The organism is Corynebacterium guaraldiae (assembly GCF_053480195.1).
Genome location: NZ_JBRBAU010000004.1, coordinates 1 through 57159, shown reverse-complemented (window position 1 = coordinate 57159; position 57159 = coordinate 1). Strand labels below are relative to the sequence as shown.

Here is a 57159-nt window from a genome sequence, read left to right as displayed (position 1 = left end):
GCGCATCCACTTAGCTCACCGCTTCTACAACGAGGCGGTCAGCGATACCCGCGCGCTGCGCCTGCGCCCGGCCGTAAAGCTGCTGCGCTTGGGAGGCACGGCGAAGCTGCCGGAGTATTTCGAGCTGAGTCAAATTGAGGTGTGATCCACCTGGGACTGTTGAGCCCGCGCCACGCGGGACTCGAGGGAGTACCAGTACAGAGCAAAAGCGGTCATCGCCAAGATAAGGAGGTTGCGCAACACGAGTGCGTACACCGGGTTGAGGTTTTCGCCCACAAAGAACCAGATGTAGTCATAGCCATAGGGATAGATGACGGTTCCCAGGGCAGCTGTTCCCACGGCGAGTACCGCCATGATGGCGCGCACCCCAGCGATATTAGCGGCCTTGTGCCGCTGAGCAGCAGACTCCACGGGGACGGGGGAGCGGAGAGCCACCGCCAGAATCGGCCCAAGCCACACGATATATTGCGGAGAAAAGACCTTATTCGTCGCCATGAGCAGCAGGATTGCCGCGATGAAGAAAACAAGTGTGGAGCGTGAGCTCCAGCCGCCGCGCAGAAAGCGAACGAGCGCTACTGCAATGATCCAGAGGAGTGCGGCGCCCATCGCGATGGTGCTCACAGTAATCGCCGTATCGACACCAGGCCCGGAGATCTCAAAGCTTTTCGACGCCGCGTATTCCATCCTCCACACTCCAGGCTGGTGATGGGCTTGGTAGACGAACCAGGTGGCGGCCAGAGATTCAATCTGGAGGCCGCGCTGACCTTGATACGTCAGAGGAGAGAGCAACCTATCCACACCGGCTATCGCAGCTACGCCGAGGCAGAGGGCGGCGAGGCTTCCGAAAAAAGCGGCCAGCCGCTGCCAAGTACCACGAGAGGTTGCGCGTCCGACGAGCCCGGCAGCGAGGACCCCGGGCCACAGCTTGGCTGCGGTGGCCCAGGCCAACAAAGCCGAGGCAAGACGCGGGCGGGTGGCCAGAAGTGCGCCCGCACCGGCGACGAGCAAGGCGGGATAGAGGTCTAGCCGCCACGTGAAAACGTGGCCTGCCGCGGTGCCGAAAAACACCCAAAACCATCCGGCGCTATACGCTGCGGGGTTGTCGCGGTGATGGCGCAGGAGGAGGGTGAGGAAGGTGGCGTCGGCAAGCAACACCATGGCCGTAAAGCCGATAGCATAGCGTTCAAAGTCGTAGCCAGTAAGCCACGCGAGCAGGACGCTGGGCCAGGTTCCGACCTGCGGATACTCCGTCATGTCTTGAGGATTATCGCCAAAGACGCCCTCGAGGTAATACCGAACGTCTCCGAGCGGGTCCGTGTCGTTGACGAGCATGTAAACGAGGAGAAGGCGCGCCAGGACCCAGCCTGCCCAAATGCTTGGAGTTTTAGCGATTATTTTCAATGGCGGACTCTACGTCAACGGGTGGTCCCAACATGAGCAGGATACTAAACACTACGGCGACGACGAGTAGCGCGATGAGCGCGCTGCGCACCGGGTGGCGGATGGCCTGTGCCAAAACCGAATCGAAGAAGCCGTGTGGCTGTGCGTCGTCGGCAAAGCGCCACGGCCCATCAACGAGTCCGCGCCGAGATACCCAGACCGCAAAGGGCAGCGCCGCGAAGGGGATGACGGTCACTACCAGGCCCAGGATTCCAACCCCCACAGGCCAGCGGTTGTTGATCCACACCAGGGCCGTCATGAGCAGGAAGCAGAGGAAGCCGAAGCCGTGGATGCCACCTGCAATCGGTGTGAGCGCCTCGGTGGTGCCGGAGTATTTGAGGATCATGGAGAGGATCAGCAGACCCCACGTGATCATTTCTAGGTAGGCGGCCACGCGGTGCACGCTGTGCGGGGTGGTTGAAGTCATGCGGAACATAGTACGCAACTCCCAGGAGCAGATCAGCTCGTGAGTAGGATGGTCGGAGTGAGTGTGGCGGGCGCCATAACGGCGATGGAATTGGAGTAAAGATGGCATCGGTGGCTCAGGCAGTCGATATCGAGAGGATAGGCGAGGACGAATTTCGCGCACCCGCGGTTCCCTCGCTCATCGCTCGCACCTTTGGGGGACAAACCATGGCGCAAGCGCTTCGGGCGGCGCAGCTCACCGTCGACGATAAGTTGGCGCATTCTATGCATTGCTACTTCGTGGGGCCTGGTGACTCCAGTGTGCCCACAACCATCCGCGTGGAGCGGATACGGGATGGCCGCTCTTTTGCACATCGCCACGTGCGCGTCTACCAAAGGGACCGCATGATTTTCATGCTCAGCGCCGGTTTCCACGCGTCAGGCGATGTTGGCCCGGAGCATCAGGCAGACATGCCGCAGGTGCCGCCGCCGGAGAGCATTACAGAATCCCCGTACTCCACCCGGATCATCTTGAAGGAGTGGGAAGACTGGGACGTGAGGCTGGTCCCCGACGCATCCCGCGATGCCGTCGCCGCGGAAACCACGGGCGCTGGGTTTCGAAATATCTGGTTCCGTAATACGGGTGCCCTGCTTGCCGACGCCTCCGATCCGTCCCTCCATCAAGCGGCGCTGCTCTACATGTCCGACATGACGTTGATTCGCTCAGCGCTGCTCCCGCACCAAGGGGAGAGGATCCAACTAGCCAGCTTGGATCATTCATTGTGGTTCTTGCGTCCGGCCCGGGTCGATGAATGGATGTTGTACTCGCAGTCGAGTCCCTCAGCGCAGACCGGGACTGGTCTTGCACAGGGCAAGATCTTCAACCAACGCGGGGAGCTACTCGCGGTGGCCATGCAGGAGGGGCTGACACGGACCATGCATCCTGAAAGTGAAGGCACCAGCGCCAACGGCAATTGGCAAAATGTGTGATGCTACAGCGAACCGACAGTTAGGAATGAGGCTTCCACGCGTACCCCTGTGCGGAGGTACGTGGCGTGAGGCCGTATAATTGCACCAGTTTCTAGCAATTTATTGCACAGCCATATCGAAAGGGATGACATGTCAGGCCACTCCAAATGGGCAACGACTAAGCACAAGAAGGCTGCCAACGATGCCAAGCGCGGCAAGGAATTTGCCAAGCTGATTAAGAATATCGAGGTAGCGGCCCGCACCGGCGGCGGCGACCCGGCGGCGAATCCCACCCTCGATGACATGATTAAGAAGGCCAAGAAGGCCTCCGTTCCGAACGACAACATTGAGCGTGCCCGCAAGCGCGGCTCCGGCGAAGAGGCCGGCGGCGCAGATTGGGAGACCATCATGTACGAGGGCTACGGCCCCAACGGCGTGGCCATGCTCATCGAGTGCCTGACGGATAACCGCAACCGCGCAGCCACCGACGTTCGTACTGCGATGTCCAAGAACGGCGGCAACCTCGGCGAGTCCGGTTCCGTTGCGTACATGTTCTCCCGCACCGGCTTGGTCATGGTGGAGAAGGGTGAGCTTAGCGAAGATGACATCCTGCTCGCTGTGCTGGAAGCTGGTGCCGACGAAGTCAACGACAACGGCGAGAAGTTCGAGATCACCTGTGCACCGGGTGATGTTCCGGCCGTGCGCGAGGCCCTTGTTGCTGCTGACATCGAAGTTGATGACACCGACACCGATTTCCGCGCGTCCGTTGAGGTTCCGCTGCAGGCAAATGATGCCCGCAAGATCTTCCGCCTCATCGATGCGCTTGAGGATTCGGACGATGTCCAGAACGTCTACACCAACATGGACCTCAGCGATGAGGTCCTCGCTGAGCTCGACGAGGACTAAAGGCTTCTAGCTGAGCTTAAGGCCTTCCAGGCCATGTACCGTCACCGTCTCTGATAACGGCGCGCGCCCAGGGGCAGTCTTGAACACAGGGCTGGATTCATCGGCCACGCCGAAGGTGAGGGCGGTGACGAGCTTGTACTCCTCGTCCACCCCGAGGAATTCACGGACCGTGGGCGCGAGGAGTGAAATCATGCCCTGTGGAACACCGTGGTAGCCGTGTGCCTGCAGCGAGAGCAAAAAGTTCTCAGCATAGGTGCCTTGATCGAAGGCAGCGCGAATGCGATCACCCAGCGGTGGAATGAAAAGCAGCGCCGCGTGCGGGGCGCCGAAGAAGCGAAGGTTTTCGCGGATAAACTCCGTGCGCGCCTCTTTATCCTCGCGCGCAATGCCGAGCAGCCCGTACATCTTGGCGGCGAGCTGCTGCGAGGGCTGCGGGTGGACTCCCTGACCATAGTCAATAGTGAAGTCTGGATTAATTCCGTTCCTATCGAACTCCGCGATCAGCGCGGCGCTTAATTCTTTCAAAGCAGCGCCGCCCACGAGGTGTACGTTCCACGGTTGAGTGTTGGAATTGGAAGGTGCGGATTGGGCGTCGATAAGCACCTGCTTGATGACCTCAGTGGGGATGGGATCCGGCAGGAACGCCCGCGGGGAATGACGGGATCGGATAAAGCCTGAATAGTCATTTGGTTGTTGAGACATGCGCGCCACTCTACCCGCGGTGATGAAGAGGAAGCAGATGGGATGGGCCTGACTGATTTGGCAGGCATCGTTCGCAGGGCGCTGATTGCGCTAGAACACATGTGTGTACACTATGCCCCAGGCAAGTGAGTTCATCAGTAGGGCGAGGAGGCGGCCGTGAATTTGGAAGGGCTGCGCGTCATGGGGATTGATCCTGGATTGACGCGCTGCGGCCTGTCCGTTGTCCAAGCAGGACGTGGGCGCGCGGTTATTCCCATCGCAGTAGGTGTCGTGCGCACCCCCAGTGACAAAGAGTTGGGGGAACGCCTGAAGCGGCTATCTGTGGCGGTGAGGGAATGGATGGATGACTACCAGCCGCATGTCGTGGCGCTCGAGCGCGTATTCGAACGCGGCCAAGTGTCAACCGTCATGCAGACCGCTCATGCCGTCGGAGTCTTGGTGCTCGCGGCAGCAGAGCGCGATATTCCTGTGCACATGTACACGCCCTCCGAGGTCAAGAAGGCGATTTCAGGAAATGGGCGCGCTGACAAGAAACAGATGACGGCCATGATTACCCGTATCTTGGGGCTGAGTGAGGCCCCCAAGCCGGCTGATGCGGCGGATGCTTTGGCCCTTGCGGTCTGTCACTGCTGGCGTGCTCCAGCGCTGGCATGGATGAGCGGCGGTGACACGAGCGCCGGCATAGGGGCGGGCGCACGAACAAGCGGGGTACGGGGTTCTTCACCGCGTACCGCGTCTGTCTCTCGCGCGGCAAAGTCAACCTCTTAAGCTAACTGGCATAACCCTTCGAACCAAGGAATTTTTATTTAATGATTGCATCTCTGCGCGGAACAGTACTCGACATCCAGCTTGATCACGCCGTGCTCGAATGTGCCGGCGTGGGCTATAAGGTCCTTGCCACCCCGGCCACGTTGGGGACGCTCCAGCGCGGTGAAGAGGCCAGGGTTATGACTACGCTCGTGGTGAAGGAAGACTCGATGACGCTGTACGGCTTCACGAGCCACGATGACCGCGACATGTTCCACGTGCTCCAGACCGTTTCTGGGTTGGGGCCAAAACTGGCCCTGGCCGCCCTGTCGGTGATGAGCGCCGGCGATTTAGCTCAGGCGATTGCGGGGGAGGAGACAGCACGCCTGCAAAAGATTCCGGGTGTGGGCAAACGAGTTGCACAACGATTGATTCTTGAGCTCAAGGACAAGGTTCAAGCTTTTGCTTCTGTGGATGGCGGAGATTCTTCGGTTGCTGCGCAGACCGCGTCCGGACCGGTTGTTGAGGATGTTGTTGAGGCGCTCGTCGGGTTGGGCTTTACGGACAAGATGGCTCGCCCGGTGGTGGAATCAGTTGTGGCTGAAAAACCTGAGGCGGCGACACCAGTGGTGCTGCGCGCAGCACTCAGCAAGCTGGGGTCCAAAAAATAGGGGAGAGTGGGTGACATGTCAGACGTAGAACGCACAGAATTCTCACTGCCGGACGGGGTGGAGCTTAACTCTCCACTCCAGCGCAACCAGGATATGGATGCCACCGAGCAACAGGGCGAGCACGATATTGAGCGCTCGTTGCGTCCGAAGTCGCTCGGCGAGTTCATTGGCCAGCCTAAGGTGCGCGAGCAGCTATCCCTTGTGCTTAATGGAGCGAAAAATCGCGGCGTAACGCCAGATCACGTGTTGCTATCCGGCCCTCCCGGACTGGGCAAGACGACGATGGCGATGATCATCGCCCAAGAGCTGGGAAGCTCGCTTCGTATGACCTCGGGGCCTGCTCTGGAGCGAGCAGGTGACCTAGCAGCCATGTTGTCGAATTTGATGGAGGGCGATGTGCTCTTCATCGACGAGATTCACCGCATCGCCCGCCCGGCTGAGGAAATGCTCTACATGGCGATGGAGGATTTCCGCATTGATGTCATCGTGGGCAAGGGCCCGGGGGCTACCTCTATCCCGTTGGAAATTCCGCCTTTTACCCTGGTGGGGGCAACTACTCGCGCCGGAATGCTGACCGGGCCGTTGCGTGATCGCTTCGGGTTCACCGCGCAAATGGAGTACTACGATACCGAGGACCTCACCCAGGTCATCACCCGCGCAGCGCGAATCTTGGAGGTTGACATTGACCAAGATGCTGCGGTGGAGATTGGATCTCGGTCGCGCGGAACTCCGCGAATTGCCAACCGCCTCCTGCGCCGCGTCCGTGACTACGCCGAGGTCAATGGGGATGGTCACATCAATGTTGGCGCAGCACAAGCAGCGCTGCGGGTTTTTGATGTGGACGAACGTGGGCTGGACCGCCTTGACCGTGCGGTACTCGAGGCTCTCATTAAAGGGCACGGCGGTGGCCCCGTGGGTGTCAATACTCTGGCCATCGCGGTGGGCGAGGAGCCGTCGACAGTGGAGGAGGTGTGCGAGCCCTACCTCGTGCGCGCGGGGATGATCTCGCGAACGGGCAGAGGCCGTGTTGCGACTGCAGCGGCATGGCACCACCTAGGGCTTGAGGCGCCCGAGGGAACTGTGGGCGGGACGCTCTTCTAATTGGCCCGGAGACGGGGAGGTCTGGCACACTGACCACTTATGAACGGAACCCAGATTCTTCTACTCCTCGTACTCGCAATTCTCGTAATCTTGCCGAGCTTTATGTCAATGCGCGCGCAGCGCAAGCGCCAAGCGCAGATGCAAGAATTGCAGTCCTCCTTGAAGCCTGGCCAAGAGGTGATTACCGCCGGCGGCCTGCACGGCACCGTGGTGGAAGCCGGTAAGCAGCAGGTTGATTTGCGCGTTAAAGACGGCACCGTGATTACCTTCGACACGATGGCTATCGTGCGATCTGCTGAGCAGGCTGGCACGGTCAACGATGCGCCGGCTGAGGCGGAGGGCGACAACGACGAACGCTTCCCGAAGCTCTAATTCGAGTTGCGCTCGTCACACTGCGGGTGCCTCACCTTAAGCCTGTTAAGGAAAACCGCGGTCCATGACGTACCATGTTGGACTGTGCTTTAGTCATGGTGGCGTCATGGCGCTCAATCGCGTCGTGGAGATGGCTACCATGACCTATGATTTTTAGCCCTGTTCCACACAACACAGGAGAACTTTGTGTCCGCTTCGAAACGTGGTGGCGTTAGCAGCCGTCAACGGCAATGGCCTAAGCGCGCGATAGCGCTGTTTGCGCTCATTGTCATCGTGATTTACGCACTGATATTTCTGACCGGTGATAAGTCACCAACCCCAAAGCTCGGCATTGATCTGCAGGGTGGTACTCGCGTAACCCTGGTTCCGCAGGGTGAGGACCCAACCCAGGAGCAGCTGCAGCAGGCGCGCACCATCCTCGAGCAGCGTGTGAACGGCATGGGTGTTTCGGGCTCTGAGGTCGTCATCAGTGGATCCAGCTTGGTGATTACTGTTCCGGGCGAAGATGCGTCCCAGGCGCAGGCAGTGGGTCAAACCTCTCAGCTGCTGTTCCGCCCGGTGGGCGAGCAGCCCATGCCGGATATGGACAAGCTTGAGAAGTCCATGACTGATACGGCTAACCGCTGGGTCAAGTACGGAGTCGTGACGCCAGAGCAGGCCAATAAGGCGCTGGCCTCCATTCACGATGCGCTCAACCAGAACGCAGATGCAGCCGCCCAAGGCGGGGAGAAGAAGGACGAAAAGAAGACCCCGGCTCCTACTGTAAGTGAGAAGCCGCTTCCGGCCCCGGCGAACTCTCTCGAGGAATCTGAGCGCCGCGATAAGGTTACTGAGGTTCTGCTTAAGGACCGTCAGTCTGAGGATCCCACCCAACAAACGGCAGCACTGGGCTTGATGACGTGTGACGCGGAATCCGACCCATTGGCCGGAACCGATGACCCGGCAAAGCCGTTGGTGGCTTGCGATTACTCTAATCAGCAGCCCTACTTGCTCAAGCCAGCTCCGCTTCTGGACGGTATTGAGGATCCGAACGGAACCCGCCTGACTGGTAACGAGATTGATAGCAACGCTCCGATTCAGGGCGGCCTGAATTCCCAGACCGGCCAGATGGAGATCAGCTTCGCCTTCAAGACCGGCGATGGTCCCAATGGCTCGCAGACGTGGTCCACCTTGACCCAGGAGTACCTGCAAAAGCAGGTGGCCATCACCCTGGACTCCGGCGTGATTTCTGCTCCGGTAATCCAGGGCGCGACCCCGGTTGGTGCCGCTACCTCCATCACGGGTGATTTCTCTCAGGAGGAGGCACAGAACCTGGCAAATAACCTGCGTTATGGTGCACTGCCGCTGTCCTTTACCGGCTCCAATGGCGAGCCGGGCGGAACGGTGGAGACCGTGCCGCCGTCACTGGGCAAGGCCGCCCTTGAGGCAGCACTCATCGCCGGCATCGTCGGCCTGATTCTGGTTTCGCTGTACTCCATCTACTATTTCCGCGCTCTGTCTTCGGTGGCGCTGCTGGTTCTCGTCACCACCTGCGTCATGCTGTATGGTGCCCTGGTCCTGCTGGGTCGGTGGATCGGCTACTCGCTTGATCTTTCTGGCATGGCAGGCTTGATCATTGGTATTGGTGCCACGGCCGACTCCTTCGTTGTCTACTACGAACGTATGAAGGATGAGATCCTGGGCGGGCGCACATTCCGGTCTGCCACCCGCACGGGTTGGGAGCGCTCGCGGGCAACGATTGTCACGGGTAAGGCCGTGACGCTTATCGGCTCCGTCGTGGTGTACTTCCTCTCTATTGGCGCCGTCAAGGGCTTTGCCTTCACCATGGGCTTGACCACCATCTTCGACCTCATCGTTTCCTTCCTGATCATGGCGCCGCTGATGCAGCTCCTTGGCAGCCGCCCAGCTTTTGCCAAACCGTCGATGAACGGCCTCGGCGGCATCTACAACCTCGTGGAGGAGCGCCGCGAACGCGGCTTTTATGCCAAACCGGCCAAGAAACCCGTCGCTACTGCTACGGATGAGGAGAAGTAATCATGGCTGTCGAAAATACTAACCGCAAGATTTCCCGCTTTGACCGTCTTTACGTAGACGGCAGTGGATTTGACTTCGTTGGTCGGGCCAAGACCTGGTACACCATCGCCGGTGTGCTGCTCATCGCCTCCATCTTGGCTATTGCACTTCGTGGCTTCAATCTGTCACTGGACTTTGAGGGAGGCACGAAGCTCAACATGCCAGCTGGGGATCTGTCCACCGAACAGGTAGAGGAAACCTTTACAGAGGCCACCGGTGTTACCCCAGAGCTGGTGCAGATCGTGGGCGCGGGTTCCTCGGAGACGCTGGAAATCACGTCCGAGCGTCTGACCCAGGATGAGGTTAATCAGGCCCGCCAAGCCATCTTTGAGAAGTATCAGGTCAAGGATGACAACGGTAAGCCGAGCCCGGATGCGATCGGTTCTTCGACGGTGTCGGAATCGTGGGGCTCGTCGATTACCAAGCGCATGGTCATCGCGATGGCCGTATTCCTCGTCCTGGCCACCATTTACGTGGCGGTCCGCCTGCAGCGGGACATGGCCTTTGCGGCAATTCTTGCCCTCATTTTTGATGGTGTGTTCATTGCCGGAATCTATGCGCTCTTTGGCATCGAGGTGTCCCCGGCAGTCATCATTGGTCTGCTGACGGTGCTGACCTTCTCCCTCTACGACTCCGTCATTGTCTTTGACAAGGTGGACGAGAATACGACGGGATTGGAAGGCCAGCGCAAGAAGACTTATGGGGAGCTTACCAACTTGGCCATTAACCAAACGGTGATGCGTTCGATCTCCACGTCTATTATCTCAGCCCTGCCGATCATCGCTCTGTTCGTTGTCGCCGTATGGCTGATGGGTATCGGCACGCTGCGAGATCTTGCTCTTGTTCAGTTCATTGGCGTTATCGAGGGCGTATTCTCCTCAATTTTCCTCGCTACGACGCTTCTGGTGACTTTGTCGAACCAGCGAAAGAGCGTGAAGAAGCACAACGCCGTGGTTGCCGCCTACCGTGCGGAGGGCGCGCCTACGGAGGCAGGCGAAGGCGATGAGGAACCGAAGGCTACGCGCACCGTCGTTTCCCCATCCGCGGCTTCGCATTCTGAGCCTGAGCCACCTACTGGCGAGTCGGGTGGGGCGTCCTGGCGCCCCGGGCGTTAAGCCGTGCGTACATCTCCAGTCGCGGCACTGCTGGCCCTGGCCCTCACCGTGACAGCGTGCGGCTCTAATGAGGAGGGTGCGGGGGAGGACTCTTCGGCATCACGTTTCGCGGTGCTGAGCGATTCCCCCCTTGCTACTAGTAACGCAGCCTCCGCGTGGGGCGATGCCGTCGGGGCTGCCCAGCTAGCAAGCCGCGTCTATCCTGCGCTGTACGTACCGGGCCCAGCCGGGCAGATGGTGCCCAACTCAGATCTTGCTCACGCGGAGTATTTCGCTCCCGACGGCGATGAGACCGGGGCACACGTGGACTTCACGCTGACGGAGCAGGCTCGCTTCGCCGACGGCGAAGCAGTGACCTGTGATGATTACCTCTTGGCCTACACCGCTGGCCAGCTGAGTGAGACCTTTGGCTCCCACCTTCCGCTGATGGAAGAGGTCAGCGGAGTGGAATGCGCGCCTCACAGCAAGAAATTCACCGTGTGGTTTACGCCCGATACGGGGTCGCGGTGGCGCTACTTGTTTGGCCCCGGCACGGTTCTCCCAGCGCACGTGATGGCTAAGCGGGCGGGGATGAGCGTCGAAGAGCTTAACGCGGCGCTTCACGCTCAGGACATGGCAACCCTGCAACCAGTGGCGGAGGCTTGGCGCGATGGCTTTTCGACGGAACCGGGGCGTTTTGACCCGGACATGCAGGTTTCCTTCGGGCCATATCAGATTGACCGCGTCGAGGATGATGGCTCAATCGTTCTGACGGCGAATGACAACTACTACGGCGACAAGCCTGTCGTGCGTGAAGTAGTCATGTTGCCCAACAGCGCGGATGCGGCAGCGTTTGTAGCCTCAGACGAGCTTCGCGTTGCAGAGTCGCCCACGGCTTCACCCTCGTGGTTGGACCGCAATGCTGAGGGGAAGCCGGTGGACGTGAAATCCATACCGGGTGGCCTGACCGACACTCTGGTCTTCTCGGAGGCTGGGATTTTTGCTCAGCCGTGGGCACGCGCCGCCTTCGCCGCGTGCGTGGATACGCAGCGCTTGGCACAGGCCTCCTCGAAGGAATCAGGCGTGGATGTTCCTGCCGTCACCGTGCGCACGGTGCGCAACGATGATCCAGTTGCGGCCCAGATGGCCTCGCTAACAACAGTCCCCGTCGACAACGCAGCTGCGTCGGGTCTGTCCGGTTACACCATCGGCGTAGGCTACCTCGCTCCCAACCCTCGCTATAAGGCAATGGTTGAGCAGTTGCGCGCGGCCTGCGAGCCCGCGGGAATCACCGTGGAAGACCGCTCCGGAGACCGTGTTTCCCGCGAGCAATTGTCCGCGGATCCCGCGACTGGCCTGCCGGAGATCGACGTCTACCTTGGGGCAGTAGATCCGATGCGTGAGCATTCCGCTCCCGCCTCCAGCGTGAAGAATGCGTCGGCATTGCGCACGTTGGAGCAGGATTTGTGGGAGGAATTGCCGTCTATTCCCATCTCCGCGCAGCCTCGGACCTTTATCACTGACCGCGCTGTGACAGGCGTGGTGCCCTACACTGGCCCTGCGGGTATCGGGTGGAACCTCGACCGTTGGAGCTATACCCCACAAACAGCAACCGAAACTAAGGAAGAGTCGTGAGCGAGATTTACGTCGCAGCAGCACAAGCCTTGAAGGATAAGGTCCGCCTTGTCCAAGACTTCCCGGAGGAGGGAATCCTGTTTGAGGACCTGACCCCGGTATTGGCAGATGCGGAGTCTTTCGCCGCCGTGGTCGATGGCTTGGCGGAGGCCTGCAAAGAGCTCGGTGCCGATTTGGTCGGTGGCCTCGATGCGCGCGGGTTCCTTCTTGGTTCTGCCGTTGCGTACAAGTTAGGGGTGGGAATCCTCGCCATCCGGAAGAAGGGCAAGCTTCCGCCGCCCGTCTTGACCCAGGAATACGAGCTGGAGTACGGCACGGCAGCGCTGGAGATCCCAAACAGTGGTATTGACATTAAGGGCAAGCGCATCGTGCTTGTCGACGACGTCCTCGCCACCGGCGGTACCCTCCACGGAGCCGCATTGCTGCTGGAATCAGCGGGCGCGGAAGTAGCGGGCAACGTCGTGGTTCTGGAGGTCAATGGACTCCAAGGACGTGAGCGACTACAAGGTTCCCCACTGATTGTGCTCAATCAGATGGGAGCAAAGGACTAAGGTTGTATGCCTAAGCTACTTCGCGGAGGCAGACATGACGACTGAAAAGCAGGACAAGACTGCGTGGCGGCCGGGCGGTGTGCGCGGCATGTCCGCCCGCTTGGCGCGCTCGCTGACGGGCGGTCGCGTAAAGATCAATCCGGCGCTGGACCCGTTGATGTCTATCCACCGGGAGTTTCACCCGAAGGCAGACGCAGAGCTCCTCAACAAGGCCTATGCGACGGCGGAGCGGCTGCACGAGGGCGTGTTCCGCAAGTCCGGCGAGCCTTACATTACGCATCCGCTTGCGGTGGCAACCATCGCGGCGGAAATCGGCATGGACACCACGACCGTTGCGGCGGCCTTGCTGCACGACACAGTGGAAGACACCGATTATTCTCTCGAGGATCTCACCCGTGATTTTGGGCCGGAGGTGGCCCGGCTTGTCGACGGAGTTACGAAACTCGACAAGGTCGCCCTCGGCGCCGCCGCCGAAGCTGAGACGATTCGTAAGATGATCGTGGCTATGGCTACGGACCCGCGCGTGCTCGTCATCAAGGTGTGCGATCGCCTGCACAACATGCGAACCATGCGCTTCCTCCCGCCGGAGAAGCAGGCGAAGAAGGCACGGCAAACCCTTGACGTCATTGCGCCGCTTGCTCACCGATTGGGCATGGCAAGCGTTAAGTGGGAACTCGAGGATCTCGCCTTTGCCATTCTGTATCCGAAGAAGTACGACGAAATCGTGCGTATGGTGGCGGACCGCGCTCCCTCACGCGATAAAGCGCTCAAGGAAATCAAGGCCCAGGTAAGCCAAGCCCTCAAGGCAAACGGCATTCAAGCCGAGGTGATGGGGCGCCCGAAGCACTACTGGTCGATTTATCAGAAGATGATCGTTCGTGGGCGTGACTTTGCGGAGATCTTCGATCTCGTCGGAATCCGCATCCTCGTCGACGACATCAACTCCTGTTACGCCGCCATCGGCGTGGTGCACTCGTTGTACCAGGCTCTTCCGGGGCGATTCAAGGATTACATCTCCTCGCCACGCTTCGGCGTCTATCAGTCGCTGCATACCACCGTTATCGCGGACGGCGGCTCCACCCTTGAGGTGCAGGTGCGCACGCACGAGATGCATTACAACGCCGAGTTTGGCGTTGCGGCGCACTGGCGCTACAAGGAGACCAAGGGCAGGAATTCCGGCCACCAAGAAGAAGTGGATCAGATGGCGTGGATGCGCCAGCTGTTGGATTGGCAGAAGGAAGCCGCTGATCCCAATGAGTTCCTGGACTCTCTGCGTTATGACCTGACCGCCAAGCAAATCTTTGCGTTTACCCCGAAGGGTGACGTGATCAATTTGCCCGCTGGTTCCACCCCCGTGGATTTCGCCTATGCGGTGCATACGGAGGTAGGCCATAGGTGCATTGGTGCCAAGGTCAACGGCAAGCTCGTGGCATTGGAATCGGAGCTGAAATCCGGCGATAAAGTTGAGATTTTCACCTCCAAGGATCCGAATGCGGGTCCCTCGCGGGATTGGCAGGAGTTCTTGGTCTCGCCACGGGCTAAGACGAAGGTGCGGCAGTGGTTTGCCAAGGAGCGCCGTGAAGAGCACCTCGAAGCTGGGCGGGATGCCTTGGCCGCCGAGGTCCAGCGTGGCGGCTTGCCCATGCACCGGCTGTTTACCGCTAGTTCGATGAAGCAGGTAGCCGAGCAGTTGCACTACCCGGATGTGGATGCGCTCTATACCGCCATCGGCGCGGGCCATGTCTCAGCTCAGCATGTTGCCAACCAACTCATGGCGCTCTTCGGAGATAGGGACGATGCAGTCGATGCCTTGGCTTCTCGTACTCCGCTCAGCGAGCTGGAGAATTCCCGCGCTCAGCACACGAAGGATTCCGCATCCGGCACCGGAATTTTGGTGGAGGGCAGCCCGGACGTCATGGCCAAGCTGGCGAAGTGCTGCCAGCCTGTGCCTGGTGACGCCATCTTTGGCTTCGTGACCCGCGGCGGCGGCGTGTCCGTGCACCGAGCTGACTGCACCAATGCTGAAAAGCTCAAGTCGGAACCCGAGCGCATGATGCAGGTGGAGTGGGCTGGCGGGCCGAAGTCTTCCGGTGCCTTCTCCGCAACGCTGCAACTGGAGGCCATTGACCGTCAAGGTCTGCTCTTTGAGCTCACCCGGATTTTTAGCGATCAGAGCCTCAACGTATTGTCGATGACCTCCAATCGCGGCGATGACCACATTGCGACTGTGCGCTTCACCTTCTCGGTTTCTGACACCAAGCAGCTGGGGCAGTTGATGACAACCCTGCGTAACACCGAGGGCGTCTTCGACGTCTATCGCGTCACGGCTTAAGGCATCACCCCTCAACTGGGGGTGTGTGGCTGAACGGGAGGTTGCGCCTGGGTGAAACTAGGGGAGATGTTTGGTGAACGCGCTGGTCGTGACGTCAGCAAGCGCTGCGCAATCGTGATGGATGCGTTATAAACACGTGGACAAGATTTCTCTCATACCCAGGAGATCCACGTGAACTTCCGTCGCTTTGGCCAGCTTCTGGCCGCCACCACCGTCACCGCCGTTGCCGTCTCCGGCGCGCCTGCCTTCGCCGCTGAGGCCGACCAGGTGACCATTTCCGTCACCAACTTCACCGACTTCCACGGCCACCTTGAGCTGGCCGAAAACTTTGACAAGGAATCCGAGGAACTGGTTGGCTACTCCGAGATGGGCGCTGCTCGCATGGCTGCGCTCATCAAGGCCGTCAACAAGGACCAGGAGTACGCCTTGACCTCCTCCGGTGATAACGTTGGTGGTTCCGCTTTTGTGTCTGCGATTTCTGAGGACAAGTACACCAACGAGGCCCTCAATGCTATGAATCTCGATGTCACGGCCGTGGGCAACCACGAGTTCGACAAGGGCACCGATGACCTGATGGGCCGTATCAAGGACCAGTCCAACTTCCCGATCCTGGGCGCCAACGTCACCAAAGATGGCAAGCCCCTGCTCGATGCTTCCTTCGTCAAGGAGGTAGACGGCGTGAAGGTGGGCTTCGTTGGTACCGTCACCGAGAACACCAAGTACAAGGTGTCCGCTGCGTCCATCCCGGGCGTCGAGTTCTCCGACCCGGTCGAGGCCACCAATAAGGAAGCCAGCCGACTGAAGGAATCCGGCAAGGCTGACGTCGTTGTGGCGCTCATGCACGAGGACGCTCAGCAGTACGCGGAGGGCTTCAGCAAGGATGTGGATATCCTCTTTGGCGGTGATACTCACGTTAAGACCCAGGGCGAGGTTGCTCGTGAGGGGGCAATGCCGCTGTACTGGGCACAGGGCTACGAGTACGGCAAGGTGCTTAACGACGCCGACATCACCTTCGACAAAGCCGAGAAGAAAATCACCAAGATTGATCTCAAGCAGTACGACGTGGCCAACGCAGAGGTCTTCGCCCAGCTGCAGGGCCTCGAAGACGACCCCGAGGTGGCTAAGATCGTCGAGGAAGCAAAGAAGGTAGCGGAGATTGAGGGTGCCAAGACTGCTGGTACCACCGAGAAGGCCATGTACCGCGGTTCTGATGAGGGCAAGGACACCGGTACCAACCGCGGTGTGGAGTCGACCCTCAACAACTTTATTGCCGATGGCCAGCGCTTTGCTCTATCTAAGCAGACGGACAAGGACATCGAAATCGGTGTTATGAACGCAGGCGGTGTGCGCGCCGACCTCAAGCAAGGTGATGTTTCCTACCAGGACATCTTTGCCGTTCAGCCATTCGGTAATTACGTGATCACCGCGGAGGTTAGCGGCGCAGACTTCATTACCGCGTTGGAGAACCAGTGGAAGCCTGGCCAGTCCCGCCCGCGCCTGGCTCTGGGCCTGTCCAACAACGTCACCGTTGTCTACGACCAGAAGGCTGAGCAGGGCAAGCGCGTTAAGTCTGTCACCATTAACGGTGAACCGATTGACCCGGAGAAGAACTACAGCATTGCTCTGTCCTCCTTCCTTGCCTCCAGCGAGACGGAGGCCGGCGGCGATGGCTTCTTTGAGCCCGGTTCCATCAAGAACCGCAATGACGTTGGCTACATGGACACCCAGGCGATGATTGACTACATCGCTTCCGGCGAGTCCAAGGTCCGCACCGGCCAGGGCCAGATTGGTGCCCACGTGTCTGGTGACCTGAAGCCGGGGGAGGAGATCACAGTCGAGCTTTCCTCTCTGAACTACTCCAACGCAGAAGAGCCACAGGCTAAGAAGGTCACCGTTGCTCTGGGTGACGCTAAGGCCGAGGCAGACATTGACAACGCAGCACAGCCCGGTGACGAGCAGTTCGGCGAGCGTGGCCGCGCAACCGTCAAGCTCACCATCCCGGAGGGCCTAAAGGGCGAGCAGAAGCTGCTCATTACTACCGATGCTGGCACTGAAGCCGCCCTTCCGATTTCCCTCGACGGTGACGACGACGCGAAGGACCCGAAGGATACTGGTTCCGCCAAGGATGCAGCTTCCTCCATCGGCTTGGGTGTGGGTATCACCGCCGCTATCGCTGCCGCCATTGCCGCTGTGATTGGTGCCATCAACATGCCGGTTGCTGCGCTCCCAGCACCGGTGCAGCAGCTGATTGAGCAGCTGCGCAAGCAGTTCAACATCTAGTCTGTACTGATGCACAAGCCCGCACTATCGTGCGGGCTTTTCTCATGTGGAAGGTATGGTGGAAAGCTGTGGATACACTGAGGCTGTTTGGACGCGAGGCAATGTACCAGCTAGGTATCGAGCCTCACCGAATCCCACTGGTGATGCTCGCGACGCTGGGTATTTATTTGGCCTTTATGGTCTTGGTCAAGCTCTTTGGCAGCCGCGTTTTGACGTCCATCACCGCTTCCGATGCCGTCATCATCATTATGTTCGGCGCGGTTTCAGGCCGCGTGATTGTAGGCAACCCGCCGACCCTCGCCGCCGGAGTCATTGGTCTCTTCACACTTATGCTCCTGGAGGCAGCCTTCGGTACCTTCCGGCAGCTCGTGACATGGTCACGTTTCATCGACCGCAAACCGGTGCTCTTGGTTTATAAGGGGCAGCTGCAGGAAGACAATATGAGCTTTGCGCACATCACCGAAAGGGATATCAATTCCGCTGTGCGCAAGGCGGGCCTTGGTCGGCGCACCGACGTGCAGCTAATGATCTTGGAACCAACTGGTCAGATTTCTGTCATTCGCCGTGGCCAGCTTGTTGACGCCTCCGTGTTTAAGGATGTGCTCGGTGCCGAGCGAATTCAGGAAGTGGAGGAAGATTCACAAAGGGATGGCAATTAAGTCTTAGCCCTTTGAAGAGGCGCCACCTAGAAGAGGTGCTGCGAACCGGAAAACGAAAAATCTCCCCTCGTGCATAATACACAAGGGGAGAGTGGCGAGTTTGTGGCTTACTTGCCAGCGAACTGGTCAGCGAGACGCATAGCGTCATCCATCGCATCGATGATGGAGGTGAAGACCTTGATCCACTCGCGGATCTCCTTCGGGCTGATGTTGCCCTCATCGTCAGAAGAGAGAGCGAAGAAAGCCTTGGAGGAGCCGTCATCCTCAACCGGAGCTGCAGAAGCAACTGCGGTGCCGGAGAAGGCGATAGTTGCAGCAGTAGCAGCAGCAACGATGGACTTACGGGAGAAGAACTTCATAGTTGTGTGTCCTAAACTGAATCGAAGGTGATCGGAGATCGTCCGACTTACTTAGCGTTAGGTGCGAAGTACTTGTTGTAGAAAGCGAAAGCGGTGCCCAGAGCGCCAATGACGGCGGTGAAGACGGCGATCCAGTCGCGGATTTCCTTCGGGTCCATGTCGGAGATGGAGGAACCCTCGGAGTCGTCGGAGGAGGAAGAAGAGTCCTCGTCGGTCTTGCTCGGGGTCGTGGTGGTCTCGGCGGCCGGCTTGGTGGTGGACGGAGCTGCCGGGGTGGTGGTAGCCGTAGCGGTGGCGGTGGCCTCCGGGGTGGTGGTCTCAGCGTTAGCAACGGTCACGCCGGACAGGGAAACGGCAGCGGTGGTAGCGGCAGCGACAAGGGCCTTACGGGAGAAGAGCTTCATTCTCGTTCCTTATACATCTCGGGAATTTCAAAGACCTCACAGATGCTACTGAGGCATTGCGGGTTTTGCAAGGGATCTGACAATCAATTGATGAATCTGTGTGGCGGCTGTCCGCGGCATGTGAGCTGGGGTTTGGTCCGGTGCAGGTTGTGGACGTGGGTAATAGTTTGCCAAATGAACAGCTCAAGGCTAAGAAATTCTTAGTCCAGGTGGGGAGGGGCGGTTGGAATGGGAAAGGCCCCGCTCGCTGAATGCGAGCGGGGCCGGCCACCGTAAAGGGGGTAAAACTTAGCTCTCGACGGTTGCCTTGGTGATGCGAACTTCCTCAGCGGGAGCGCCGTCGGACTGTCCATCCTTGACACCCTTGGCAGCGATGGCGTCGATGGTCTTCTGTCCCTTCTCCGTCAGGGCGCCAAAATAGGTGTAGGAGGGCGGAAGCTGCGAGTCCTTATAGTTAATGAAGAACTGGGAACCATTGGTGTCTTCGCCGGCATTAGCCATGGCGATGGAACCCTTCGGGTACAGAGCAGGCTGTGCCCTAGCGGCGTCGTCAGCCTCATCGGTGGGGTACTCATTGGCAAACTGGAAGCCCGGTCCACCAGAACCCTTGCCGGTCGGATCACCGCACTGCAGGACGGAGAGGGTGCCCTCCGTCATGCGGTGGCACACGGTGTCGTCGTAGTACTTCGCGGAAATCATGTCCGTGATTGCGTTGACGGTACACGGAGCAAGCGAGCGATCGAGAGTCATCTCAATATCGCCTTGCTTGGTGGCGAAATTGACGGTCACTTCACCCTTGGCAGGAATGTTCTTTCCTTGCGGAGTAGGGACATCGCGGGAAGCGTCGCCAGTCTCGTTGTACTCGCAGGTGACGGTCTCACCGAGCGGCTTAGCGCGCTTGCCGCTCAATGCTTCGGCGGTAGGGGCTTCAGTGGGCGTATCGGCGGCGGAGGTTTCCGAGGCCTGAATCTCTTCTTCCTCCGGCGAGCGCGTGGCCAAGAACCAGATACCGCCGACGAGGGCAACAATAACGACGGCGGCCATCAAAACGACGCTGAGCGGGCGGCTCTTCTGTTTACGGTCGCGGGATTTCAGCTCGCGATCGAGCTGGTTGAGCGCATCATCCAAGCGCTGGCTGTTAGTAGACACCTATGTTTCCTCCACAGTGGTGGTTTAAAAACTTTGACCCACCTATCCTAACCGCACGCTAGTTCACCGTGGCGCGCCGCCCCGCACGTCAGTACGCTTGGGTGCCATGGCTACTACGAATTTTCAGAATGAACCCGTCGAAACCAATGCTGAGCTGCCGAAGGTTGGTGACGCCCTGCCGGACTTCACCCTCGTCGGCACCGACTTGTCTGAGCTAACCAATGCGGACTTCGCTGGCAAGCGCCTGGTGGTGTCCTGCTTCCCGTCCGTGGATACCGGCGTGTGTGCAGCGCAGCTGCGCAAGTTCAATCAAGAGGCGGCTGGTCTGGAGAACACCGTTGTCTTGTCCGTCTCCCGTGACCTGCCTTTCGCACAGGAGCGTTTCTGCGCTGCTGAAGGTATTGAGAACGTCGTCAGCGCTTCTGATTTCCGCTCCGATTTCGCCGACAAGCTGGGCCTCGTCCTGGAAGGCTCCCCGCTCAAGGGCCTGTGTGCCCGCGCGGTCATCGTCACCGACGAGAACCACAAGGTGACCTACACCGAGCTGGTTCCAGAGGTTACGACTGAACCGGACTACGACGCAGCTTTGGCCGCCCTCAAGTAATGAACACACCCGATATCTACGGTTTCGCCGCAGGGCCTTATAAAACCAACACCTATGTTGTGGCTAACGGCTCGCGGGCGTTCATCGTGGACCCAGGGATGCACACACGCGAGCGCCTTGAGCAGCTCGCGCGTGAGAAGTCCCTGGAATTTGAGGCCGTCGTGCTGACCCACGGTCACATTGACCACACGCGTGATGCCGCTGAGTTTAACCTGCCGGTCTACATCCACCCGGATGACGCGTTCATGTTGGTGGATGGCTCCGGAGTATCTCCCGAATCGCAGATGCTTTTCGCCGCCGCTTCCATGAAGCAGGTAGCGGACCGGCGTGATCTGCTGGGTGGTGAGACGCTGAGCCTCGTCGGCCTGGAGTTTGACTTACTCCATGCGCCGGGGCATTCACCGGGGTGCGTCATGCTCGTGGCCGAGGATTTTGCGCTGACCGGTGACGTGTTATTCAAGGGCTCGATCGGCCGTACAGACCTTCCGCATTCCGATCCCGCGGCGATGCAGCGCTCATTGCGCGGTCCGGTGTGGGGCCTTGATGATTCCCTTGCTATCTTGCCGGGCCACGGCCCAACATCGACGATGCGCCGCGAACGCGCGACTAATCCGTTTCTCCGTGCGGCGGGGGATGTACTCTAAAGGGCGTGAGTGATAAGAAGCAGTTCAAAGCCCTGTCCGCGCCCAAGGGTGTGCCGGACTACGTTCCGCCGCAATCGGCCATCTTTGCCAAGGTTCGTGAGACCTTCGTGCATCAGGCACATCTGTCCGGCTTCCAACACATCGAACTCCCCGTCTTTGAGGACACGTCGCTGTTCGCCCGTGGCGTGGGGGAGTCCACGGACGTCGTGTCGAAGGAGATGTACACCTTCGCCGATCGCGGCGACCGCTCTGTGACTCTGCGCCCCGAAGGTACCGCGGGTGTTATGCGCGCAGTTATTGAGCACAACCTCGACCGCGGTCAGTTGCCGGTCAAGCTCAATTACTTTGGTCCCTTCTTCCGCTACGAACGCCCGCAGGCTGGCCGCTACCGCCAGCTGCAGCAGGTCGGCGTCGAGGCCATTGGTGTCGATGATCCGGCGCTGGACGCGGAAATCATCGCGCTAGCGGACCGCTCCTACCGCAGCCTGGGGCTTAGCCAGTTCCGTCTGGAGCTGACCAGCCTGGGGGACCACGACTGCCGCCCGGCCTACCGTGAAAAGCTGCAGGAATTCCTGTTCAAGCTGGACCTCGACGAGGAAACCAGGGCCCGCGCGGAGCTGAACCCGCTGCGCGTGCTCGATGACAAGCGCCCGGAGGTCCAGGAGCAGCTTGTCGACGCCCCCCTCATGCTCGACCACCTCAATGCCGAGTGCCGCGAGCACTTTGAGACGGTCACTGGCTTGCTCGATGACATGGGCGTGCCCTACACCATCAACCCGCGCATGGTCCGCGGTCTTGATTACTACACGAAGACCTGTTTCGAATTCGTCCACGATGGACTCGGCGCGCAGTCCGGCATTGGCGGCGGCGGCCGCTACGACGGCCTCATGGCTCAGCTCGGCGGACAGGAATTGTCCGGTATCGGCTACGGCCTCGGCGTGGACCGCACGGTTTTGGCCCTGGAGGCCGAGGGCGTGGAGCTCGAGGGCGTCGAAGAACGCGTGGCCGTTTATGGCGTTGCTTTGGGCGCGGCGGCAAAGAAGAAGATGGTCAGCATCATTAATGATCTCCGCAAAGCCGGTATTTCCGCGGATATGTCCTTCGGTGACCGCGGCCTCAAGGGAGCGATGAAGGGTGCTGATCGCGCCAACGCCCGCTTCGCACTCGTCCTCGGTGACCAAGAGCTAGAGTCTGGCACCGTGGCGCTGAAGGATCTGCGCGCGCACGAGCAGCACGACGTCCCGGTGGGGGACGTCGTCAAGCAGCTTCGCCAGCTCGTTTAGCACTCCACCTGCGAGACGGTGAAGCCCATCGTCTTCGCCAGGCCGCCGAGCGAGGTCTCCTTGTACTTGGAGAGCATGTCGCGTCCGGTTTCGGCCATGGTGCGCACCGCGTTATCGAGGGTAACGTGGTGCGTTCCCTCACCCATGAGAGCAAGGCGCGCGGCGTTGATGGACTTGACTGCGCCGATGGCGTTGCGCTCGATGCAGGGAATCTGCACGAGGCCTCCGACGGGGTCACAGGTCAGGCCGAGGTTGTGCTCAAGGGCAATCTCGGCGGCGTTTTCCACCTGTTCCGGTGTTGCTCCGAGTAGTTCTGCCATGCCAGCAGCTGCCATGGAGGACGCTGAGCCAACCTCGCCCTGGCAGCCCACCTCCGCGCCGGAAATTGAGGCATTGGACTTGATGATGATGCCAATGGCACCTGCGGTCAGCAGGTAGCGGCGGGCATCGGAGCGGGTGAAATCAGCCTGGAAGTCACGCGCGTAGTGCAGCACGGCGGGGATGATGCCACACGCGCCGTTAGTGGGGGCGGTGATGACGCGGCCGCCGGCGGCATTCTGTTCGTTGACGGCAAGCGCGTAGAGGTTGACCCATTCCATCGCGGACAAGCCACAGGACTCGTCGTTTTGCTTGGCCAGAAGTTGTTGGTACATGCGTGGCGCGCGGCGGTTCACGCGCAGGCCACCGGGAAGGATTCCCTTGGAGGAAATGCCCTCGGTCACGCACTCGCGCATGATATCCCAGACCAAGTCAAGGTGCTGGTAGACGTAGTCGAGACCGCCTTCTTCGCGGTGCAACACGGCCTCGTTGGCGGCGACGATTTCCCAGATAGCTTTGTCATTGGCCGCACACAGGTGAAGCAGGTGTTCGCCGGACTGGAACTCATAAGGAACGGTGTCCTCAGCGGTGGCCGCGGCGACACCGGCTGGCACACCGGTGTCTGTTTGGAGCTGGGCATCGTATTCCTCGCGGGACAGGATAAAGCCGCCGCCGACGGAGAAGTACTCTGCATTCTCGGCGAGTACCCTGCCGTTCTCGTCCCAGGCCGTAAAGATGAGGCAGTTCGGGTGTTCCGGCACCGGTTCGTTGTTGAATTCGATGCTGTATTGCACTTCGCCTGCGGGGCCAGAAATGGTGCCCTCGGTGGGGATAAAGGCATCGGCGCGTGGCTCTGCGTCGAGTGGCACGGACAGCGGATCCCATCCGGCGAGGCCCAGAATCACGGCGCGATCCGTGGCGTGGCCGCGGCCGGTAGCGGATAGGGAACCGCGCAGTACGGTGTGGACCTTGGCCGGGTGTTGATCAAGCGCCTCGAGGAAGGCCTTAGCCGCGCGCATGGGGCCGACTGTATGGGAGGAGGAGGGGCCGATTCCGATGGAGAAGATATCGGTCACGCTAATTGTCATGTGGGGGTGAAACCTCCTTGGGAGCGTTAGATAAGTGTCGCCTTACGATAGTACCGAGAGCCCTCCGCAACCGCTTAGCTCGGCTGCCCGTCGTGGCGGGAAAGCAGCGCGCGGAATCCTGAAGGGTCTGGATCGACGTCCTGTGATAGCTCCCCCTGGGGCGCTTCCTCCGCTTCGCCGAGCCTCCCGGCAAGTCCAGAGACCCGGTCGAGCGGGCGCACCATGAGGTCCGCTAGCTCCTCGGCGGCGCGTTCTATGCGTTTGTCATTGCGCGCGCCTTCTGCAGTGCCAAAGTCTTCCGTGGCCTGGAAGATCCCGGTGGGGACCACTGTGGCATGCAGGTAGTTAAGCAGCGGGCGCAGAGCATAGTCGAGCACAAGCGCGTGCCGGCTCGAGCCCCCGGTGGCAGCGATGAGCGTGGGCAGTCCCTCTAGAGAATGCGGCTCTAAAGTGTCGAAGAACATCTTGAACAAACCCGAATAACTGCCCTGGAATACCGGGCTGACGGCGATGAGACCGTCCGCCTTGGTCACGGCAGTCTGCGCGGCATGGAGGCGGGGTGTGGGTGAAACCCAGTTGGTCATGGCTTCTGCCAACTCGCCGGCAAGCTCGCGCAGCTCCACGACGGTCACGTCGATGCCTTCCCCTCGGGCACTAACGCGGGCGGTGGTGGCGGCGGAGAGGGCGTCGCCAAGCGCACGCGTCGAGGACGGTGATGAAAGTCCAGCCGTAACGAGTACGAGCGAGCGCAACTATTTCTCCTCTTCAGGGTTGACCTGCGCGTGCGGGGCATAAGCGCCGAGCGTGGCATGGGTGGGCGGGGCAGAAGGTACATGATCCGGGCGGCGTTCCTCAAAGCGGCGGCGAAGCTCGGGCACCACCTGGGTACCAAGGATTTCGATCTGCTCGAGCACCACCTCTTGAGGCAGTCCGGCGTGGTCGATGAGGAAGAGCTGGCGCTGGTAATCACCCACCCAATCTGCGAACTGTAGTGTGCGCTCCACCACCTGCTCTACGGTGCCTACGGTGAGCGGAGTCTGTGCCGTGAACTCCTCCAAGGAGGGGCCATGACCGTACACCGGGGCATTGTCGAAGTAGGGGCGGAAGAAGTCCTTTGCCTGCTGCTCCGTGGGCGCGATGAAGACATGCCCGCCGAGGCCCACGATGGCCTGGTCGGCGCGGCCGTGGCCATAGGACTCGTAGCGATTGCGGTACAGGTTCACCATCTTCGCGGTGTGCTCCTTGTTCCAGAAGATGTTGTTGTGGAAGAAGCCATCGCCGTAAAAAGCCGCCTGTTCCGCAATCTGTGGGGAGCGAATGGAGCCGTGCCAGACAAAGGGTGGGATTCCATCGAGAGGTGCGGGTGTGGAAGTAAAACCCTGCAGCGGGGTGCGGAACTTTCCTTGCCAGGACACGACGGGTTCGCGCCAGAGGCGGCGCAGTAGGTGGTAGTTCTCCACTGCGAGGGGAATGCCCTCACGGATGTCCTTGCCAAACCACGGGTAAACCGGGCCGGTGTTGCCGCGGCCTAGCATGAGGTCGACGCGCCCATCTGCCAGGTGCTGGAGGAATGCGTAGTCCTCCGCGAGGCGAACAGGGTCGTTGGTAGTGATCAGCGTGGTGGCAGTGGAGAGTTGAAGGTTCTTCGTCTGTGCCGCAATGTATGCCAGGTGGGTGGTGGGTGCTGATGGCACAAAGGGCGGGTTGTGGTGCTCGCCGCTGGCGAAGACGTCGAGGTCCACCTCTTCTGCTTTGAGGGCAATCTCCGTGATAGCGCGGATGCGCTCGGCCTCAGTGGGGGTGCGGCCGGTGGTCGGGTCCTGGGTGACATCGCCGATGCTAAAGACTCCAAATTGCATGACATCCTCCTTTCTATGTCATGTCAACAAGGTTAGGGAGGGGAGTTATTCCCATTCGACTGCAGCAACCAATGTTGCGAGGTCGGCAGGTGTTGCAATGGATACAGGAAGTTGGGAAGGCTTGCCGTGCTCGGTGAGAAGGACCGCGCCGGGGTGGGTGCCGTCTGCCGCAGGGTCGGTGAGGGCGTCGATGACCTCTTGCGCGCTGGCGGTGCGGGGCAGGAACTCTGCGCGGTCCTTCCGTTCTGCGAATTCCAGGACCGTGTTAATCGACGCCGCGTTAATCACACCGTCGTCACCGAGATCTGCCGCAACCCATCGGGCAATGACGTTGGTGGTGAGAAGCGCCTGGTAAGTCCCGGACTCATAGATTGGGATCTGGGAATAGCCGGTCGTGTCAATAAGCTTCAAGGCCTCCATGATCGGGGTGTCAGGGGCAAGAGTGGTCACGTCACGGCTAGCGAGCAGAGCCTGCGCTGTGGGTGGATCCGTGAGCAGGCGTTGCAGGTTTTCGAGCTGCTTGATGACGTGAGGATGTGGGGTAGCGATGGGCTCACCGCTGAAGTAGCGGCCATGGGCGATGGCGTTGCGAAGGTTGCTAAAGTCCTTCAGCTGTTCTGCTTGGCGCTTGCTTAAAAGGTGTTTGTCGTGGGCGCGATCAACAATCCACCAGAAAGAATCAGAGTTCTTTGCCCCGATAGCTTGGCGGAGGAACTGCTCAATGTCATTAAAAGCGGAAAAGAATCTGGCCAGGGAGTTGTCGCTCATGCCGCCTAAGTGTACGGGTTCTTGGATTTGTGCTTAAGGCTCAAGCGATAAGAAAAATCTCGCCGTGAGCAACCCCGGTGGTTGGGGAAACTCACGGCGAGAATGCGGTATGCGCGATGCGTTGATCTTTAGAAGACGACGCGCAGGATGGACACCGTCGCCGCAGCGATGGCGGCGGCCGCCGGAAGAGTGATGACCCATGCCAAAGCGATGGGCTTCATCAGCTTCCAGTTGGCGGCGTGGTTCACAATGCCGACACCAAGGACGGCACCGATGAGGATGTGGGTAGAGGACACCGGCAGGCCCAAGAGGGAAGCAGCCATGACGACGGCAGCAGCGGCCAGCTCGGCAGCGAAACCGGAGGAGGGGTGCATTTGAGTGAGGCCAGAACCCACGGTCTGGATGACGAAGCGGCCGATGAACCAAAGGCCGGAAACCAAGGCGATGCCCATGGCTACCATGACCGGCAGCGGCACGGAAACTTCATCGGAGATCTGGTTGGTCTGCAAGACATCGAAGACTGCAGCGAAGGGGCCGATGGCGTTGGCGATGTCATTGGAACCGTGCGAGAACGCAAAGGCGGAGGCGGTGAAGACCTGCATCCACGAGAAGAGGAGGAAGGTAGAGCGCTTCAGGGACTTCTTCTTCAGGGAGCGGGCAAAGATGAAGACGGCCATCCAGACTATGGCTCCAACCATGCCCATGACTAGGAAAGTTTCTAGGGCGGTGACATCGATGCCGGTGTGCTTCAGGCCCTTGAAGAGCAACATCGCGGAGATAATCACGGCACCCAGCGCTGCGAGCAGCGGAACCCAGTTCTCGAGCGCGCGGTGTGCATTGACATCCTCGAGATCCTTGTTGAGGTTGTGCAGATCGCGGTAGTAGTCGGACTCGAGTGCCTCTGGGTCGTAGTCCTCTTCGGCGGTAAGGGCGGCGTCGCGAGCCATCGCATTTGTGTAGGAGATCTGCTGTAGCTCGTTCATACGCTCGAAGCGGGTCTTGTGCTCCTTGCGCAGCTCGGCGCGGCGAAGTTTGATGTCACGCAGGCGTTCGTCTGCGGCGTCGTTGTACACCAAGATGGAAGACTTGATCCACTTGAAAAGGAGGTATGCGGCAATACCGCCGAGAACCGGAGAAAGCACCCAGGAGAAAGCGATGGTGCCGATTCCGCCCCATTGCACCATGTCCATGCCGCCCTTGCCGGTGATGAAGCCGACGGTTAGAGCGGCGCCGACAATGCCGCCGACGATGGAGTGGGTGGTAGAAACCGGCCAGCCCATGCGGGTGGCTACCAAAAGCCAGATGGCGGCGCCGAGGAGTGACGCCATCATGATGTAGACAAATTCCATCGGGTCGAGGCCATCGATGGCATCGAGGTCCACGATTCCGGAGCGGACCGTATCAGTCACCTCGCCGCCGGCGAGGATGGCTCCGGATACCTCAAAGACCGCCGCGACAGCGAGGGCCTGCTTCATGGAGAGGGTTCCCGCGCCCACGGAGGTACCGAAGGAGTTGGCGACGTCATTGCCGCCAATGTTGAAGGCCATAAAGACAGCGAAGATGATTGCTGTAACAAGGACGACCTTGTTGGTTCCCTCAGCAACTTCTCCGTTGCCCCAAATGATGAAAAAGATCAGGGTGACAGCCGTGATGGCGCCGAAGAACAGGTGCCAAATCCAGTCCTTGTTCTTGCCATTCATCGACTCAAGATCAGGCATCGTCGGCGTGGCGGTGCTCAAAACGTCGTTCCTTTCATGAAGAGAACGCTGCGTGATGAGACAGTGTGAGCAGGCCGCGGGCGGGGTGCATTCGGCGTTGGCGCGGGCAGCGCCATACCTACCGCGGTGCAGGTGGTAAAGACATCACGCGCAGTTCTTTTATGCTTTTAAAGACAGAGCGGAACCCACCACGAACCGGCGGGAACTTGACTACCTTAAAGCATTAAGGTGTACGGCAGGTAAACACCTGGTGTATGTGAATCTAATCTGGGCTAATGTGGCACATTTGGGGGTGGTGCGACCTTGGGGTGGGCGCTTCTTAAGACCCTAAGACTTGTAAACCCCACGGCCTAAGGTGTCGCACTGCTCCATTTTGCCGGAATTATAACCGGCGAGGAACGACTGCGCACGGTCTTCGGAAGAGCCGTGCGTCCACGTATCGGGGCGTACTTCGCCCCCTGAGCGGCGCTGGATGTTGTCATCGCCCACGGCGCGTGCAGTGTTGACAGCATCAGTCACCTGCTGCTCGGTAATGGTTTCGAGCAGGGCATCGTCACCTTTGTCGGCGTAGTGCGCCCACAGGCCGGCATAGCAATCGGCCTGCAACTCAATCTTCACCGCGTTGGAATCCTCGCCGGGTTCGTTGTAATTCGACAGGCTGAGAGTTCCTTCCAGCTTTTGAATGTGGTGGCCGAATTCGTGGGCCACGATATACATCTGTGCCAATGGGGCGTTATCGCCGCCAAAGTTGCGGAGCTGGTCGAAGAAGGCGGTGTCGAAGTAGGCCGACTCATCCGCCGGGCAGTAGAACGGGCCCGTGGCGCCCGAAGCCTGACCGCAGCCAGACATGGTGGTGTTGTTGAAGATGACGCGGCCAGGTTCGACGTACTCGATGCCTGCCTGATCCGGCAACTGCTGGGCCCAGACCTTGTCGACGGACTGGGCGGCGAACATGACGCGGCAATCGTCGTACTTATTGCCGTCCTCGGCAGTTTGGCAGTGCGCAAATGCGTCTTCGCCGCTTTCCTCTGGTCCCACCTGGGTCTGGTCGGTCTGGGGATCGCTTCCGGTGATGGCGCCGGGATCGCCGCCGAGGAGTAGATAGAGACCGATAAGAAGGAGAGAGCCAATGCCGCCGCCGGTAGCGATCATGCCGCCGCGGCCTCCACCGCCGGAGCTAGCTCGCTTACCATCAAAATTGGCGCCAGATTTAAAAGTCATGCTCCAGATTTTGCCACATGCTGGTGGTGGTGTCTGCTCGATAGTGGGTGCACCGCCATGCGCGCGGTGCTCACCCTAGCGCTGAGCAAGTCCGGTGCGGGCGGTAGACTTGGGCCGTTCAAGTACTTGCATCCCTCGGCGCGTGCTGTCTACGCGTGGCGTGAGTGGGTGTGAGCGTCAACGATGAGAAGGGATTGAACGAGAGTGCTGCGTACACATTTGGCAGGCGAACTGCGCAAGGAGTTGGCGGGGGAGACCGTCACCCTGACGGGGTGGGTCGCACGCCGTCGCGACCACGGTGGTGTTATCTTCATTGACCTGCGTGACCGCTCCGGCGTTGCCCAGGTTGTTTTCCGCGAGACCGAGGTAGCTGAGCGCGCCCACGATCTGCGTTCCGAGTACTGCGTCAAGGTCACTGGCGTCGTGGAGCCCCGCCCGGAGGGTTCGGCTAACCCGAACCTGGCCTCCGGCGAGATTGAGGTCAACGTCACGGACCTGGAGGTACTCAACAAGTCCGCAGCGCTGCCGTTCCAGATTGATGATCCATCCTCCTCCGGTGAGGTCGGTGAGGAGACCCGCTTGAAGTACCGCTACCTGGATCTGCGCCGTGAGCGCCAGCACGATGCACTGCGCCTGCGCTCGGCCGCGAACCGCGCTGCCCGCCAGGTGCTGGACAGCCACGATTTCACTGAGATCGAAACCCCGACCCTGACTCGCTCCACCCCGGAGGGCGCCCGTGACTTCCTCGTGCCGGCGCGCCTGAAGCCGGGCAGCTGGTACGCACTCCCGCAGTCCCCGCAGCTGTTCAAGCAGCTGCTCATGGTCGCCGGAATGGAGCGCTACTACCAGATCGCTCGCTGCTACCGCGATGAGGACTTCCGCGCTGACCGCCAGCCGGAGTTTACGCAGCTCGACGTCGAGATGTCCTTCGTGGACCAGGATGATGTCATTGCTCTGGCGGAAGAGATCGTCTCCGCCCTGTGGAAGCTCATCGGCTACGAAATCAAGACCCCCATCCCGCGCATGACCTATGCCGATGCCATGAAGTACTACGGTTCCGACAAGCCGGACCTGCGCTTCGACATCAAGATCGTGGAGTGCACGGACTTCTTCAAGGACACCACCTTCCGCGTCTTCCAGAACGAATACGTCGGTGCCGTCGTCATGGAAGGCGGAGCCTCCCAGCCGCGCCGCCAGTTCGATGCATGGCAGGAGTGGGCAAAGCAGCGCGGTGCGAAGGGCTTGGCCTACATCACCGTTGCCGAGGATGGCACATTGGGTGGCCCGGTAGCCAAGAACATCACGGATGCCGAGCGCGAGGGTATTGCCGCCCACGTCGGCGCCAAGCCGGGCGATGCCATCTTCTTCGCTGCCGGCGAGACCAAGGCTTCCCGTGCGCTGCTGGGCGCAGCTCGCGGTGAGATTGCGAAGAAGCTCGACCTCATCAAGGACGGCGACTGGGCCTTCACCTGGGTCGTCGACGCACCGCTCTTCGAGCCCTCCGCCGATGCCACCGCCTCGGGTGACGTGGCTTTGGGCCACTCCAAGTGGACTGCAGTCCACCACGCCTTCACTTCGCCGAAGCCGGAGTACCTGGATAACTTTGACCAGAACCCGGGAGAGGCCCTGGCTTATGCCTACGACATTGTCTGCAATGGCAATGAGATTGGCGGCGGTTCCATCCGTATCCACGACCAGGATGTGCAGAAGCGCGTCTTCGACGTCATGGGCATCGGCGAAGAAGAAGCGCAGGAGAAGTTCGGCTTCCTGCTCGACGCCTTCCAGTTCGGTGCTCCGCCACACGGCGGCATCGCTTTCGGCTGGGATCGCATCGTCTCCCTGCTCGGTGGATTCGAGTCCATCCGCGATGTCATCGCCTTCCCGAAGTCCGGTGGCGGCGTCGACCCGCTGACCGACGCCCCCGGCACCATCCCCGCCGCGCAGCGCAAGGAGACCGGTGTGGACTTCAAGCCGGAGAAGGCTGCGAAGGCAGCCCAGGGTGAAAAGGCTGGGAAGGAGTCCTAAAGGCCCCACACCATGGGTGTACCTCATTGGGCCGACAACAAGTGGAAGCAGGCAAGCAAGTGAATCCGACGGGACACGAGTCCATGAATAATTCTGTGGCTGATGCCGTGGTAGCAGAAGCCTCACAGATGATTTCGCGCCGCTATGGCGGGGAGCCTGAGCTGAGTGACGTTGAGCAACTCACCGGCTCGGGCAATGCCGTGGTACTTCGTGCTCGGACGACTCCCAGCGCCTTCTTCCCGCATCGTTCGGTCGTCATCAAGTACAACCCGGTCACCGGGCACACTATTGATGACGCCGCGCTTCTCCGTGAAGTGGTGGCCTATCAGTTCACCACGGCGCTGTCTGAGGAGGTCCGCCCAGGACCTGTGTTGCTCGCACACGACGTGGACAAGCGCATTCTTGTGCTGTCCGACGCCGGCGAAGGCGACACCCTGGCGGACACCCTTGCGCGCAGCGGTGATGAAGACCGCGGCGAGCTGCTCAGGGCTCTGGGCAGCGCGTTGGGCAAAATGCATGCTGGGACTGCCGGGCGCGAAGAAGACTATGACGCCCTGCTCAAGCGCCAGTTACGTCGGCATCCCGAATACGCCGAGCACCAGGCATTGCGCGATGATTCCTTGCAGAGCTCCATTCTGATTGGTGCGGATATCCTCAGCGAGGCAGGACTGGAACCGCCGGAACACGTCCGCACATTGGCCCGTGCCGCCATGCAGAGTCTGAGTTCTGGCCGCAACCGCGCTTTTACTCCCTTCGACCTGTCCCCAGACAACATCATCGTCGGCTCAACGCTGACCTTCTTGGACTATGAGTGGGCCGGTTTCCGCAACGTCGGCTTTGACGTGGCCTGCGTGGTGGCCGGCTTCCCGCAGTTTCTTTTTTCTCGGCCGATCACTGATGCCGAGGCGGGGCTTTTCATCCATGCCTGGCAGCGCCGCATTGTCGATGTCTGGCCGCAGCTCGCCGATGAGAAGACGCTGCACGAGTTGCTCGTCTCCTGCCTCATCGGTTGGGCTCTGTCGAGCGTGACCACGATGTATGCCGGCGGGATCGAAGGGGTCGTCGCGTTGGCGGAAGGCAACGCTGAGATCTACCGTGACCCGCACCGTTCTCTGCTTCGTCGATCCGACCATGGTCCGTTCAGCGAGGATGAAATACTGATTCGGCGCGATCTTTATGAGACCTTCGAAGCGCTGTCGCGGTTTGCCGCGCAATGTAGCAATGACGGGTGCTCCGCGGTCGCCGAGTTTGGGCGAGCCGTGGCCTCTCGACTCCGGGAGCCCTGATGGGGCAGGAGTCACTCTTCGGCGATGACCAGTCAGCGCCAAGCCTGCCGGGTGGCCCCGATATGTTTGCAACCCACCCCGGTTCGCCGCTGGCCGCGCGCATGCGGCCGCAAAACCTCGATGAAGTAGTGGGGCAGAAGCACCTCCTGGAGCCGGGAACCCCGCTGCGTAGGCTGGTGGAAGGCTCAGGCGAGGCCTCCGTCATCCTGTACGGACCGCCGGGAACCGGAAAGACGACGCTGGCCTCACTCATCGCATCTTCCTTGGGAGATAACTTCATTGGGCTTTCCGCCCTAGACTCCGGCGTGAAGCAGGTTCGAGAGGTGATCTCCCATGCCCGCCGTGAGCTGATTCAAGGGCGCCGCACCGTGCTGTTCATCGATGAGGTGCACCGCTTCTCCAAGACTCAGCAGGACGCGCTGCTCGCGGCCGTCGAAAATCGCACCGTGCTGCTCGTGGCCGCCACTACCGAAAACCCTTCCTTTTCCGTCGTGGCGCCGTTGCTTTCGCGTTCCTTGTTGCTGCACTTGGAGCCGCTGGACGACGCCTCCCTGCGCACCCTCGCCGAGCGCGCATTGACCAGCGAGCGGGGATTGGCGGGAAGGATCACCGCAACGGACGATGCTCTAGACCAGCTGGTGCTGCTCGCCGGGGGCGATGCTCGGCGCACACTGACCTATCTTGAGGCGGCGGCCGAGGCAGTGCCCGATGGCGGTGAACTCACCGTTGAGGTTCTCAAAGAAAACGTCAATCACGCGGTGGTGCGCTATGACCGCGACGGCGACCAGCATTATGACGTGGTCTCCGCGTTTATTAAGTCCATCCGCGGTTCCGACGTGGATGCCGCGCTGCATTACCTGGCCCGCATGATTGAGGCAGGCGAAGACCCGCGTTTCATCGCCCGCCGGCTTATCGTGCATGCCTCCGAAGACATCGGAATGGCTGATCCCACCGCGCTGCCCACTGCCGTGGCCGCAGCGGAGGCCGCGGCCCTTATCGGATTACCCGAGGCGCGTATTCCGCTGGCTCAGGCGACAATCCATCTCGCTACGGCACCGAAATCCAATTCCGTTATCAACGCCATCAACGCGGCCCAGGCCGACGTTCGCGCCGGCAAGAGCGGGCATGTGCCCGCGCACCTGCGCGACGGCCATTATGAGGGAGCGAAACGCTTGGGCAATGCAGTGGGCTATCAGTACCCGCATGATGATCCGCGCGGTGTACTGTCCCAGCAGTATTTGCCGGAGACGCTGGCGGATGCCGAGTATTATCACCCCACCGACCATGGCGCGGAGAAGCGTGTGCGCGAGTACCTGGGAAGGCTGCGGGACATCATCCGGGGGCGGCGTCGCTAAGCACAGCACCGGACGGGTAAAGTTGAGCGCTGACTAGAAACCATTCAACAGTGAAGGAATTTTGCTCGTGAAGACTCATGAGATCCGGGAACGCTTTACCCAGCACTTCGTCAAGGCCGGCCACGAGGCCGTCCCCAGCGCGTCGCTGATCCTGGATGACCCGAACCTGCTCTTCGTTAACGCCGGCATGGTTCCCTTCAAGCCCTACTTCCTGGGCCAGCAGAACCCGCCTTTTGCTAATGGCACGGCGACCTCTATCCAGAAGTGCGTGCGCACCTTGGACATCGAGGAAGTGGGCATTACCACCCGTCACAATACCTTCTTCCAGATGGCGGGTAATTTTTCCTTTGGCCAGTACTTTAAGGAAGGCGCAATTACCCACGCCTGGAACCTGCTGACCACCTCCGTCGATGAAGGCGGTTTGGGCCTCGACCCGGAGCGTTTGTGGGTCACGGTCTACCTTGACGATGATGAGGCGGCCGATATTTGGCACAACAAGATCGGCGTGCCTACCGAGCGTATCCAGCGCCTGGGCATGGAAGATAATTACTGGTCCATGGGTATTCCCGGACCGTGTGGTCCGTGCTCCGAGATCTACTATGACCGCGGGCCGGAATATGGCCAGGATGGCGGTCCGATTGCGGACGATAACCGCTACATGGAGATCTGGAACTTGGTCTTCATGCAGAACGAGCGTGGCGAAGGCATCGGCAAGGGCAACTTCGAGATCGTGGGCGAGCTGCCCAAGAAGAACATCGATACCGGCATGGGCATCGAGCGCGTGGCCTGCATCCTGCAGGGCGTGGACAACGTCTACGAGACGGACCTGCTGCGCCCGGTCATCGACGTAGCCGAGGAGCTTACCGGTGCGAAGTACGTTCCGGATGCGCCGAAGGAAGACCTGATCCGTTTCCGCGTGGTGGCGGACCACTCGCGTACCGGCATGATGCTCATTTTGGACGGCGTTACCCCCGGTAACGAGGGTCGTGGCTACATTCTGCGTCGCTTGCTGCGCCGCATCATCCGCTCCGCCAAGCTGCTTGGTGCGAAGGGGGAGACCATGGAGCGTTTCATGAACACCATCATGGACACCATGACTCCGTCCTACCCGGAGATCGCCGATAACCGCGAGCGTATCCTGCGCGTTGCCGTGGCGGAGGAGAAGGCCTTCCTGAAGACGCTGGAGTCAGGCACCAAGCTTTTCGACGAAGCCGTGGAGGAACTGAAGAGCACCTCTCGTGCGGCCACCCCGAAGGTCCTCTCCGGCGAGAAGGCTTTTGAACTGCACGATACCTATGGTTTCCCCATCGACCTGACCTTGGAAATGGCTCAGGAAGCCGGTTTGACCGTAGATATGGACGGCTTCGACGCCGCCATGGGCGAGCAGCGCCGCCGCGCCAAGGCCGATAACCAGGCCAAGAAGCATGGTCATGCTGACCTGTCGCTCTACCGCGAGTGGGTGGATAACCACCCGACGTTGTTCACGGGCTATGAGACCCTGGAGTCCGAGGCCAAGGTCATCGGCCTTGTGCGCGATGGCGAGAAGGTTACTGAGGTCGAGGCAGGAGATACCGTCGAGGTAATCCTGGACCAGTCGCCGCTCTACGCCGAAGCCGGCGGCCAGACCGCCGACCGGGGCCGCATTATCGCGGGCGAGACCCTCCTTGAGGTCAACGATGTGCAGAAGATTGGAAAGAAGCTGTGGGTGCACAAGGCTACGGTGACCGCTGGAGGCCTTGAGTTGGGCAACGGCGTAACGGCTGCCGTTGATGAACAATGGCGCCACGGCGCCGTGCAGGCGCACTCGGCGACGCACCTTATCCACGCAGCGCTGCGCCAAGTGCTAGGCCCGACTGCAGTCCAGGCTGGTTCCTTGAACCGACCCGGCTACCTGCGCTTTGACTTCAACTACACCGACCAGCTCACTCAGGAGCAGCTCGATGAGATCGCTTTGGTGACGAACCAGGCGGTGGACCAGCACTTCCCGGTCAATACCATCGAGACGTCTTTGGAGAAGGCCAAGGAGATGGGCGCGATGGCCCTCTTTGGTGAGAACTATGGTTCCGAGGTTCGCGTCGTGGAGATGGGTGGCCCCTTCTCCATCGAGCTCTGCGGTGGTACCCACGTGAAGAACACCGCCGAAATTGGCCCGGTGTCCGTCCTCGGTGAATCCTCAGTGGGCTCGGGCGCGCGCCGTATCGAGGCTTATTCGGGCTTGGATGCATTCCGTTTCTACTCCAAGGAGACCGCACTCGTGGAAGGGGTGTCCCGCGAGCTCAAGGTGCAGACTGAGGATCTTCCGGAGCGCATCGCGCAGCTGACGGAGAAGCTCAAGGCCGCTGAGAAGCAGATTGCGGAGCTGCACAAGGCCCAGCTCATGTCGCAGACCGCGGAGATGATTTCTGGTGCGACCACCGTTAATGACTACACCCTCGTATCGGTCAAACTTCCTAACGGAGTAAACGGCGGTGATCTGCGCACGTTGGCCTCGGATATCAAGAACCGTCTCGGTGATGTCGCCGGTGTGGTTGTCCTGGCATCGGAGAACGAGGGCGGCAAGCTCCCGTTCATCGTTGGCGCCACTAAGCCTGCCGTCGAGCGCGGCGTCAAGGCTGGTGACTTGGTCAAGGTTATTTCTGGCTATGTTGACGGCAAGGGCGGCGGAAAGCCCGATATGGCTCAAGGTTCCGGCGCCAACGCTGAAGGTCTCCAGCAGGCCTTCGACGCCGTCCGTGATGAGCTCGAAGCCCACTAACGAACTCGCCCTAGTTGGCGTGCAGTTGTAGCTGACTCGCAGAATCAGGAGGAGCACGATGGCCGTAGAACCCGACAAACCAGGCGTGGACGATCCCGGCCCGGGGCGCCGTTTGGGCCTCGACGTTGGTACCGTCCGCATCGGCGTGGCGGTCTCTGACCGGGACGCGCGCTTGGCCATGCCGGTCGAAACCGTCCGGCGTGAGACCGGGTTTAAAGACCGCGACAAGGGCGATATTGACCGCCTGCTTGAGCTGATTCACGAGTATGACGTCGTTGAGGTAGCCGTTGGTTTGCCGCGTGATCTCAAGGGCAATGGTTCATCAAGTGTTAAACATGCCAAGGAAATCGCGTTTCGTATCCGCCGCCGCTTGGCAAAAGATGACAGGATGAAAGAACCTCCGCCCGTGCGTATGGTGGATGAACGCCTTACTACCGTGGTCGCCTCCTCCGCATTGCGGGCCTCTGGCGTGTCAGAGAAGCGAGGTCGCTCGGTGATTGACCAAGCAGCCGCGGTGGAAATTTTGCAATCCTGGCTGGATGCGCGCCATTTCGCGTTGAACGGCCACAGCCCTTCAAACGTAGGAGACGAAGTACGTGAGCCGTAAACCTTCACGCATCGGACGCTCGATGGAACCCCAATATGTCAAGCGCCGTCAGCGCGGCATGGCCGTGCTCATTGCGAGCTTGGTCCTGATCATCGGTGGACTTGGCTACATTGGTTTCCGCCTGTTGGGAGGGGGCAGCACCTTGGACTATGAGGGGCAGGGCAATGGAGTAACCCAGCTTGTTCAGGTTCCGGAGGGCTCGTCGATGAGCGAGCTGGCACCTGAATTGGCGGAGAAGAACGTGGTGAAGACGCCCGAAGCTTTCTCTTCTGCGGCCAACTCGAATCCGCGCGCGAGCCAAATCAAGCCTGGATTCTACCGCCTTCAGGAGGAGATGAGCGCGAAGTCTGCCGTCGAAGCGCTGCTTGATGAGGGCAACATGGTTGACCTCCTCGACGTGCAGGGCGGAGCTACGCTTCTCGACGTCAACGTGGTCGGCGGTGATGTCCGCTACGGTATTTACTCGCTGATTTCTCAGGTCTCCTGCAAGGAGGGCGAATGCGTATCCGCCGAGGAGCTGGAGAAGATCGCGGCCACGGTGGATCCTGCTGAGCTGGGTGCGCCGGAGTGGGCATTGGAGGAAATTCGTGCCCGCGGTGAGGACCCCAAGCGTATTGAGGGCCTTATCGCTCCGGGCCAGTACGTCCTCGATCCGAACATGGACGCTAAGGAGATCCTGACGGATCTCATCACACGTTCGACGAAGAAGTACAACGACACCAATATCGTTGACCGCGCCCAGGCAATTGGCCTCAAGCCCTACGAGCTTCTTACTGCGGCTTCGCTGGTGGAGCGCGAGTCCCCGGCCGGTGAGTTTGACAAGGTCGCCCGTGTAATCCTCAACCGCCTTGATGAGCCGATGCGCCTTGAGCTGGATTCCACGGTCAACTATGGCCTCGAGGATGTTGAGCTGGCCACTACCGATGAGGATCGCCACCGCGAGACTCCTTGGAATACCTACGCGAAGGATGGTCTCCCAGATTCACCGATTGCTTCTCCTTCGGAGGAAGCCATCGGGGCCATGGAGAACCCCGCGGAGGGCAACTGGCTCTTCTTCGTCACCGTCGACGACAAGGGCACCACGGTGTTTACCGATAATTACGACGAGCACCTCGCCAACGTCGATGACGCTGTTCGCTCCGGCATCCTTGACAGCCAGCGCGAAGGCGCTGGCGAGCCACCGGCTGAGGAGCAGTAACCTGATGCCCCGCGCCGCAGTTTTGGGCAGCCCTGTCGCTCATTCCTTGTCCCCGGTCCTCCATAACGCAGGCTATGAAGCTGTGAATTTAGAGGATTGGGACTACACCAAGATTGAGGTGACGGACCTAGCTGCCTTCCTCGCCGATGCGGGGGAGGAGTACCGCGGCTTTTCGGTCACCATGCCGCTCAAGTTCGACGCACTCGCTTGCGCGAACATCGTCAGCGAACGCGCCGAGCTCATCGGCTCCGCGAATACCCTGGTGCGCACCGAAGACGGGTGGCGTGCGGATAACACGGATACTGAGGGAGTTCTGGGCGCGCTCGACGAGCTGCTTGGAACGTCCCAACCGTCGACGGCACTGCTCATCGGAGCAGGTGGAACCGCACGGCCTGTCCTGTGGGGCCTAGCCCAGCGCGGTGTGCAGGACGTTACGGTGCTCAATCGCTCCGACCGCATCGCCGAGCTGCGCCCGCTGGCTGATGACCTTGGCCTCACCCTCCACGCGGCAACGTTCAGCGATGATCTCGCGGGGCTTGCGCGTTCGGTAGAACTCGTGGTCTCCACCGTTCCCTCCGCCGCCGTGGAAGAGCACCTAACGCAGCTGGCCAAAGCTCCGGTATTTGACGTTATCTATGATCCGTGGCCAACTCCGTTGACCGTTTATGCCGCTGCCGACGGCTACCCGACAGTCGGCGGGCACGTCATGCTGGCCAACCAGGCCTATTCGCAGTTCGAGCAGTTTACAAGGCACACCGCTCCACGGGCAGAGATGCTGGCTGCATTAAACAAGGCGCTCAAGCTACCCTGATCGGTTCCCCCAAACCACCGCGTGCGCCTTGTCTTTCCGCGCGGTAGGCTGCGGGCTATGGGGGATGTGCTTTTCTTGGCGTGGGGGTGCGCCTTAATTGTTTATGACCTGCGCTTTAAGCGCTTGCCTAATTATCTGACGCTGCCGGCCGCGGCTTTATCGTTGTGCTGGTTCAGTTTGGCGGGCCTGCTCTGGCTAGGCCTGTACGTGTTAGTGGCGCATTTTAGCCGTGCAGGAAGCGTGGGCGGGGGCGACCTCAAGCTAGCTCTGCCTCTGGGAATGGTGACCGCCCACGCAGCGGGCCTACCAGGGGTTGCGTTGGCGATGATGGGGGCGGCGCTCAGCACCGTGTTGTGGGGAATCATCACGCGGGATAGGGCGCCTGCGCATGGTCCCGGGATGCTGTTTGCTGCGGCTCTCGTCGTGTTCTTTAGCCCCAACACGGTGTGATAGTTGGCCTAGTGACCACGAAAGAAGCCCTGGCATGCGATAATAGTCCGCATGCTTCGTTGGACTACCGCAGGTGAATCTCACGGTCAAGCGCTCATTGCACTCATTGAGCACATGCCGGCCGGGGTTCCCGTTTCCCAAGACGACATCGCTCTCCAGCTCTCTCGCCGCCGCCTTGGCTATGGGCGTGGCGCGCGCATGAAGTTTGAGGCTGATGACCTCACCCTGCTCAGCGGCATCCGCCACGGCTTGACCCTGGGCAGTCCTATCGCCATCATGATCGGCAACACTGAGTGGCCAAAGTGGACCACCATCATGTCGCCCGATGCCTTGGATCCGGAGGATCCGGAGTCCGCTAAAGCTATGGCTTCCGGTCGCGGCGCCCCGCTGACCCGCCCGCGCCCCGGCCACGCCGATTTTGCCGGCATGGTGAAGTTTGATCATTCGGAGGCGCGCCCCATCCTGGAGCGCTCTTCCGCGCGCGAGACCGCCGCCCGCGTGGCTGCAGCCACCGTCGCACGCAACTTCCTTCGTGAAACCTTGGGAGTCGAAGTACTCTCCCACGTGATTTCGATTGGTGCCTCTGAGCCCTATGAAGGCCCGTCGCCCAGCTTTGCAGAAATCGAGGCCATCGATGCTTCTCCGGTTCGGGCCTGCGATAAGGCCGCAGAGGAATCTATGATCTCAGAGATTGAAGCCGCTAAGAAGCAAGGCGATACCCTTGGCGGCATCGTTGAGGTCATCGTGGAGGGCTTGCCAATTGGCTTGGGCTCGCACACGTCAGGGGAGGACCGTCTCGACGCACAGCTCGCCGCCGCCTTGATGGGCATTCAGGCCATCAAGGGCGTTGAAGTCGGTGATGGTTTTGCTGAGGCCCGCCGTCGCGGAAGCGAGGCTCATGATGAGATGGTCCGAACCGATCGCGGCGTGGATCGAGAAACTAACCGGGCGGGCGGTCTAGAAGGTGGAATGACCAACGGCCAGACGCTGCGCTTGCGCGCGGCGATGAAGCCGATTTCCACAGTTCCGCGCGCCTTGAAGACGGTGGATATGGCCACAGGTGGAGCGGCGACTGCCATCCATCAGCGCTCCGATGTGTGTGCGGTTCCTGCTGCTGGTGTTGTTGCAGAAGCAATGGTGGCGTTGGTCCTCGCGCGCGCCGTGTTGGAAAAGTTTGGTGGAGATAGCCTCGCTGAGACTAAGCGGAACATCGCCTCCTACCAGGACTATGTGGCAAGCCGCTTGGATTGGGGTGAAGCATGAGCTCCCCACGCGTTGTCTTAGTTGGGCCTCCCGGTTCCGGAAAGACTACGATTGGCCGCCGTTTGTCGCGGGCGCTGAATTGTGACGTTGTTGATTCTGATGATCTGATCGAGGCCCGCTACGGCAAGGCCTGCGGTGAAGTGTTTTCTGAACTGGGTGAGCCGGCATTCCGTGAGGTAGAAGCAGAAGCGGTGCGCGAGGCACTGGCCACCACTGGGGTCGTGAGCCTCGGCGGCGGAGCAGTGCTGACCGAATCCACACGTGCCTTGCTCGATAACCTGACCGTCGTATTCCTCGATGTCACGCCGGAAGAAGGCGTAAGCCGCACGTTGGGTGATGCGAACCGCCCCGTGTTGGAATCTGCAGATCCATTGGCGCACTATACCCAGCTTTTGGAGGCGCGCCGCCCCCTTTACTCGGAGGTAGCTGATTTGAAGGTGCGCACTGGTGTGCGCTCCCCGCAACAGGTAGTGGGCGATATTCTGAGTTTCCTTGAAACCCTCTAAATCGCCGGCTGTTTTGCTTTAACCTCATGATGAAGCCGCACAATCACCGCTAGCCCAGCCAAAGGAGCACTACTCATGCACACTATTCCGGTTAAAGGACCTTCACCTTATGAGGTCACAATTGGCACTGGTCTGAGCACAGAAGTGATTGGGCGCGTGGCGGACATTGGAGCGGCTAAGGTGGCGGTCATTCACCAGCCGCCGCTCGCGCAGGCTGCCGGTGACCTCGCCGAGCAAGCCCGTGCACAGGGAATAGAGGCAACTCTGGTCGAGGTACCTGATGCAGAGGCAGCTAAGCAGCTCGATGTACTTGCCCGGCTTTGGGATACCTTAGGGGAGGCTGGTTTCAGCCGCCGTGACGCCGCTATTGGTCTCGGCGGCGGTGCCGTGACCGACTTGGCAGGCTTTGCCGCAGCGACGTGGATGCGCGGCATCCCAGTTATCCAGGCGCCGACCACACTGCTCGCGATGGTGGACGCGGCCGTCGGCGGAAAGACAGGTATTAACACTGCCGCAGGCAAGAACCTTGTTGGGGCTTTCCACGAGCCGGACTCAGTCTTTGTCGATCTGGACCACCTGCGCACCCTGCCTGCCGACGAAATCGTCGCCGGTTCTGCGGAGATCATCAAGACTGGCTTCATCCATGATCCGCGCATCATCGAGCATTACCTTGCGGATCCTGCCGCTTGCCTGGACCCCGACGGCCTGTTGCCAGAGCTCATCCAGCGTTCCATCGCGGTCAAGGCGCACGTGGTTGGCCAGGACTTAAAAGAATCGGGGCTGCGTGAGACCCTCAACTACGGCCACACCTTCGGCCATGCGGTGGAGCGCCGCGAAAACTACACCTGGCGCCACGGCCGCGCGGTAGCAGTGGGCATGATGTTCATCGCCTACTTGTCCCACGCACGCGGGCTTATCGGCGCCAACCTTGTAGCCACCCACCGCGACATTCTCACCCGAATTGGGTTGCCCACAACCTATGAGCAGGGCCATTTCGAACAGCTGCTGGATGGCATGCGCCATGACAAGAAGAACCGCGGCGGCCACATCCGTTTTGTGGCCCTCTCGGGAATCGGGGAAACCACGCGCTTGGAAGATGCTACCGTCGACGAGCTGCGCGCAGCCTATGCGCAGCTCGCCTCATAAAAGCTTAAGGAGTTTGCCATGACCATTCTCGTTCTTAACGGCCCGAACCTCAACCGTCTGGGCAAGCGCCAACCAGAAATCTATGGCAGCGAAACCCTAGTGGACATCGAGCGTCGCGTCCGCGCAGCGGCGGGGGAGGAAGAGATCGTCTTCTTCCAGTCCAACCACGAGGGCGAGCTCATCGAGCAGGTTCATCGCGCCGCCGACGAAGGCTGGCCCGTCATCATCAATCCGGGTGGGTTTACGCATACGTCGGTGGCACTGCGCGATGCCCTAGCGGAAGTAGCCGATGGCGCAGGTTTCGTTGAGGTACACCTATCCAACGTGCACGCGCGGGAAGCATTCCGCCAGCACTCCTACCTGAGCCCGATCGCACGCGGTGTCATTGCTGGGCTTGGCTCTTATGGATATGTCGCGGCACTGGGGTACTTCCTCGCAAATTAGCTATCATGGAGTATCGCTTGAAATGAATGGAGTGGTTCTCACATGGCATTAGCCGATACTCGTTATAGCAACCGCCGCCGCAAGCTCATGACCGAGCTATCTGGTCAGCGCGTCGACGCGATCATCGTCACCCATTTGACGCACGTGCGCTACCTCACCGGCTTCTCCGGTTCGAATGGTGGTCTACTGTTGCGCAAGGACCTCTCCGCGCTCATGGCCACGGACGGCCGCTACACCACACAAATTGCGGAAGAGGTCCCGGATATCGAAGCCACACTCGGCCGCGATGTGGGCCCGCACCTGCTGGGGCAGGTTTCTGAGGACCTTCGCGTTGGCTATGAAGCCGACTATGTCACTGTTTCACAACTTGAGCGGCTGGAGAAAGCAAAACCGGAGGGCGTTACTCTGGTGCCTGTCACCGGCGTGGTAGAGAAGATTCGCCTCGTCAAGGACAATGTCGAGCTTCAAAAACTCGAAGAAATCGCAGCTTTGGCAAACCAGGCGCTGACCGAACTCGTCGAGGCCGGGGAAGTAGCCGCTGGACGCACGGAGCGTCAGGTAGCTGCCGACCTTGAATACCGGATGCGCATGCTTGGCTCGGAACGCGTGAGCTTCGACACCATCGTGGCCTCCGGCGAGAACTCTGCAAAGCCCCACCATGGTGCGGATGACCGCGAACTGCGCAAGGGCGATCTGGTAACGATTGACTTCGGCGCTCACCTCCGCGGCTTTAACTCAGACTGCACCCGTACCTTCGTCATCGGTGAGGTTTCTGATTTCGCCCGCGAAATCTATGACGTTGTCCTGCGCGCCCAGGAAGCGGGCGTCAAGGCAGCGGTGCCAGGTGCCAAGCTTGTCGACGTCGACGCGGCCTGCCGCGACATTATTGCCGATGCTGGCTATGGTGACTACTTCGTTCACTCTACCGGCCACGGCATTGGTCTCGACGTGCATGAAGGGCCTTATGCGGCCACAACCGGAAAGGGCACGTTGGCTGAGGGCATGACCCTGACCATTGAGCCCGGCATCTACGTCCCAGGCAAGGGAGGAGTGCGCATCGAGGACAGCCTCATTATCACTTCAGGGGCCCCGAAGATCATCACGGCTTACCCGAAGGACCTTCAGGTGCTGTAGCTAGCACCCCTTGGCGCCGTACTCGATGCGCGTACGGTATGCTTAGACACTGTTTTCATAGTTTCGACTACAAGTTATTTGGGAGAGTCATTTCATGGCAGATACCACTGATTTCAAGAACGGCCTCGTTCTGAAGATCGACAACAAGCTGCAGCAGATTGTTGAGTTCCAGCACGTCAAGCCCGGCAAGGGCCCGGCATTCGTGCGCACCAAGCTCAAGGACGTGGTCTCTGGCAAGGTGACCGACAAGACCTTTAACGCTGGTGTCAAGGTGGAGACCGCAAACGTCGACCGCCGCGACATGACCTACCTGTACAACGATGGCCAGAACTACGTGGTCATGGATGATAAGACTTTTGAGCAGTTCGAGCTGCCGTTTGATAAGTTCGGCGACGCTGGCAAGTTCCTGCTGGAGAACATGCGCGTTCAGGTGTCCTTCCATGACGGTGAGGCTTTGTTCGGCGAGCTGCCGATCTCCGTTGACCTGAAGGTGGAGCACACCGAACCGGGCCTGCAGGGTGACCGCTCCAATGGTGGCACCAAGCCGGCAACGCTCGAGACCGGTGCCGAGATTCAGGTTCCGCTGTTCATTGAGATCGGAAACGTTCTCAAGATTGATACCCGTACCGGCGAGTACCTCTCTCGCGTCAACAACTAAGATGACCCAACCAGAGCCAAACTATAAGCGCCACACGGCGCGCTACCGAGCACGTCGCCGCGCCGCGGATATTCTTTTCGAAGCTGAATCGCGCGATGTCGATCCGGTAGCCATCGTTGAGGACCGCGTAGAGCTGGCCCGCGACCCTGAAAACGGCGTGGCGCCGGTCGCGGACTACACCCGCGAAATCGTCAGCGGAGCTGCCGAAGAACTGGATGACATCGATGATGCGATCGCCCGCTACCTCTCCAGCGAGTGGTCGCTCGAGCGCATCCCGGCTGTCGATCGCGCGATCATGCGCGTAGCGGTATGGGAAATCCTCTTCAACGCGGATGTGCCTAACGCTACCGCGCTCGTCGAAGGTGTCGAGCTTGCCTCGGAATACTCCAATGACAAGGCAGCACCTTATATCCACGCTGTGTTGGATGACGTCATCCAGGCCCAGTCTGCGGATAGCCCAATGGACTCGGCATCTGCCGAGGAATCTGAAGAACCCGCTGAGACTGCGGAAGATGAAGGCGACTCCGAGTAGAGCCCACGTCTTTCCCTGAATCCTGAAACTCCGGCCAACTAACCTTTGTGAACTGGCCGGAGTTTTGTCTTGGTCGAGTTCAAATAGGAAACTGCCCTAGCTGCCAATGATCCTGAACCTGCCTGCGGGCGGAGCAAAGGTGTTGGCAACTAGGGCAGTTGCGGTAGTGATGCTGCGTGCTAGAGCAGCGAAGAGAGGAAATCCTTAGTGCGCTGGTGCTGCGGATTGTCCAAGACTTGCTCGGGGGTGCCGGTTTCAATGACACTGCCGCCGTCCATGAAGACGATGTTGTCGGCGACTTCACGTGCAAAGCCCATCTCGTGAGTAACGACGAGCATGGTCATGCCATCGGCGGCAAGCTCCTTCATAACGCGGAGGACCTCGCCGACCAGCTCGGGGTCGAGGGCGGAGGTGGGTTCGTCGAAAAGCATCAGCTTTGGATCCATGGCCACAGAGCGGGCAATGGCGACGCGCTGCTGCTGACCACCGGAAAGCTGCACCGGGTACGCATCTGCTTTGTGCGCGAGGCCCACCTTTTCCAGCAGTTCCATCGCTTTCTTCTTTGCCTGTTCTGGATTCTGCTTCTTCACTTGGACGGGGGCCTCGATGATGTTCTCCAGGACTGTGCGGTGGCTGAACAGATTGAACTGTTGGAACACCATGCCGATGTCTTGGCGCTGAGCGGCGGCTTCCTTTTCGGAGATTTCATAGAGCACGCCGTTGCGTTCACGGAATCCGATGAGCTCGCCGTCGACGTAGAGGCGGCCGGCCGTGACCTTCTCTAGGTGATTGCAGCAGCGAAGGAAGGTTGATTTTCCGGAACCGGAGGGGCCCAGTAGGCAAGTGACCTCGCCGGGCATGACGGTGAGATCGATGCCCTTGAGAACCTCGAGCTGACCGAAGGATTTATACACATTCTGTGCAGAGATCATTGGGGTGGTCATTAGTTCTTTACCTCCGGGATGACAGACACGTTGCGGGGAATGGTTCCTTCAGCATCCGCCAGCGCAGCCAGCTGGCGGCCGGTGAGCTCGCGGGTGGCGCCACGTTCGAAGCGGCGCTCCAAGAAGTACTGGCCCACCATAAGAAGCGAGGTGATGGCCAAGTACCACGTCGCTGCCACCATGAGAAGCGGGATAGGCTCGAAAAGCGCAGCGGAAATATCCGTGGCGCGGCCGAAAATCTCTGCGGTGTAGGGAATTGCCACCACAAGGGAAGACGTCTTCAGCAAAGAAATGAACTCATTACCGGTCGGCGGAATGATGATGCGCATGGCTTGCGGGAGAACCGTGCGGCGCATGGTCATCCACCAGCCCATACCCAGGGCCTTGCTGGCTTCCTTCTGGCCCTCGGGAACCGAGGAGATTCCGGAGCGGACGATTTCCGCCATGTAGGCGGCTTCGTTCAGGCCCAAACCGAGCACGGAGAGTAGGAATGCATTGGTGAGTACCTCTGTGAGAGAAATCTCCGTAAACCCGAGGTTGATGGATTGGTAGAGCGCGGAGAGCAGACCCCAGAAGACGAGCTGCACGTAGATCGGGGTTCCTCGGAATAGCCACAGGAAGAGCCAGGACACACCGCCGAGCACGGGGTTGGGGGACATACGCATCACGGCGAGAGCGGCGCCGCCCACGACGCCGATGATCATCGCCAGAATCGTAATCGCGATGGTATGCAGCGCGGCGGTGGCGATGCGAGTGTCGAAGAGGTACTGGAAGTAAGTGCCCCATCCGAAGGCCTCGTTGCGTGCCGAAGAGATGACGAACCACACAGCAAGGAGAACGAGGAGGGCGGCGAAGACCCATCGCCACGGGTGGCGAAGTGGCCGGGCTTCGATCTTTGGTGGGGTAGCCGAAGCCGCAGAATCCGATGCTGCCGGGAGAGAGGAATTAGTCATTGATCGGCCTTTCATTAATCATTGCGTGTTCGACGAGCCCCTCGGTAACGCCCCATTTTTCGAGGATTTCTGCGTAGGCCCCGGTGTCAATAAGGTGCTGGAGCGCGGCCGCCACGGCAGGCCCGAGCTCGGAGTCCTTAGGTACGGCAAACCCATAGGGAGCGGCGTCAAACATTTCGCCGACCATGGACATACGCCCATCCGAGCGGTTGACCGCCCACGCAGAGACTGGTGAGTCCGCCGAAAGTGCGTCCGCGCGGCCCATGAGTACCGCAAGGGCGGCGTTGTCACTCGTGTCATAGGGAAGGATGGTTAGGTCCCCATCGCAGGCTTCTTGCTTCGGACGCAAGTCGTCAGTCTCAGACACGGTGGTGCGCTGCACCGCGACGGTGAGGCCACAGGGATTCGATGGATCAACCTTGTTGGGGCCGTCGGTGAGCTCCGCCCACTGAATGCCGGCGTAGAGGATATCGACGAAATCGAAGTTCTCACGGCGCTCATCGGTATCGGTAAACCCAGACCCGCCGAGATCAATCTGCCCGGACTGGACTGCCGGCAAAATCATGGAAAAGTCCTGCTCCACCGGCTGGAATTTGAGGCCCATCACTTGAGCGGCTGCATTGGCCAAGTCCATTTCAAGACCGATGAGTGAACCATCGGAATCCTTGAACTCGAAAGGCGCAAACGGTGGGTTTGTGCCTACGGTGAGGACCCCATCTGCGTCCTGGTACATCGCGGCGATCTCGGGTACTTCGTCCACGTTAGGCTCTGACCAGCCTTCTGGCAGCGCCGGCTCCTCGTTGGTGACGCAGCCGGAGAGGGCAACAGAGGCCAGCGCTCCGACGGCGCCCACGACGGCCTTCTTCTTATTCATGCTTTAACTCTCTTGATAACTTGCGGCTTTGCGCCTATCCACGACGATGAAAATGGCGACGATGATGCCGCCGAGCGCGAACATGAGCAGGATAAGCGGTGTGGAAGCATCCTGGTCCGCGCCCCACGGCCACAATGCGCGAAGTGAGCCCAGCATAAAGCCGGCCATTGCGGCGAGGGTCGGATCGCGGTGGGTATCGAGTAGGTAATTCAATACCTTGACGAACGCGGCAAGGCCGCACACCGCGCCGAGGGCGAAGACGCCCACAACGGTCATGTCCCGGTCAGAGACCGCGCCAATGACAGGCTGGTAGAGGCCCATCGTCAGCAAGATGAGTGAGCCCGACACGCCGGGGAGAACGAGCGCGCAGACGGCCACCATGGCCACCAAGAACACCACAATCAGGCTGGGGTCCTCGACAGGCGTTGAAGTAAAGCCGGTAACGAAGAAGATCGCGACGGTGGCGATGATGAATGCAGCGATGGACGCGGGCGTAAACCGCGACATCATGCTAATTGGAACGATGATGGACACGGCGACCATGCCGAGGAACAATGCGCGGGACAAGGACACTTGCCCTTCCACAAAGTTGTGGAGCAGCGTGGAAAAACCGAAGACGGCAAGGAACATGCCGGCGGCGACTGAGACGAGGAAGCCCCATTCAACCTTTTTGAAACGGCCGGAAATGAGATCATTGGCGTTGTGCAAAGCGCGTTCATAGATGCCTACGATGAGCGCGACGGTGCCTCCGGAAATTCCGGGGACCAGCTCGGCCATGCCAATGAGGGCGCCGCGAATGGCGTTAAGAATATAGTGCATAAACCGAAAGTAACGTTGACAGTCTCCTCGGTGGGGATGCCGTGCCGAGGGAGAGGAATGAGCAGATGACTCCTTATTCTCTCATTGTGCGACGCGCTTATGCAAACTATTCAGCCCATAGAAGGTTATACGTTGACTACATCGGCAAGCGCTTGGCCACTTCGCCATAGATTGAGCCCAAGATGGCGAAGGCAGCGAGTCCTACGAGACCGTCGAGAAGCACGGTGTAGAAGGTATTCAACTGCGGGTCATCGGAGGAGGCTGCGGACTTGCGCAGCTCCTGGTAATAAGAGGAGCCTTCCACCTTGGAAGAAACTTCCTTGTCGGTGCTGGATTCAGCAGCGGTAGCAACAGTAGTACCGCCCAGGGTAAGGGCGGCTGCGGTGCTCAAAGCGATGATCGTGCGACGCATGATGACGGGTTCCTTTCGGTTGAAAACACTAATACCCCACAACATTCTCTGTCGCGGGGTGGAATTGTGCCCCTGGTGAGACTCGAACTCACACTACACGGGTTTTGAATCCGTTGCCTCTGCCAATTGGGCTACAGGGGCGCACAAGCAACGATACTAGCGCAGCTAACCAATGGGAACCTAATTGCCTGCCTAAGGGCAGCGTCGGTGCTGATTGGCGCAACACGTTAGGATGGGCCGGGTGACTACTTCTCAGCCCCGACTCTTGCTCATCGACGGCCACTCCATGGCCTTCCGCGCATTTTATGCACTGCCCGCGGAGAACTTTTCTACCTCGGGCGGGCAGCATACGAATGCGGTCTACGGATTCCTTTCCATGCTGGCGAATATCTTGGCGGAGGAGAGGCCGGACTTCGTCGCGGTAGCCTTCGACGTGGGCCGCAAGACCTTCCGCACGGAGATGTTCCCCGACTACAAGGCACAGCGCGAAGCCGCGCCGGAAGAGTTCCGGGGGCAGGTTGAGCTCATCCGTGAGGTTTTGGAGACGTTGGGAATCACCACGCTGTCGCGCGAGAACTTCGAGGCCGATGACATCGTGGCTACGTTGTCCACGCAGGCGGGCGCGGACTATGAGACCTTCCTGGTCACCGGTGACCGCGACTATTTGCAGCTTGTCGACGACTCCACGACCGTCCTCTATCCCATGCGCGGGGTATCCAAGCTGCATCGCTTTACCCCGGAGGCCGTGGAGGAGAAGTACGGCCTGAGCCCGCAGCAATATCCGGACTTTGCTGCCCTGCGCGGAGATCCTTCCGATAACTTGCCCTCCGTTCCAAAGGTGGGGGAGAAGACCGCCACGAAATGGATTACCCAGTATGGCTCCCTCGACGGGCTCATCGAGCATGCCGAGGAGATCAAGGGAGTGGCGGGCCAGAACTTCCGCGACCGCATCGAACAGGTCAAGCTCAACCGACAGCTCACCCAAATGGTGACGGATATGGACCTGGAGGTCGGCCCGGCAGACCTGGAATTCAAGGGTGCGGTGGCCAGCGAGGTTGCGGCTCGCTTCGACGAGTTGGAATTCGGCACCAACCTGCGCGAGCGGGTCCTCAACGCCGTCCCGCACGACGCCGCCGCGGAAGCTGCTGCGGCTGAGGAAACCCCGGACGTCACGGTTACCGTGGTGGACACTCCGCTGGCTGAGTGGCTCGAGGGTAAGGAAGACGTAGCAGTCTTCGTACAAGGTGATGGGACCCCGGGCGCGGGTGATGCTGCAGCACTGGCACTGGTCGATTCCTCCTTTGAGGGCCGCCAGATTGAGTTAGCAGATCTCGATGCTAAGGACGACGCCGCGCTGGCCGCGTGGTTGTCATCAGACGCGCCGAAATACCTACACGAGGCGAAGGCCGCCTGGCACATGCTGGCCGGCCGGGGGATTGAACTGCGCGGAATTGCTCACGACACCGCCCTTGCCGCCTACGTCTTGCGTCCGGGTCAGCGCACGTATGCGTTGACGGACGTGTACCAGCGCCACCTACAGAAGTCCCTCGGCGCGGCCACGGAGCAGCTCTCCATCCTTGATGAGAACCCACTGGTGGATCAGGCCGCTGCCATTATGGAGTTAGCGGCAGAACTAACGCGTCAACTCCAGGAGATTGACTCCTTCGAGCTCTATACCGACCTAGAGTTGCCGCTGGTAGGCATCCTTGCCCGCATGGAAGCCGCCGGTATTGCGGTCGATAGGGACGTCTTGGAAACCCAGCGTGATGCCTTCATTGAGCAGGTTAATGAACAGGAACGCGCCGCCCGCGAACTGGCCGGTGATGATTCTCTCAACCTGAATTCCCCGAAGCAGCTGCAGTCGGTGCTCTTCGATACCTTTGACATGCCGAAGACGAAGAAGACCAAGACCGGCTATTCCACCGCGGCTAAGGAAATTGAGCAGCTTGCTGCAACGCATCCGCACCCCTTCTTGGATCACCTGCTGGCCCACCGCGAGTATCAGAAGATGAAGACAACGCTGGAAGGTCTCATTAAGACCATTCAGCCGGATGGCCGCATCCACACCACGTTTAACCAAACGGTGGCATCGACGGGCCGCCTGTCCTCGACGGAACCGAACCTGCAGAACATTCCGGTGCGCACTGAGGCAGGACGCCAGATCCGATCTGCTTTTGTGGTCGGCGAAGGCTTTGAGACCTTGATTACGGCCGACTACTCCCAGATTGAGATGCGCGTCATGGCGCATCTCTCCGCGGACCCCGGGCTCATCGAGGCTTACCGCGAAGGCGAAGACCTGCACAACTATGTCGGCTCCAAGGTCTTCGACGTGCCTGTCGATGAGGTCACCTCGGAGCTGCGCCGCCGAGTCAAGGCTATGTCCTATGGCTTGGTCTATGGACTTTCCGCTTTTGGCCTATCGCAGCAGCTGGGTATCCCAGCGCGCGAGGCTAAGGAGATTATGGAGAGCTACTTTGAGCGTTTCGGCGGCGTGAAGCGCTACCTCGACGAGGTGGTGGTGCAGGCCCGAAAGGATGGCTATACCTCCACGGTCTTTGGGCGCCGCCGCTACCTGCCGGAGCTAAACTCGGATAACCGCGTGGCCCGTGAGAACGCTGAGCGCGCTGCCTTGAACGCGCCCATCCAGGGAACTGCTGCGGATATCATCAAGGTTGCCATGATCCGTGTGGATAAGGCCCTTGAAGGCATGGCCTCGCGCGTGCTGCTCCAGGTTCACGATGAGCTTGTCGTGGAGGTGGCTCCCGGAGAGGCAGAAGACGTACAGCGCATCCTAGAACGCGAAATGGACAAGGCTATCGAGTTGACTGTTCCGCTCGAGGTGTCCGTTGGCGTGGGCAAGAACTGGGATGCTGCAGCGCACTAGGGCTTCCGCAGTGTACTAGAGGTTAGGTCAAGCCCACCGCGCGCTCGTCCTCGGTGGGCGTGCGGCGCTCGACCAAACACCCGGCGAGTAGGTCGAAGGGGGTTTGGCCCAGCACAAGGACGCTGAGGCCAAGGATGGCCAAGATGGTTGCCTCAACATAGGGGAGCCCTGTCAGTGCAACAAGAGTAAGGAGTAGCCAGCTGTTGCGAATTGCTGCGCTGGCGATTCCGGGATGCTCAGCAATGACTTCTAGCTTCAACGACCACTTGCCCAGAGAAGTGTGCTTAATTGACTCCGCCCACACCCGGTAGACGTAGAAGACGAGGGCGAGCGCGATGATGTCGTAGATAGCTCCTGCTCTGCCGCTCAATACTCCGTCGGTGCTGAGGTTGATTGCCCATTTGATCACCACGATGACAGCGGCGGCAAGGAAGGCGTCAATCCACCAGGCCACCGTGCGGCGCAGAAAAATCCCGAGGCGTTCTAAAAGCATGGCTGCCAGCTTAGTTCGCTGCGGGCGGCACACTCCGCACCAGGGTGGGCAGGCGTCCGGGCTATCGTGCTTCGCACACGAAGATGGCGGTGCCGGGGAAAATTACACCTCGTTCTGGAGACCACTGGCCCCACGTGATGTCGAGGCCCTCTGGCCACTCGGGTTCGATGAGGTTGCAAATCTCGAAGGAACCGCGAACCTGTAGTGCTCGCACCCAATCACCCATCGTGCGGTGAAACTCGGCATAGCTAAGCTCACCGTTGGCATCCTGTTCGAGGTAGGCGCGCTCAAAATAGGACAGCTCTGCTGTGAGGTTCTGGGGATCGTCGGGGAAGACCCAGCGCATTGGGTGCGGCACAGAAAAGACAAAGCGTCCACGTGGGCGCAGGACACGGTGGACCTCGCGCAGCGCCGCGTCCAGGTCTCCTACGAAGGGCAAGGCTCCGAAGGCGGAGAAGACGACGTCAAAGGACCCGTCGCGATAGGGAAGCGCTAGGGCATCAGCTTGGGCTAGCGGTAGCTCGGGCGCGGCATGGGAGAGCATTCCCGACGAGAGATCGAAACCCGTCGCAAAGCGCGTGCGTCCTTGCAGCCATTGCGTGCACGGCGCGGAGCCGCAACCGAGCTCGAGAACGGTGGCGAAGGAGACGTCGCCAAGCAGCTGCGCCTCAGCCTCATGCAGCATTTCCGGGCACCAGTAGAAAGAGGATAGGTACTCGGGGTGTTCCGCGTGGTAGGAATCGGCGTCACGATCCCAAAAATCGCGGTTGGCAGAGGATGCCGAAAACGCTGCTGCAGACATTCTTCCTTTCCCAATTCTTTTTCCATGGCGCATTTGCCGTTTTAGCTGCGAGGATGTAAGGTTGTACGGGCGTGTCTATGACTCGGGACGCGCTGGGCTACTGTAGGAGAGCTCGGCACGGCTGCGAGTCGGGATTGAAATCCATCTTAAGCCTTGCGCATTCGCGCTGCTTAATGACGCTTTTCAAGAGACGCGTAACTGTCCAATTACGATCTCCTACGTTTATTCGGAGCATAACTACATGCCAACTTCTAACACCCCTCAGGTTGCGATCAACGACATCGGAACCGCAGAGGACTTCCTCGCAGCTGTCGACGCCACCATCAAGTACTTCAACGATGGTGACATCGTCGAGGGCACCGTGGTCAAGGTTGACCACGACGAGGTCCTGCTCGACATCGGTTACAAGACCGAGGGCGTCATCCCGTCCCGCGAGCTCTCCATCAAGCACGACGTCAATCCGGATGAGGTTGTCGAGGTCGGCGACGAGATCGACGCACTTGTTCTCACCAAGGAGGACAAGGAAGGCCGTCTGATCCTGTCCAAGAAGCGCGCACAGTACGAGCGTGCTTGGGGCGCCGTCGAAGAGCTTCACGCCAAGGAAGAGCCGGTCACCGGCACCGTCATCGAGGTTGTCAAGGGTGGTCTCATCCTGGACATCGGCCTCCGTGGCTTCCTTCCGGCATCCCTCGTTGAGATGCGCCGCGTCCGCGACCTGGAGCCGTACATCGGCCAGGAGCTCGAGGCCAAGATCATCGAGCTGGACAAGCAGCGCAACAACGTTGTCCTGTCCCGCCGTGCATACCTCGAGCAGACCCAGTCCGAGGTCCGCTCCGAGTTCCTACACCAGCTGCAGAAGGGCCAGGTCCGCAAGGGCGTTGTCTCCTCCATCGTCAACTTCGGCGCCTTCGTCGATCTCGGCGGTGTCGACGGCCTGGTTCACGTTTCCGAGCTGTCCTGGAAGCACATCGACCACCCGTCTGAGGTTGTCACTGTGGGCGACGAGGTCACCGTCGAGGTTCTCGACGTCGACCTGGACCGCGAGCGCGTGTCCCTGTCCCTGAAGGCAACCCAGGAAGATCCGTGGCGCGTCTTCGCCCGCACCCACGCTGTGGGCCAGATCGTCCCGGGCAAGGTCACCAAGCTCGTTCCGTTCGGCGCCTTCGTTCGCGTCGAGGAGGGCATCGAGGGTCTCGTCCACATCTCCGAGCTGGCTCAGCGTCACGTGGAGGTTCCGGACCAGGTTGTCAACGTTGGCCAGGAAGTCATGGTCAAGGTCATCGACATCGACCTCGAGCGTCGCCGCATCTCCCTGTCCGTTAAGCAGGCAGACGAGGACTACACCGACGAGTTCGATCCGTCCAAGTACGGCATGGCTGACTCCTACGACGAGCAGGGCAACTACGTGTTCCCGGAGGGCTTCGACCCGGAGACCAACGAGTGGCTCGAGGGCTACGACGAGCAGCGCCAGGCTTGGGAGGCTCGCTACGCTGAGTCCGAGCGTCGCTTCAACCTGCACACCGCTCAGATCGAGCGCAACCGTGCTGCAGCCGCTGAGGCCGCCGAGTCCGCTGCCAACTCCAACTACTCTTCCGAGTCTCAGGATGCAGCTCCGGCATCCGATTCTCAGGCAGAGGTTGGCGGCTCCCTCGCTTCCGACGAGCAGCTTGCTGCTCTGCGCGACAAGCTCGCTGGCAACTAAAAACTAAGTCCTCTTGGATAGGCTCCGCCGTTTAGTCCGAGACGATCTAGTTCTTGCAGAAAGGCCGCTTCTCCCCGCTGTGGGAGGGGCGGCCTTTCGCGTATCCTAAGCCGGTATGAAACTCATTGGACTCACTGGCGGAATCGGCAGCGGAAAATCGACTGTAGCGCAGCTTCTCGTGCGCCACGGCTGGGAATTAGTGGATGCCGATCAGATAGCCCGGGACATTGTTGAACCGGGTCAACCAGCGCTCACAGAACTGGCGCAGGCTTTCGGGGAAGACATTCTCCAAGAAGACGGGAGCCTGGACCGGGGGTTGCTAGCTTCCCGTGCCTTCTCTAGTCGCGAGAAGACCGCTGTGCTCAACTCGATTACGCACCCGCGCATTAACGAGGAAACCCAAGCCCGCTTCGACGAAGCGCGGCAAGCTGGTGCGGATTTCGTGGTCTATGACATGCCGCTCCTCGTGGACAAAGGACTCCACAAGGATATGGACGCCACCATTGTTGTTGACGTTGACGCAGAGGAGCGTGTGCACCGCCTGGTGGCATACCGCGGGCTGGATGAGGAGGACGCACGCCGCAGGATCGCGGCGCAGATTCCGGACGATGTGCGGCGTGCTGCCGCTGATTTCATCATTGACAACAACGGCCCCCGCGAAGCACTGGATGAGCAGGTCGAGGGGGTCGTCGCCAAGCTCCGCGCCCGCCTAGGTTTGTTATGTCCATAGGGTTTTTGGACATGGAGTCCGGTGTCTTTTTGGACACGGAATCCATGGAGGTCTTGGACACTTCTAGCGGTTTATGGTTGTGGCCTGCGTTTGGGCCGGGGTTTGGATAGTTTCGGGTTCATCCGTGGTGGTTGGCGGTGTTTCATTCCTTCAACGAGGTTGATGTTGATCTGGCCACCTGGTGGCCAGTGGCTCAACGTGATCGGCAGTGGCACGCTGAAGAGGAATTCACCGTCATGGGCCGTGTAGAACTCCGCAACGTTATCGGCTGTGACTGTGGAGTAGAGTCTGCGGTTTTTAAACCTCAGACCAATGTAGAGACCGAAGCCGCACACGCGTACAACGCCATCTTTGCTTACGCAGAGTTGGTCTGGGATGCCCCAATGGTTTGTTGATTGTGTCGTCAGCGCCGTTAGTGTTGGGGTATCGGTGGGAGGTATGCCTTGCAAAGCTGCCATGTCATCGGTGTTGGCCTCGTGTGAAGTTGCCGCTTCCGCGGGGCCGTTTAGCATTTCGGATACTGCTTGTGGGTTGTGTGCTTGGTTATAGGCGACTATGCGGGCCCAGACCTGCTCGGGATCGAGTGGATGCTGAGGTGATGGTGCTTTGGGGAAGGTATCGAAAGCTTGGCGTGGGGTGATGTGCATTTTGCCGATAAGCAGTGATTGGTGCCGTCGTCGTTCGTTGTAGACCTGGCGGTATTCAGCCAGATATGTGTTGACCTCAGCAAGGCTGACTGGGTGGCGTGCATCGAGGAACTGGGTCAACGTGCGGTGAGAGCGCTCGTCTTTTCCCTGGGTTGTCGGGGCGAAACCAGCAATAGCAAGAACACCTTCACTAGCGAGCCAAGTTTCAGTAGCAGAAAGAAAACCACGGTGGTAGGTGGCGAACGCATCCCCATTGTCGGAAAGGATTTCTTGAGGTTTGCCGTAGGCAGCGAACGCTGCGGCCAGTACGGCGCGTGCGTCAGTACCGTTTTCTGGCAGGGCGAACGCTGTGGTTCCGACATCGAATCTGCTGGCAT

At 60.0% G+C, this 57159-nt stretch carries 55 protein-coding genes and 1 tRNA gene (1 of these 56 only partly in view); 35 read left to right on the top strand and 21 right to left on the bottom strand.

Translation table 11 applies throughout. The features are described from left to right. Nucleotides 1–145 carry the 3' end of a LemA family protein gene (locus ACUY3D_RS04265; protein WP_070563239.1) on the top strand. 314 nt of this gene lie to the left of the window's left edge, so the window shows 145 of its 459 coding nt (coding positions 315–459); the start codon falls outside the window, past its left edge; it ends in the stop codon at nt 143–145. On the opposite strand, the gene ACUY3D_RS04260 is transcribed toward ACUY3D_RS04265, so the two are convergent. Together ACUY3D_RS04260 and ACUY3D_RS04255 are read right to left on the bottom strand one after the other, a co-directional pair. Further along, on the bottom strand, nt 130–1332 hold the full coding sequence (locus ACUY3D_RS04260; protein ID WP_269948109.1) for a glycosyltransferase family protein: 1203 nt from the start codon (nt 1330–1332) through the stop codon (nt 130–132). The genes ACUY3D_RS04265 and ACUY3D_RS04260 overlap by 16 nt on opposite strands. A 52-nt stretch (nt 1333–1384) precedes the next feature. Continuing rightward, entirely contained in the window at nt 1385–1867 is a 483-nt protein-coding gene (locus tag ACUY3D_RS04255; RefSeq protein WP_143334850.1) for a DUF3817 domain-containing protein, read from the bottom strand. Nucleotides 1868–1968: 101 nt separating this feature from the next. On the opposite strand from ACUY3D_RS04255, the gene ACUY3D_RS04250 reads away from it, so the two are divergent. Further along, nucleotides 1969–2835: an acyl-CoA thioesterase gene (locus ACUY3D_RS04250; RefSeq protein WP_250224687.1), complete on the top strand. Its 867-nt coding sequence runs from the start codon at nt 1969–1971 to the stop codon at nt 2833–2835. Between the two features lie 129 nt (nt 2836–2964). After that, nucleotides 2965–3720: a YebC/PmpR family DNA-binding transcriptional regulator gene (locus tag ACUY3D_RS04245; protein WP_269948110.1), complete on the top strand. Its 756-nt coding sequence runs from the start codon at nt 2965–2967 to the stop codon at nt 3718–3720. A 6-nt stretch (nt 3721–3726) separates the two neighbouring features. On the opposite strand, the gene ACUY3D_RS04240 is transcribed toward ACUY3D_RS04245, so the two are convergent. Further along, a complete protein-coding gene (locus ACUY3D_RS04240; RefSeq protein WP_448240388.1) occupies nt 3727–4422 on the bottom strand; it encodes a nitroreductase in 696 nt (231 codons plus the stop codon). Between the two features lie 156 nt (nt 4423–4578). Between ACUY3D_RS04240 and ruvC the strand changes: the two genes are divergently transcribed. The 11 genes from ruvC to ACUY3D_RS04185 all read left to right on the top strand — a co-directional run bounded on the left by ruvC (nt 4579) and on the right by ACUY3D_RS04185 (nt 17937). Beyond that, complete coding sequence (gene ruvC / locus ACUY3D_RS04235) at nt 4579–5190, top strand: crossover junction endodeoxyribonuclease RuvC (RefSeq protein WP_070562988.1); 612 nt, start codon at nt 4579–4581, stop codon at nt 5188–5190. Between the two features lie 41 nt (nt 5191–5231). Continuing rightward, a complete protein-coding gene (gene ruvA, locus ACUY3D_RS04230; RefSeq protein ID WP_070562990.1) occupies nt 5232–5840 on the top strand; it encodes a Holliday junction branch migration protein RuvA in 609 nt (202 codons plus the stop codon). Between the two features lie 15 nt (nt 5841–5855). Next, a complete protein-coding gene (ruvB, locus tag ACUY3D_RS04225) occupies nt 5856–6941 on the top strand; it encodes a Holliday junction branch migration DNA helicase RuvB (RefSeq protein ID WP_070522109.1) in 1086 nt (361 codons plus the stop codon). 39 nt (nt 6942–6980) lie between these two features. Beyond that, nucleotides 6981–7313 carry a preprotein translocase subunit YajC gene (gene yajC / locus ACUY3D_RS04220; RefSeq protein ID WP_070522112.1) on the top strand — a complete coding sequence of 111 codons (333 nt, stop codon included), beginning with the start codon at nt 6981–6983 and terminating at the stop codon, nt 7311–7313. A 186-nt stretch (nt 7314–7499) separates the two neighbouring features. Beyond that, nucleotides 7500–9347, top strand: coding sequence for a protein translocase subunit SecD (gene secD / locus ACUY3D_RS04215; protein ID WP_101735688.1), 1848 nt, complete (start codon nt 7500–7502; stop codon nt 9345–9347). A 2-nt stretch (nt 9348–9349) separates the two neighbouring features. Then, a complete protein-coding gene (gene secF, locus ACUY3D_RS04210; RefSeq protein ID WP_250224689.1) occupies nt 9350–10501 on the top strand; it encodes a protein translocase subunit SecF in 1152 nt (383 codons plus the stop codon). A gap of 3 nt (nt 10502–10504) precedes the next feature. After that, a complete protein-coding gene (locus tag ACUY3D_RS04205) occupies nt 10505–12115 on the top strand; it encodes an ABC transporter substrate-binding protein (protein WP_448240387.1) in 1611 nt (536 codons plus the stop codon). Further along, nucleotides 12112–12666, top strand: coding sequence for an adenine phosphoribosyltransferase (locus tag ACUY3D_RS04200; protein WP_070522126.1), 555 nt, complete (start codon nt 12112–12114; stop codon nt 12664–12666). The genes ACUY3D_RS04205 and ACUY3D_RS04200 overlap by 4 nt, the downstream gene beginning before the upstream one ends. A 34-nt stretch (nt 12667–12700) precedes the next feature. Continuing rightward, on the top strand, nt 12701–14998 hold the full coding sequence (locus ACUY3D_RS04195; RefSeq protein ID WP_070522129.1) for a RelA/SpoT family protein: 2298 nt from the start codon (nt 12701–12703) through the stop codon (nt 14996–14998). 171 nt (nt 14999–15169) lie between these two features. Continuing rightward, entirely contained in the window at nt 15170–17278 is a 2109-nt protein-coding gene (locus ACUY3D_RS04190) for a 5'-nucleotidase C-terminal domain-containing protein (RefSeq protein WP_144675073.1), read from the top strand. A 68-nt stretch (nt 17279–17346) separates the two neighbouring features. After that, on the top strand, nt 17347–17937 hold the full coding sequence (locus tag ACUY3D_RS04185; protein WP_413541245.1) for a DUF421 domain-containing protein: 591 nt from the start codon (nt 17347–17349) through the stop codon (nt 17935–17937). 107 nt (nt 17938–18044) lie between these two features. Here the strand turns inward: ACUY3D_RS04185 and ACUY3D_RS04180 are convergent, their stop codons facing one another. From ACUY3D_RS04180 to ACUY3D_RS04170, 3 genes are all read right to left on the bottom strand, one after another. Next, nucleotides 18045–18296, bottom strand: a complete 252-nt coding sequence (locus ACUY3D_RS04180) for a hypothetical protein (RefSeq protein WP_070708014.1) — start codon at nt 18294–18296, stop codon at nt 18045–18047. Nucleotides 18297–18343: 47 nt separating this feature from the next. After that, nucleotides 18344–18700, bottom strand: a complete 357-nt coding sequence (locus tag ACUY3D_RS04175) for a hypothetical protein (protein ID WP_070708016.1) — start codon at nt 18698–18700, stop codon at nt 18344–18346. A gap of 288 nt (nt 18701–18988) precedes the next feature. Further along, complete coding sequence (locus tag ACUY3D_RS04170) at nt 18989–19849, bottom strand: peptidylprolyl isomerase (protein ID WP_070563264.1); 861 nt, start codon at nt 19847–19849, stop codon at nt 18989–18991. A 106-nt stretch (nt 19850–19955) separates the two neighbouring features. Here ACUY3D_RS04170 and tpx point away from each other — a divergent pair, with 106 nt between their 5' ends. The 3 genes from tpx to hisS are packed head-to-tail and all read left to right on the top strand — an operon-like array spanning nt 19956 to nt 22380. Then, nucleotides 19956–20453: a thiol peroxidase gene (tpx, locus tag ACUY3D_RS04165; RefSeq protein ID WP_070563267.1), complete on the top strand. Its 498-nt coding sequence runs from the start codon at nt 19956–19958 to the stop codon at nt 20451–20453. Next, nucleotides 20453–21097 (top strand): MBL fold metallo-hydrolase, encoded by a 645-nt coding sequence (locus ACUY3D_RS04160; protein ID WP_070563270.1) that lies wholly within the window; start codon nt 20453–20455, stop codon nt 21095–21097. Before tpx ends, ACUY3D_RS04160 begins: the two co-directional genes overlap by 1 nt. Nucleotides 21098–21102: 5 nt before the next feature. Beyond that, nucleotides 21103–22380 (top strand): histidine--tRNA ligase, encoded by a 1278-nt coding sequence (gene hisS, locus ACUY3D_RS04155; RefSeq protein ID WP_269948114.1) that lies wholly within the window; start codon nt 21103–21105, stop codon nt 22378–22380. Here hisS and ACUY3D_RS04150 read toward each other — a convergent pair. From ACUY3D_RS04150 to ypfJ, 6 genes are all read right to left on the bottom strand, one after another. Continuing rightward, nucleotides 22377–23786 (bottom strand): L-serine ammonia-lyase, encoded by a 1410-nt coding sequence (locus tag ACUY3D_RS04150; RefSeq protein ID WP_070563276.1) that lies wholly within the window; start codon nt 23784–23786, stop codon nt 22377–22379. The two genes, hisS and ACUY3D_RS04150, sit on opposite strands and share 4 nt — an antisense overlap. A 74-nt stretch (nt 23787–23860) precedes the next feature. Beyond that, nucleotides 23861–24538, bottom strand: coding sequence for an FMN reductase (locus ACUY3D_RS04145; RefSeq protein ID WP_070522158.1), 678 nt, complete (start codon nt 24536–24538; stop codon nt 23861–23863). Continuing rightward, the gene (locus ACUY3D_RS04140; RefSeq protein ID WP_269948115.1) at nt 24539–25645 is read right to left on the bottom strand and encodes an LLM class flavin-dependent oxidoreductase; all 1107 of its coding nucleotides are present in this window, start codon (nt 25643–25645) and stop codon (nt 24539–24541) included. Between the two features lie 45 nt (nt 25646–25690). Then, nucleotides 25691–26413: a CBS domain-containing protein gene (locus ACUY3D_RS04135; protein ID WP_070522165.1), complete on the bottom strand. Its 723-nt coding sequence runs from the start codon at nt 26411–26413 to the stop codon at nt 25691–25693. 128 nt (nt 26414–26541) lie between these two features. Beyond that, the gene (locus ACUY3D_RS04130) at nt 26542–28131 is read right to left on the bottom strand and encodes an inorganic phosphate transporter (protein ID WP_198530273.1); all 1590 of its coding nucleotides are present in this window, start codon (nt 28129–28131) and stop codon (nt 26542–26544) included. 327 nt (nt 28132–28458) lie between these two features. Then, nucleotides 28459–29352 (bottom strand): KPN_02809 family neutral zinc metallopeptidase, encoded by an 894-nt coding sequence (ypfJ, locus tag ACUY3D_RS04125; RefSeq protein WP_154762350.1) that lies wholly within the window; start codon nt 29350–29352, stop codon nt 28459–28461. A 204-nt stretch (nt 29353–29556) separates the two neighbouring features. On the opposite strand from ypfJ, the gene aspS reads away from it, so the two are divergent. The 15 genes from aspS to nusB all read left to right on the top strand — a co-directional run bounded on the left by aspS (nt 29557) and on the right by nusB (nt 45522). Beyond that, a complete protein-coding gene (gene aspS, locus ACUY3D_RS04120; RefSeq protein ID WP_070522174.1) occupies nt 29557–31377 on the top strand; it encodes an aspartate--tRNA ligase in 1821 nt (606 codons plus the stop codon). An 83-nt stretch (nt 31378–31460) separates the two neighbouring features. Beyond that, complete coding sequence (locus ACUY3D_RS04115; protein WP_070522248.1) at nt 31461–32663, top strand: phosphotransferase family protein; 1203 nt, start codon at nt 31461–31463, stop codon at nt 32661–32663. Next, a complete protein-coding gene (locus tag ACUY3D_RS04110) occupies nt 32663–34018 on the top strand; it encodes a replication-associated recombination protein A (RefSeq protein ID WP_070522177.1) in 1356 nt (451 codons plus the stop codon). The genes ACUY3D_RS04115 and ACUY3D_RS04110 overlap by 1 nt, the downstream gene beginning before the upstream one ends. A gap of 67 nt (nt 34019–34085) precedes the next feature. Continuing rightward, nucleotides 34086–36773, top strand: a complete 2688-nt coding sequence (gene alaS / locus ACUY3D_RS04105; RefSeq protein ID WP_269948116.1) for an alanine--tRNA ligase — start codon at nt 34086–34088, stop codon at nt 36771–36773. A gap of 58 nt (nt 36774–36831) precedes the next feature. Further along, nucleotides 36832–37380 carry a Holliday junction resolvase RuvX gene (gene ruvX, locus ACUY3D_RS04100; RefSeq protein WP_070522183.1) on the top strand — a complete coding sequence of 183 codons (549 nt, stop codon included), beginning with the start codon at nt 36832–36834 and terminating at the stop codon, nt 37378–37380. A gap of 22 nt (nt 37381–37402) precedes the next feature. Next, nucleotides 37403–38578 (top strand): endolytic transglycosylase MltG, encoded by a 1176-nt coding sequence (gene mltG, locus ACUY3D_RS04095; protein ID WP_193629426.1) that lies wholly within the window; start codon nt 37403–37405, stop codon nt 38576–38578. 4 nt (nt 38579–38582) lie between these two features. Continuing rightward, complete coding sequence (locus ACUY3D_RS04090) at nt 38583–39389, top strand: shikimate dehydrogenase (RefSeq protein WP_269948117.1); 807 nt, start codon at nt 38583–38585, stop codon at nt 39387–39389. Between the two features lie 57 nt (nt 39390–39446). After that, nucleotides 39447–39839 (top strand): prepilin peptidase, encoded by a 393-nt coding sequence (locus tag ACUY3D_RS04085; RefSeq protein WP_167595597.1) that lies wholly within the window; start codon nt 39447–39449, stop codon nt 39837–39839. A 51-nt stretch (nt 39840–39890) separates the two neighbouring features. Then, the gene (gene aroC, locus ACUY3D_RS04080) at nt 39891–41102 is read left to right on the top strand and encodes a chorismate synthase (protein ID WP_070522195.1); all 1212 of its coding nucleotides are present in this window, start codon (nt 39891–39893) and stop codon (nt 41100–41102) included. Then, nucleotides 41099–41608, top strand: coding sequence for a shikimate kinase (locus ACUY3D_RS04075; RefSeq protein ID WP_070522199.1), 510 nt, complete (start codon nt 41099–41101; stop codon nt 41606–41608). Before aroC ends, ACUY3D_RS04075 begins: the two co-directional genes overlap by 4 nt. A 75-nt stretch (nt 41609–41683) precedes the next feature. Beyond that, nucleotides 41684–42754, top strand: a complete 1071-nt coding sequence (gene aroB, locus ACUY3D_RS04070) for a 3-dehydroquinate synthase (RefSeq protein WP_448240386.1) — start codon at nt 41684–41686, stop codon at nt 42752–42754. A gap of 18 nt (nt 42755–42772) precedes the next feature. Then, the gene (gene aroQ, locus ACUY3D_RS04065; RefSeq protein WP_269948120.1) at nt 42773–43198 is read left to right on the top strand and encodes a type II 3-dehydroquinate dehydratase; all 426 of its coding nucleotides are present in this window, start codon (nt 42773–42775) and stop codon (nt 43196–43198) included. A 42-nt stretch (nt 43199–43240) separates the two neighbouring features. Beyond that, entirely contained in the window at nt 43241–44332 is a 1092-nt protein-coding gene (locus ACUY3D_RS04060; protein ID WP_269948121.1) for a M24 family metallopeptidase, read from the top strand. A 94-nt stretch (nt 44333–44426) separates the two neighbouring features. Continuing rightward, nucleotides 44427–44990, top strand: a complete 564-nt coding sequence (gene efp / locus ACUY3D_RS04055; protein ID WP_070522210.1) for an elongation factor P — start codon at nt 44427–44429, stop codon at nt 44988–44990. Nucleotide 44991: 1 nt separating this feature from the next. Further along, complete coding sequence (gene nusB, locus ACUY3D_RS04050) at nt 44992–45522, top strand: transcription antitermination factor NusB (RefSeq protein WP_070529882.1); 531 nt, start codon at nt 44992–44994, stop codon at nt 45520–45522. Between the two features lie 179 nt (nt 45523–45701). On the opposite strand, the gene ACUY3D_RS04045 is transcribed toward nusB, so the two are convergent. The 6 genes from ACUY3D_RS04045 to ACUY3D_RS04020 all read right to left on the bottom strand — a co-directional run bounded on the left by ACUY3D_RS04045 (nt 45702) and on the right by ACUY3D_RS04020 (nt 49665). Then, nucleotides 45702–46466 (bottom strand): amino acid ABC transporter ATP-binding protein, encoded by a 765-nt coding sequence (locus tag ACUY3D_RS04045; RefSeq protein WP_070522216.1) that lies wholly within the window; start codon nt 46464–46466, stop codon nt 45702–45704. After that, entirely contained in the window at nt 46466–47419 is a 954-nt protein-coding gene (locus tag ACUY3D_RS04040) for an amino acid ABC transporter permease (RefSeq protein ID WP_070522219.1), read from the bottom strand. The genes ACUY3D_RS04045 and ACUY3D_RS04040 overlap by 1 nt, the downstream gene beginning before the upstream one ends. Then, a complete protein-coding gene (locus ACUY3D_RS04035; RefSeq protein ID WP_144014763.1) occupies nt 47412–48293 on the bottom strand; it encodes an ABC transporter substrate-binding protein in 882 nt (293 codons plus the stop codon). The genes ACUY3D_RS04040 and ACUY3D_RS04035 overlap by 8 nt, the downstream gene beginning before the upstream one ends. 3 nt (nt 48294–48296) lie before the next feature. Then, the gene (locus ACUY3D_RS04030; RefSeq protein WP_144014764.1) at nt 48297–49112 is read right to left on the bottom strand and encodes a DUF368 domain-containing protein; all 816 of its coding nucleotides are present in this window, start codon (nt 49110–49112) and stop codon (nt 48297–48299) included. A 136-nt stretch (nt 49113–49248) separates the two neighbouring features. Further along, nucleotides 49249–49524: a hypothetical protein gene (locus ACUY3D_RS04025; RefSeq protein ID WP_070529889.1), complete on the bottom strand. Its 276-nt coding sequence runs from the start codon at nt 49522–49524 to the stop codon at nt 49249–49251. 67 nt (nt 49525–49591) lie between these two features. After that, nucleotides 49592–49665: transfer RNA gene (locus ACUY3D_RS04020), tRNA-Leu, on the bottom strand. Nucleotides 49666–49756: 91 nt separating this feature from the next. Between ACUY3D_RS04020 and polA the strand changes: the two genes are divergently transcribed. Continuing rightward, nucleotides 49757–52408, top strand: coding sequence for a DNA polymerase I (gene polA, locus ACUY3D_RS04015; RefSeq protein WP_448240385.1), 2652 nt, complete (start codon nt 49757–49759; stop codon nt 52406–52408). A 22-nt stretch (nt 52409–52430) separates the two neighbouring features. Here the strand turns inward: polA and ACUY3D_RS04010 are convergent, their stop codons facing one another. Together ACUY3D_RS04010 and ACUY3D_RS04005 are read right to left on the bottom strand one after the other, a co-directional pair. Next, nucleotides 52431–52901, bottom strand: a complete 471-nt coding sequence (locus ACUY3D_RS04010; protein ID WP_070563312.1) for an RDD family protein — start codon at nt 52899–52901, stop codon at nt 52431–52433. A 61-nt stretch (nt 52902–52962) separates the two neighbouring features. Continuing rightward, a complete protein-coding gene (locus tag ACUY3D_RS04005; protein WP_070563315.1) occupies nt 52963–53703 on the bottom strand; it encodes a class I SAM-dependent DNA methyltransferase in 741 nt (246 codons plus the stop codon). Between the two features lie 241 nt (nt 53704–53944). Here ACUY3D_RS04005 and rpsA point away from each other — a divergent pair, with 241 nt between their 5' ends. Both rpsA and coaE read left to right on the top strand, forming a co-directional pair. Continuing rightward, a complete protein-coding gene (gene rpsA / locus ACUY3D_RS04000) occupies nt 53945–55405 on the top strand; it encodes a 30S ribosomal protein S1 (RefSeq protein ID WP_010190105.1) in 1461 nt (486 codons plus the stop codon). Between the two features lie 115 nt (nt 55406–55520). Continuing rightward, entirely contained in the window at nt 55521–56135 is a 615-nt protein-coding gene (coaE, locus tag ACUY3D_RS03995) for a dephospho-CoA kinase (protein ID WP_448240384.1), read from the top strand. A 71-nt stretch (nt 56136–56206) separates the two neighbouring features. On the opposite strand, the gene ACUY3D_RS03990 is transcribed toward coaE, so the two are convergent. Continuing rightward, a partial coding sequence (locus tag ACUY3D_RS03990) for an integrase core domain-containing protein (RefSeq protein ID WP_448240383.1) occupies nt 56207–57159 on the bottom strand: 953 nt, incomplete at its 5' end.

Bases quoted from the DNA above. Each gene is read 5' to 3' on its own strand.
- ruvX (WP_070522183.1), top strand. From the start codon at position 36,832: ATGGCCGTAGAACCCGACAAACCAGGCGTGGACGATCCCGGCCCGGGG.
- ruvB (WP_070522109.1), top strand. From the start codon at position 5,856: ATGTCAGACGTAGAACGCACAGAATTCTCACTGCCGGACGGGGTGGAG.
- ACUY3D_RS04140 (WP_269948115.1), bottom strand. From the start codon at position 25,645: ATGCAATTTGGAGTCTTTAGCATCGGCGATGTCACCCAGGACCCGACC.
- nusB (WP_070529882.1), top strand. From the start codon at position 44,992: ATGACCCAACCAGAGCCAAACTATAAGCGCCACACGGCGCGCTACCGA.
- ACUY3D_RS04045 (WP_070522216.1), bottom strand. From the start codon at position 46,466: ATGACCACCCCAATGATCTCTGCACAGAATGTGTATAAATCCTTCGGT.
- ACUY3D_RS04240 (WP_448240388.1), bottom strand. From the start codon at position 4,422: ATGTCTCAACAACCAAATGACTATTCAGGCTTTATCCGATCCCGTCAT.
- secF (WP_250224689.1), top strand. From the start codon at position 9,350: ATGGCTGTCGAAAATACTAACCGCAAGATTTCCCGCTTTGACCGTCTT.
- ACUY3D_RS04160 (WP_070563270.1), top strand. From the start codon at position 20,453: ATGAACACACCCGATATCTACGGTTTCGCCGCAGGGCCTTATAAAACC.
- ACUY3D_RS04130 (WP_198530273.1), bottom strand. From the start codon at position 28,131: ATGCCTGATCTTGAGTCGATGAATGGCAAGAACAAGGACTGGATTTGG.
- coaE (WP_448240384.1), top strand. From the start codon at position 55,521: ATGAAACTCATTGGACTCACTGGCGGAATCGGCAGCGGAAAATCGACT.
- polA (WP_448240385.1), top strand. From the start codon at position 49,757: ATGGGCCGGGTGACTACTTCTCAGCCCCGACTCTTGCTCATCGACGGC.
- ACUY3D_RS04030 (WP_144014764.1), bottom strand. From the start codon at position 49,112: ATGCACTATATTCTTAACGCCATTCGCGGCGCCCTCATTGGCATGGCC.
- ACUY3D_RS04025 (WP_070529889.1), bottom strand. From the start codon at position 49,524: ATGCGTCGCACGATCATCGCTTTGAGCACCGCAGCCGCCCTTACCCTG.
- ACUY3D_RS04175 (WP_070708016.1), bottom strand. From the start codon at position 18,700: ATGAAGCTCTTCTCCCGTAAGGCCCTTGTCGCTGCCGCTACCACCGCT.
- aroQ (WP_269948120.1), top strand. From the start codon at position 42,773: ATGACCATTCTCGTTCTTAACGGCCCGAACCTCAACCGTCTGGGCAAG.
- mltG (WP_193629426.1), top strand. From the start codon at position 37,403: ATGGAACCCCAATATGTCAAGCGCCGTCAGCGCGGCATGGCCGTGCTC.
- ACUY3D_RS04260 (WP_269948109.1), bottom strand. From the start codon at position 1,332: ATGCTCGTCAACGACACGGACCCGCTCGGAGACGTTCGGTATTACCTC.
- yajC (WP_070522112.1), top strand. From the start codon at position 6,981: ATGAACGGAACCCAGATTCTTCTACTCCTCGTACTCGCAATTCTCGTA.
- ACUY3D_RS04150 (WP_070563276.1), bottom strand. From the start codon at position 23,786: ATGACAATTAGCGTGACCGATATCTTCTCCATCGGAATCGGCCCCTCC.
- ACUY3D_RS04115 (WP_070522248.1), top strand. From the start codon at position 31,461: ATGAATAATTCTGTGGCTGATGCCGTGGTAGCAGAAGCCTCACAGATG.
- efp (WP_070522210.1), top strand. From the start codon at position 44,427: ATGGCAGATACCACTGATTTCAAGAACGGCCTCGTTCTGAAGATCGAC.
- ruvA (WP_070562990.1), top strand. From the start codon at position 5,232: ATGATTGCATCTCTGCGCGGAACAGTACTCGACATCCAGCTTGATCAC.
- aroB (WP_448240386.1), top strand. From the start codon at position 41,684: ATGCACACTATTCCGGTTAAAGGACCTTCACCTTATGAGGTCACAATT.
- ypfJ (WP_154762350.1), bottom strand. From the start codon at position 29,352: ATGACTTTTAAATCTGGCGCCAATTTTGATGGTAAGCGAGCTAGCTCC.
- ACUY3D_RS04250 (WP_250224687.1), top strand. From the start codon at position 1,969: ATGGCATCGGTGGCTCAGGCAGTCGATATCGAGAGGATAGGCGAGGAC.
- ACUY3D_RS04040 (WP_070522219.1), bottom strand. From the start codon at position 47,419: ATGACTAATTCCTCTCTCCCGGCAGCATCGGATTCTGCGGCTTCGGCT.
- tpx (WP_070563267.1), top strand. From the start codon at position 19,956: ATGGCTACTACGAATTTTCAGAATGAACCCGTCGAAACCAATGCTGAG.
- ACUY3D_RS04110 (WP_070522177.1), top strand. From the start codon at position 32,663: ATGGGGCAGGAGTCACTCTTCGGCGATGACCAGTCAGCGCCAAGCCTG.
- ACUY3D_RS04060 (WP_269948121.1), top strand. From the start codon at position 43,241: ATGGCATTAGCCGATACTCGTTATAGCAACCGCCGCCGCAAGCTCATG.
- ACUY3D_RS04135 (WP_070522165.1), bottom strand. From the start codon at position 26,413: ATGAGCGACAACTCCCTGGCCAGATTCTTTTCCGCTTTTAATGACATT.
- ACUY3D_RS04035 (WP_144014763.1), bottom strand. From the start codon at position 48,293: ATGAATAAGAAGAAGGCCGTCGTGGGCGCCGTCGGAGCGCTGGCCTCT.
- ACUY3D_RS04075 (WP_070522199.1), top strand. From the start codon at position 41,099: ATGAGCTCCCCACGCGTTGTCTTAGTTGGGCCTCCCGGTTCCGGAAAG.
- ACUY3D_RS04245 (WP_269948110.1), top strand. From the start codon at position 2,965: ATGTCAGGCCACTCCAAATGGGCAACGACTAAGCACAAGAAGGCTGCC.
- rpsA (WP_010190105.1), top strand. From the start codon at position 53,945: ATGCCAACTTCTAACACCCCTCAGGTTGCGATCAACGACATCGGAACC.
- ACUY3D_RS04090 (WP_269948117.1), top strand. From the start codon at position 38,583: ATGCCCCGCGCCGCAGTTTTGGGCAGCCCTGTCGCTCATTCCTTGTCC.
- aroC (WP_070522195.1), top strand. From the start codon at position 39,891: ATGCTTCGTTGGACTACCGCAGGTGAATCTCACGGTCAAGCGCTCATT.
- ACUY3D_RS04010 (WP_070563312.1), bottom strand. From the start codon at position 52,901: ATGCTTTTAGAACGCCTCGGGATTTTTCTGCGCCGCACGGTGGCCTGG.
- ACUY3D_RS04180 (WP_070708014.1), bottom strand. From the start codon at position 18,296: ATGAAGTTCTTCTCCCGTAAGTCCATCGTTGCTGCTGCTACTGCTGCA.
- ACUY3D_RS04085 (WP_167595597.1), top strand. From the start codon at position 39,447: ATGGGGGATGTGCTTTTCTTGGCGTGGGGGTGCGCCTTAATTGTTTAT.
- ACUY3D_RS04195 (WP_070522129.1), top strand. From the start codon at position 12,701: ATGACGACTGAAAAGCAGGACAAGACTGCGTGGCGGCCGGGCGGTGTG.
- ACUY3D_RS04255 (WP_143334850.1), bottom strand. From the start codon at position 1,867: ATGACTTCAACCACCCCGCACAGCGTGCACCGCGTGGCCGCCTACCTA.
- ACUY3D_RS04005 (WP_070563315.1), bottom strand. From the start codon at position 53,703: ATGTCTGCAGCAGCGTTTTCGGCATCCTCTGCCAACCGCGATTTTTGG.